Source organism: Blautia faecis, assembly GCF_020554845.1.
Taxonomy (GTDB): domain Bacteria; phylum Bacillota; class Clostridia; order Lachnospirales; family Lachnospiraceae; genus Blautia_A; species Blautia_A faecis.
This window is the reverse complement of the sequence record NZ_JAJCIA010000024.1, coordinates 1-57,671: the sequence shown is the minus strand read 5'-3', so window position 1 is coordinate 57,671 and position 57,671 is coordinate 1. Positions and strand designations below refer to the sequence as shown.

Genomic DNA, 57,671 nt, shown 5'->3' with positions numbered 1-57,671 from the left:
ACCTGGGGTCAGACAGCAGCTGCTTGGCCTTTTCCATTCTGTATTCTGTGAGGTACTGATTTAAAGTCTGACCGGTCTCATTTTTGAAGAAGGTACACACATACGAGGTTGATAAAAATACATGATCACTGATATCCTTCACAGATAAGGTCTCGTTCATATATTTCTGTCCGATGTAATCTTTGATTAGAAAAATAGTAGAATTTTCTTCTTCTGTGCTGACTGCTGTCTGGAAAAAAAATTCTGTCTTTTTCACCAGCTTCTGGTGCATCTCATTATAGGAAAAAATCTTCTCCAATGTGTCTATTAAATTTTCCTGGGTATCGGACAAAGTTAGCTTCAGCTGACGCGCAGCATTATCCAAAGCACGGAATAATTTGTAATAGAGATCCTTGGCCTGGTTAGGCAGAACATTCTGATTCTGGTTATAATACAGGAACAGATTATCAAGGAAAGCTTTTGCTTTTTCCTTATTTTTTTCAGTGAGAAGAGTGAGAAATTCATTCTCCGGACTGGCAGAAAGCTCTGCGGCTGTTTCGGAAACAGGTGCCTGATAAAAAGGAGACAGAAAGGTACCTGTGGGGAAAAAGAAGCTGCTCTGCAGGGAAATAACAGCAGAAGTATAGGACTGATAAGCTCTGGAAATACCTGTAACAGTGTCTCCGGCTGCGATGCAGAATCTGGTGCAGCGGGAATACAGATTACAGAAAAATTCTTCAATACTTTTTCGAACGGCAGCTCCGGGAGTGGAACCAAACAAAAAGTAAACCATATACTGCACACGCTTTTCTGCAAAAATACAATCTATATGGAAGGTTTTTAAAAATTCCCGGACTGACAGAAACATGGCGTTTGCCTCTGAAAGAGGAAGCTCCTCCTCTGTATCGGTTTTAAGCACAATTGCAGTAAAAGGAGTGGTATTGCTGATAGACAGAGACAGCTCCGCTATGAGCTGATCAATACTTTCCTTCGCATGTGCGAAAGGCTGGGTGAGAAGAAGTGCCAGGCGGGAAGCGCTTTCCATGGAATGGATGGACGCATTTTGCCGGGTGCGTTTTTTCTCCAGGCAAAGATCACGGGCTTCCATAATGGCATCCCGGATTTCCACTGGGTTCAGAGGTTTCTCTATATAATTGACGGCTTTTAGCTTGATGGCAGCCTTTAGATATTCCTTATCCGAATATCCGCTCATAAAAACAGGAACAATATCAGGAAGAATTTCTTCCAGCTGTTCCAGCATTGCGATTCCATCCAGACGGGGCATACGCACATCGCATAGTACAATGTCCGGTCTGTGTACCCTGGCCATTTCAATTCCGTTTATTCCATCATCTGCCTGAAGCACTTCCTGGATTCCGATGGATTGCCAGTCAATGGAAGAAATCACACCGGTACGGGTGAGCTCTTCATCGTCTACGATCAGTAATTTCATAATGAATCTCCGTTATATCCCTCCGGAAATCACCGGAGCTCCTGATTAGTGAAATGACAGTAACTGCGAAAGAAATGAACAGTTATCTGTAAGGTTATAAAAACGTATTAATAAAAAATGCCACACCTATCATACCACAATTATATCCAAAATACGAGACTAAAAGTACCTTGCTTTGTGGAATATTTTTAAGATCAGTGGAAAATTTTACCCATTAAGTGGAAAATATTTTACCCTGTTTCAAAATATTTTCCCATTTTCAAACAAAGTGCACAGGTGGTAGAATAATAACAGATCAAGAAAGGGAGGAGAAAAAGCCGTGTCTGAATATGTTCTTGAATTAAAAGGCATTACGAAAATTTTCCCCGGCGTTAAAGCACTGAACAATGTACAGTTCCAGTTAAAGCCTGGCGAAGTTCACGCACTGATGGGCGAAAACGGTGCAGGTAAATCTACCTTCATTAAAGTAATTACCGGTGTACATAAAGCAGAAGAAGGCGAAATGTACCTGTTTGGAGAAAAAGTGGATTTCAAAGGTCCGAAGGATGCACAGGAAGCAGGAATTGCAGCTGTTTATCAGCACCCCACATCCTATCCACATTTAACAGTAGCTGAAAATATTTTTATGGGACATGAGATCAAGAAGAATCACATAATCCAGTGGAAAGCTATGAATGAGGAGGCAAATAAGCTTCTGAAGCAGCTGAATGCAGATTTCGATTCCACAGCAGAAATGGGAACCTTAAGTGTGGCCCAGCAGCAGATGGTTGAGATCGCAAAGGCATTGTCCACAAATGCAAAGATTGTTATCCTGGATGAGCCTACCGCTTCTCTTACAAAGAGAGAATCCGAGGAGCTTTACAGAATCGTAGATCAGTTGAAAGAAAAAGGCGTTTCCATTATCTTCATTTCCCATCGTTTTGAGGATATGTACCGCCTGGCAAGCAGAGTTACTGTTTTCCGTGACTCTCAGTATATTGGTACCTATGATGTAGACGGAATCACCAATGCAGACCTGATTAAAGCCATGGTTGGCCGTGAGATCAAGGATCTGTTCCCGAAACCGGAGGTTAAGATTGGTGATGAGATGCTTCGTATCGAGCACTTATCCCGTACCGGATATTTCAAAGATGTTTCCTTCAATGTACGCGCTGGCGAGATCGTAGGTCTTACAGGTCTGGTTGGTGCAGGACGTACAGAAGTTGTAGAGAGCGTCTGTGGAATCACAAATCCAGATGAAGGTAAGGTTTATCTGGAGGGAAAAGAAGTACATATCAAACAGCCATCTGACGCAATGAAAGAAGGAATTATCCTTCTTCCGGAGGATCGTCAGAAGGAAGGTCTGATCATGAGCTGGGGACTTGGAAGAAACGTAACACTTCCGACTATCAGCAAATATGCGAAGAACGGCTTCAATGACGAGAAGACAGAAAGAGATCTTTCCAAGAGACTTCTGGAAGAGGTTGATACAAAGGCTGTTGATATTTTCCAGCCTGCAAGCTCTCTGTCCGGTGGTAACCAGCAGAAGGTTGTAGTTGCCAAGGCTCTTAGCCAGGAGATGAAGGTGGTCATCATGGATGAGCCTACAAAAGGTGTTGACGTTGGTGCCAAGGCTGAGATTTATGCGATCATGGGTGATCTTGCAAAGAAGGGTTACGCAATTATCCTGATTTCCTCTGAAATGCCTGAAATCCTGGGAATGTCTGACCGAATCGTTGTAATGTGTAACGGACGTAAGACTGGTGAGCTGGGAAGAGGCGAAGCAACTCAGGAGATGATCCTTGAGCTGGCTATGGAGAAAGGTACAACCGGAAAGGGGGCAGCTAAATAATGGAAAAGAAATCTTTCATGAAAAAGCTGACAGGTTCCCGTGAAGCACTGCTTGCAGTGATCCTGGTTCTGCTTTTCGTAGTAATCACAATCATCAGCCCGTCATTCCTTACATTCAAGTCTCTGACGGATATGTTGAAAAACAATGCTGTAACAATGGTAATGTCACTTGGTATGCTGTGTGTTATGCTGGTAGGTGGAATTGATATTTCCATCATGTCTACTCTGGCATTGACTGGTATGTCAATTGGTATGCTTCTGAAATATGAACACATTTCCAGTACTTTCCTGGCATTTGTGATCGCACTGGCAATCGGAATCGCATGTGGTTTCCTGGTAGGTCTTGTGATCTCCAGAGCGGATGTTCCTCCGATCATTGCCACAATGGGCTTCATGTACATCTACCGTGCAATGGGATATCTGGTTTCCCACAATGGTGAGTGGGCAAGTGCAGCAGCCCTTGGTGAATTTAAAAATTTTGCAACAACAAAATTCCTGGGAATGAGCCTTGTAATCTGGGTGATCATCCTTTGCTATGTGATCTTCTTCGTATTCATGAAATGGACTACCATCGGAAGAAGAATCTATGCAGTAGGAAGTAACCCGAGCGCAGCTGAAGTTTCCGGTATTAATGTAAAGAATATTAAGCTTCTTGTTTACACTATCATGGGCCTTCTTGCAGGTCTTGGCGGAGCCCTTCAGGTTTCCATTTACGCTTCTGCAATGCCTGATATGCAGCAGGGCGGTGAGATGGATGTTATCGCAGCCTGCGTTATCGGTGGTGTAAGCATGAGTGGTGGACGTGGTACAGTACTTGGTGCTCTTCTTGGATCTCTGATCCTTGCAACCATCGCAAAAGCACTTCCGCTGATCCCATTCTTCGATCAGCTGTGGCTGAATACCATCAAGGGTGTTATCATTCTTGTAGTAGTTGTTGTAAACATTGTTTTACAGCGTACAGCTGACAAAAATGCATTAAAGGGAAGGGAGATGTAATCATGGCTGGAAAATCTGGAAGAAGTATTAACAACGTGCCGAAAAGCCCTGTGAAACAGATGATCTTCAGCTGGGAAGGCATTCTGGTACTCCTGTTTATTGCAGTAAATATTTTCTGCGCAAACTTTTCTGAGTTCTATAATCTGAAGAGTCTGCTCCGCCAGATGCCTGTTTATCTGGCAGAAATCTTCTTGATGCTGCCGATGGCATACATTCTGGTACTTGGCGAGATCGATATTTCCGTTGGATCTATCGTGTGTCTCTCCGCAACAATGGCTTGTATTGTGGCAAACACAGGAGCTCCATTCATCGTGGTAATCCTTGCCACACTTCTGGTTGGATCCCTTTGCGGTGCTGTAAACGCATTTGTCCTTACCAGATTTGAAGAACTGCCTCCAATGATCGTAACACTTGCAACCCAGATCATTTTCAGAGGTATTGCAGAGATCGTTCTTGGAAGTGGTGGAAGTATTTCCGTAACAAACACAGAAGGTTTTGCTGCACTTGGCGGAAAAGTAGGACGTGTTCCTTACATTCTTTTCCTGGTTCTGATCCTTGGAATCATTGCAGCAGTTATCCTTGGAAAATGTACCTTCGGACGCAGAGTATATGCAATCGGTACCAACCGTCTTGCAGCTTACTACTCCGGAATCCATGTACAGAAGATCCGTTTCGTGATCTACACTCTGATGGGAACCATCTCCGGACTGTGTGCACTGTTCCTGATGTCTTCCTCATTCGGTGCAAATACCACAACTGGTAACGGATTTGAGATGGATGCCATTGCAATGGCAGTATTCGGAGGAATCTCCTCCACAGGTGGTAAAGGTAATATCGCAGGCGGTCTGATTTCCGCATTTATCATCGTCTGCCTTCGTGTTGGACTTGGACAGAGAAATATCCATCCGCAGGTTATCCTGCTGATCATTGGTGTTCTTCTGATCGGTGCAGTTGCACTTCCAAATATCATTAAAGAAATTCAGAAAAAAGCAAAAACAGCAAAATAAAATTCCTTAACAACTAACTCATATTTTTTATAAGCTTGTAAACTGCTTCGCAGAAGGCGGAGCAGTTGCAAATAAAAACTGTAACTGTCGGCTGTTTCACTGATGGTGGAATGCTGAACCGTTACCAAAAACTATATTATTCCATGGGAGGAAAAAAACATGAACAAAAAAATCGTAAGCGCACTTCTTTGTGGAGCAATGATCCTTGGATCCGCAGTTCCGGCTATGGCTGGTTCCGCTGACGGAAAGAAAATCGCACTGGTTGGTAAATCCGCTGGTAACGCATTCTTCGAAATCGCTGCAAAATCTTTCGTAGAGACAGCTGAGGCAGAGGGCGCTACCGTTGATACTGTTTACCCAGAGGCAGCTACAGCAGATGCTCAGATCAAAGTTCTTGACAACCTGATCTCTCAGGACTACGATGCAATTTGCATCTCCGCAAACGACGTAAACGCTCTTCAGGCTAAATTACAGGAAGCTATGGATGAAGGAATCAAGATCTCCTGCTTCGACTCTGCTACAAACCCAGACAGCCGTCAGATCTTCGTCAACCAGGCTGGTACTGTTGCTGTAGGACAGGCTCTTCTTGATGCTTGCCTTGATATCTCCGGTGGAGAGGGACAGTTCGCAATTCTTTCCGCTACTTCTCAGGCTGCAAACCAGAACGCATGGATCGACGCTATGAAGAAGATTATGGAAGAGGATGACAAATATTCCAAGCTTGAGCTTGTAGAAGTTGCATATGGCGATGACGAGCCACAGAAATCCACAGACCAGACAGCAGCTCTTCTTGAGAAATATCCGGATCTGAAAGTTATCTGCGCACCTACAACAGTTGGTATCGCTGCAGCTGCTAAATACCTTCAGGACAACGGATCTGCTTGCAAACTGACAGGTCTTGGACTTCCATCTGAGATGCTTGAGTACACAGGTGCTGATGATGAGCATTCCTGCCCATACTTCTATCTGTGGGATATGCAGGGTCTTGGAAAGCTTTCCGCTCTGACAACAATCGCTCTGATCAACGACGAGATCACAGGTGCTGTTGATGAAACCTTCACAGCTGGTGACCTTGGTGACTACACAATCACAGCAGCTGATGACGGTGGTACAGAAGTAGTTCTTGGCGCTCCGCTTGAGTTCAACCCAGACAACATCGAAGAGATGGCTAAACTGTACTAATCAGACCGTTTAAGATTAGATGGTAATAAAGAAAAGGCCCTGCCGAGTGCAGGGCCTTTTCGCGTCCTGGATTTTCAGATACGCTCTAAAGTGTGTCTGAAAAATTATTTCCGCAATCTGCACGCACACTTTGCGGTACATTTTGCCCGAATTCGGTTGCCGTAGCCCGCTGCGGCGCCTTCATCCAGACAAGAAAGCAGATCTTGATTTGGCTTATTTGTGTGAATACATCTCCGTATGTTCTTTCATAAGCTCATCATGCAGCTTCAAAGAATCCCAGTGAACCGTAACCGGTGTAAGCATAGCTTTTAAGTTCACTGGCAGCAGGCCATTTTCCTTAAAGAAAGCCAGAAATTCATCCAGCTGCTCACTGGAAAAATCCTTCAGCACCATCATTTCTTCCTGAAAATTTTTTCCAAGGTTAAATACCGGATTCTTAGAAAACCCAGGAATCTCGAAGAGAAATCCGAGACTTTCCAGGTACTCTGGCTGCTGTACCATGCGGACAGAGATTCTGTGTCGGTTCAAATATCTACGGATCTGGCGAAGACGATCCTCATCTTTAAAATTATATAATAAAATCTGGGTTTGGGACATAAGTATCCTCCTTTTTGCGTTTATCTAAAAAGAGAATAGCAGAAAAATTCCCTTTTTACAAGGAAAGTGTGGTATGATAAAAAAAACTATATTTTTAATTTTGTTATAGGAGACTACATGGCGAAAAAACGAAAAATGAAAATGGAATTCCGCTATTACCAGATGCAGGATGGAATCCCCATTCTGGCACTTCTTGGTGAAAAGTGGGTGCAGAATTATGGAAGGGATGTGGATTACCTTCACTTTCATAACTATCTGGAGATCGGTTTCTGCTACAGTGGCGAAGGAGAGCTGGTGTTAGGAGAAGAGCCTGTACGCTTTGCAGGGCGGGAATTTACCATTATTCCACCAAACTTTCCCCATACGACCACCAGCGATGTGGGAAATATCAGCAAATGGGAATATCTGTTTATCGATGTGGAAGGTTTTCTCCAGGTGGCAGCAGGAACGCCCCTCAGGGCAGAAAAAATGATCCAGCGTATTTATTCAAAAGCACTTTGCCTGAAAGAATCAGAATATAAAAGCCTTTCCAACAAAATAATCAAGATACTGGAAATCATGCGTGCCAGTGATGAGTTTTACCTGGAAGAAGCAAATGGGATATTATTGGCACTGCTTGCGGAAGTGGCAAGAATGAACCGTTCCTCTGCTGAAGAAAATATTGAGGAAAAAGGAAAAATCACCAATATGATCTCCAGGGCCATCGACTATATTTCACAATGTTATATGGAGGATATCCGAATTGGTGATCTGGCAAAAGCCTGTCATATCAGTGAGACTCATTTTCGCAGGGTGTTTACCTCCTATATGCACATGAGCCCTCTGGAATATATTAACAAAGTAAGGATTCAGACTGCCTGCGAGATCCTGAAAAAGACAGATGAGTCTATCGCAGATATTGCCTACAAATGCGGTTTTACAACCAATTCCACATTTAACCGGAACTTTCGCCAGCTGATGGGAATGTCGCCGGCAGAGTGGCGGAAACGCCCGGAAAATTACGAACAGCAGCTCTTGAAATTTGATATTCATTCAGAGGAGGGATGGTAGAATGTACGATTATAAAATAGTAGAACAGGTGACCAGAAAGAAAAAAAAGCTTTCCGGAGCATTAAAAAAGACCATGGTATTTTTTGCCGTAGTGTTTGTGGTTATGGGAATTACCATATCCCAGGCCTTTATGCTGGCTGGTTTTTGCCTGGCAGGTCTTTATTTTATTTACGGGATCTTTTGCCAGCGGGATTATGAATACATAATGGAAAATGAACAGCTTACCATAGATGTGATTTATGGAAACAAATACCGTAAGACAGCCCATGAGCTGGATCTCCGGCAGCTGGAGGTGGTAGCCCCTCACTGGCATGATTCAGTGGCCAAGTACAAAAAGAACGGTGGAACAGAGCACTTAAAGAAGTACGATTATACTTCCTATGAAGAAGATACTCCCTATTACACAATGATCATTAAGGAAGACGGACGTAAGATCAAATTACTTCTGGATCTTACAGAAGAAATGCTACATACCCTGAAAACCAGGTATCCTCAGAAAGTCTTTTTTGCATAGAAGTAAAATAAAAGAATGTGAATAGTTCACAAAATATACATATAAAGTTTGTGAAAAAGTACAGAAAATCAAATAAAACATGTGTACATTAGTGAAAAAAAACCACACGCTTCGTGAACATGACGAAAAATTGTGAAAAAATGAACGAAACATGAAAAAGAAAAAAACGAGCATAATGGTTGAAAATGCACATTATATGGGCGGTATTGCATACATCACCCCATATGCGTATGGTATAATACATTCATAAGAAATACAGAGAAACAATTTTAAGGGAGGATATTTCTATGAAGAAAAAAGTACTTACCGTATTACTTACAGGTGCAATGGTAGCTTCCATGGCAGCAGGAGCAACAGTTGTATCTGCAGAGGACAACGACAACACATTAACCGTATGGGCATGGGACCAGAACTTCAATATCAAGTCCATGCAGATCGCAGCTGACCAGTATGCAGCAGATCATGAAGGCTTTTCAGTAGATATCATCGAGACATCTTCTGATGACTGCCAGACCAAGCTTACTACAGCAGCTAACGCTGGTGACTACAGCACACTTCCGGATATCGTTCTCATGCAGGATAACAGCTATCAGAAATTCCTGAAAGCTTATCCGGATGCTTTCACAGATTTGAAAGATATGAATATTAACTGGGATGATTTCGGAGCTCTGAAACAGTCCTATTCTATGGTAGATGATACACATTACGGTGTTCCGTTTGATAACGGTGCTGTTATCGCCTGCTACCGTACCGATATCCTTGAAGAAGCAGGATATACACTGGATGACCTTACAGACATCACATGGTCCAAATTCGAAGAAATCGGTAAAGATATTCACGAGAAGACCGGCAAATACCTTCTTACAAGCGAAGCAACAGGCGGAGATACCCTTATGATGATGATCCAGTCCTGTGGTGCGAACTTCGTTAACGAAGACGGCGAAGCTTACATTGTTGGCAATGAGACCGCTGAGAAATGTATCGATCTTTACACAGAGCTGGTTCAGAACGACGTTGTGAAGCTTGTAAACAACTGGGATGAGTACATTGCAACCATCACAAGCGGTGAGGCTGCTGGTGTTGTAAATGGTAACTGGATCACAGCTACTCTGATGTCCACTGAGGATCAGAAAGGCTTATGGGGAATCACCACAATGCCTAAGGTTGACGGTGTTGACACAGCTACAAATTATGCAAACAACGGTGGATCTTCCTGGTATATTACCTCTAACTGCAAGAACGTAGAGCTTGCTGAGGACTTCCTTGCAAGCACATTTGGCTCCAGCACAGACTTCTATGATGCAATCCTTCCTGAGACAGGTGCTATCTCCTGCTATCTGCCAGCTGGTGAGTCTGATGTTTACAACGAGCCAAACGAGTTCTTTGGCGGACAGCCGATTTTCTCAACAATCGTAGAGTACTCTTCTCATATTCCGGAGTTCACAAAGACTCCATATCACTATGAGGCAAGAGAGTGCGTAAACACAGCTGTTGTTAATATCGTAAACGGAACAGCTAAGGAAGACGCTCTTCAGGAAGCACAGGATACACTGGCATTCAAGATGACTGAGTAATCCTGTCCGGGACAAGTAATTGAAATTAAATAGGAATTAATTATTAGGAGGCGGGGGACTGCTAAGTAGTCCTCCGTTTTCTGTTCAAAGAAAATGCCTGTTACTCCATACAGGCGCCTATCTAACAGTTGTACGGCTGAGCAAAAGGAAGTCACATAAAAACATTTTGCTCACTGGTACAGCTGTTAGATGGAAAAGTTGCAGTATATATAGGCTTGAAAGGAGGAGTTCCTGTGAATTCCAAGAAAAAAGGTATGACACTGGCTGCGAAGCAGAAAGCTGCCGGATGGATATTCCTGGCACCAGCTTCTATCATGATCGCCATCATGAGCTTTTATCCAATGATCCGGGCATTTATCATTTCCCTGCAGACAGGTGCCGGCGCAAATATGCGTTTTGCAGATCCAATCTTCAGTAACTACAAACGTATCCTTGCAGATAAAGTGTTCCAGCAGTCCATTGGCAACACATTCCTGTATCTGATCATTCAGGTTCCGATCATGCTGATTCTTGCGATTCTGCTTGCACAGCTTCTGAACAACAAAGACCTGAAGTTCAAAGGTTTTTTCCGTACATGTGTATTTCTTCCATGTGCAACTTCCCTGGTTTCCTATTCACTGATCTTCCGTTCCATGTTTGCAACAGACGGTCTGATCAACAGTGTTCTGATGAAAATGGGAATTCTCTCCACAGGATATAATTTCCTTGGAAACTCCACCAGTGCGAAGATTGTTATTATCATCGCCTTGATCTGGAGATGGACCGGATACAACATGGTATTCTATCTGGCAGGACTTCAGAATATCGAATATTCTGTTTATGAGGCAGCGAAGATCGATGGTGCAAACGGATGGAAAACCTTCTGGAAGATTACAGTACCGCTTCTGAAGCCCACTATTATCATGACCTTCATCATGTCCATCAACGGTACCTTACAGCTGTTTGATGAGTCCATGAACCTGACAAAGGGTGGCCCTGCAAACTCAACCATCACAATGTCACATTATGTTTATAATACCTGTTTTGTCAACGTGCCGAACTTCGGATATGCAGCAGCAATGTCCTTTATCATCTTTGTTATGGTAGCGGTTCTGGCATTTATCAACTTGAAAGTAGGTGATACTCGTGACTAAGAAAAACAAATCCGCAATCCAGAGAAGATTGATTCCTACATACATTTTTCTGATCATTGTATCATTTTTCTCCGTTTTCCCGCTATACTGGATGATTTCAGCAGCTACGAATACTTCCACGGATGTATCACGCGGACGTATTATTCCGGGAAGCTATTTCATGGAGAACTTTAAGAACCTGACATCCCAGCAGCCACTTTGGAGAGCACTTGGAAACTCCTTCTTCTATGCAATCCTGACTACAGTGATCTGCCTTCTGATCTGTTCCATCGCCGGATACGGATTCGAAGTATATCATGACAAAGGAAAAGACAAATTGTTTTCCATTCTCCTTCTTGCCATGATGGTTCCTCAGGTTGCTACTATGGTTCCGTTGTTTAAGATGTTCTCAAAAGCGAAGCTTCTGAATACATCCATCGGATTTATCCTTCCGATCATTTCCACACCATTTATGATCATGATGTTCCGACAGAATGCAAGAGCTTTTCCAGTAGATATTATCGAAGCAGCACGAATTGACGGCTTAAGCGAAGTGAGAATCTTTTTCCAGATGTTTATTCCAACCATGAAATCCACCTACGCGGCAGCCGCTGTTATTACCTTTATGAATGCCTGGAATGCATACCTGTGGCCGAAGGTAATTATGACAGATAACAAAGCCATCACAATGCCAATGCTGATCGCCAACCTGATCACAGGCTATGTAACCGATTACGGTATGCTGATGTGCGGCGTATTATTCTGTTCCATTCCGACCATGGTTGTATTCTTCGTTCTGCAGAAGCAGTTTGCAGAAGGTATCACCGGTGCGGTGAAATAAGTTTGAAAATCTAAGGGTGCTGCGATTTATTTGCGGCGCCCTTTTTTCTGAACATGGATACGCAATCTATGGACGATTTTTATATATTGTTCTGTAAAAATTCCATGGAAATAGAAAGTTTATATTACTATAATAAAACCAGTACAGGGCATCTGGAAAATATTGCCCGCAACGTTTAGAGAGAGGGTTACTGTTGTTACCAGTGAACAGTATCGAGAAAGGATTATATATGAAGGAATTTGATTATTCATTAGTTAAGAATCCCGAGTATTTTAAAGACGGAAGAATGGAGGCGCACTCCGATCATATCACTTATGCAAACGTGGAAGAGGCTTCCACAGGTGAGACTTCTTACCGCCACAGCTTAAATGGAATCTGGAAATTCCATTATGCCCGCAATTACGGAAATACCATAAAAGGCTTCGAGAGAGAAGATTATTCCTGCAAAGACTGGGATGACATCCGTGTGCCGGCCCATATCCAGATGGAGGGCTACGATGCACCTCAGTATGCCAATGTGCAGTATCCATGGGAAGGACACGAGGATATTCACCCAGGGAAGATTCCGGAGCATTTCAATCCTGTGGCAAGCTATGTGAAATATTTCACAGTGCCGGAACAGATGAAAGGAAAACGTCTTTTTATTTCCTTCCAGGGTGCAGAAAGTGGAATCGCTCTCTGGCTGAATGGCCAGTTTGTAGGATATAGTGAAGATTCTTTTACCCCGTCAGAATTTGAACTCACCGATTATGTGAAAGAAGGGGAAAATAAGCTGGCAGCTCAGGTGTTCAAGTGGACAGCCAGCAGCTGGTGCGAGGATCAGGATTTCTATCGCTTCTCCGGAATTTACCGGGAGGTTTATCTTTATACAGTACCGGGTGTGCATGTGTATGATCTCCAGATCCGTGCAATCCCGGATGAGAGCCTTAAGAAAGCCCGGTTTGAAGTCAAGACCAGCACCTGGGGAAAGGGAAACGTACATATTGTTCTGTCAAAAAAAGGACAGACCATATTGGAGGAAAATAAGAGCTTAGGCGAAAATGCAGCAAATACAGGAAGTGACAGGAACGGAAAAGATGCAGCCGCTGAAGCTACTGGCAGAACCGTTCAGAAAGGTGTTGCTGATACTTTTAGCTGGACGGTGGAGAATCCGATTCTCTGGAGTGCAGAAGATCCCCAGCTCTACGATTTGGTCATGGAGGTTTTCGATGAGAATGGTATTCTTCAGGAAGTGATCCCTCAGAAAGTCGGTTTCCGCCGATTTGAAATGAAAGATGGAATTATGACTTTAAATGGAAAACGAATTGTATTTAAAGGTGTGAACCGTCATGAATTCAGTTCCATAACAGGAAGATGTGTATCCGAAGCAGAGCTCCGCAAGGATCTGACCATCATGAAGCAGAATAACATCAATGCCATCCGAACCTGTCATTATCCGGATGCTTCTCTGATCTACCAGCTTTGTGATGAGTTTGGAATTTACATGATCGATGAGACCAACCTGGAAAGTCACGGCTCCTGGGATACAGCGGAATTTACGAAAGACTATACTTACGTGGTTCCACATGATAAGCCGGAATGGCAGTCTATGATGTTAGACCGCGCCAATTCCATGTATCAGAGAGATAAGAACCATCCTGCAATCCTGATCTGGTCCTGTGGAAATGAGTCCTTCGGTGGTAAGGATATTTTTGAAATGTCCCAGCTCTTTAGAAATGCAGATCCTACCCGTCTGGTACATTATGAAGGTGTCTGCCATGACCGCAGATATAACGCTACCAGCGATATGGAAAGCCAGATGTATCCATCTGTGGAAGCAATTAAAGAGTTTCTTGCAAAAGATGATTCCAAGCCCTTTATCTGCTGTGAGTATACCCATGCCATGGGAAATTCCTGCGGTGCCATGCATAAATATACAGATCTGACAGATACAGAGCCGAAATATCAGGGTGGCTTTATCTGGGATTATATCGATCAGTCTATTTACAAAAAAGACCGTTATGGAAAAGAGTTCCAGGCATATGGCGGAGATTTTGGCGAGCGTCCTACTGATTATAATTTCAGTGGAAATGGTATTGCATATGGTGGAAATCGTGATGCGTCTCCGAAGATGCAGGAAGTGAAATTTAATTATCAGAATATTACCGCACAGGTAAGTGCTGATTCAGTGAATGTGATCAACAAAAATCTGTTTGTAAATACGGACACATTTGAATGCAGAGTAACCCTTCAGAAGGATGGAAACATAATTCATACAGAAGTACTGGATACAGCAGTGGCTCCTTTGAGCCAGATGGAATATGCTCTTCCATTTAAGAAGGAGGAGAAAGCAGGTGAGTACACGGTAACGGTTTCTTTCCATTTGAAAGAGGATATGCCATGGGCGAAAGCAGGTCATGAGGTTGCCTTTGGACAGTATGTTTACCAGGTGGAAACAGCTGTGAAGCCTTGCACAGAGCATCTGGAGGTAATTCATAGTACCCATAATATTGGCGTGCGCGGAGCGGAATTTGAGGTGCTTTTCTCCGTATTGAACGGTGGTCTTGTTTCCTATAAATATGCAGGAAAAGAAATGATCGAGGCAATTCCGAAGCCTAATTTCTGGCGTGCACCAACAGACAATGACTGTGGAAATCTGATGGCAATGCGATATGGACAGTGGAAGCTTGCCAGCATGTATGTAAACCATAAGGATTACCGCGGAGCGGCATATGGACCTGGAAATGTACCAAAGGTAGAGGAAAAAGAGCATTCCGTAAAGGTATCCTATACCTATTTTCTTCCAACTGTTCCGGCGGCTGAGTGTACACTTGCTTATGAAGTTTTCGGAGATGGAAGAATTCGTACCACACTTTCCTATGATCCGGTGAAGGAGCTTGGCGATATGCCGGAATTTGGTGTGATTTTCAAGTTTAATGCAGATTATGACCATGTATCCTGGTATGGACTTGGAGAAGCTGAGACCTATGCAGACCGTAAGAAAGGTGCAAAGCTTGGAATCTACGACAATATGGTAAAAGATAATGTGGCAAGATATATGGTTCCACAGGAATGCGGTGCCAAGGAAGAGGTCAGATGGGCGAAAATCACAGACCGGAAAGGCAGAGGAATGCTTTTTGAGATGGATAAAGAAAATGGCCCGATGATGTTCTCTGCCCTGCCATACACACCTCACGAGATGGAAAATGCAATGCATCCATATGAGCTGCCCCAGATTCATTATACAGTAGTGCGCGTGGCAAAAGGCCAGATGGGAATTGCCGGAGACGACAGCTGGGGAGCAAGAACCCAGGAAGAATATCTGCTGGATACAAGTAAGCCTATGGAGTTTTCATTTGTATTTAAGGGAATCTGAGAAAAAATACGTTACTGCTCACTCCGTGGCCAGTAACAAAAATACTCTTATCATGGCAACAAAAAGGAGATTGAGATGGCAAAAAAAATAGAATATGGCCGTATGCTGCATGGTGGTGACTACAATCCGGAGCAGTGGCTTGACCGCCCGGACATTCTGAAAAAAGACATTGAATATTTCAAAAAAGCCCATATTAATACAGTATCTGTAGGAATCTTTTCCTGGGCAGTACTGGAACCAGAAGAAGGAAAGTACAATTTGGGCTGGCTGGAAGAGATTATTGACAATTTATATAAAGAGGGAATTTCCACGATTCTGGCAACACCGTCAGGCGCAAGGCCAAAGTGGATGGCCGATAAGTATCCGGAGGTCCTTCGCATGGATCCGGACCGCACCAGAAGATTTTTCGGAGGCAGACATAATCACTGCTATACCTCTCCGGTATATCGTCAGAAGGTCCATGATTTGGACAAGCTGCTTTCCCAGAGACTGGGCAGTCATCCTGGTGTGATTCTGTGGCACATTTCCAATGAGTTTGGCGGAGAATGCTATTGCCCTCTTTGCCAGCAGAAATTCCGGGAATGGCTGAAGGAGAAATATGGAACCATTGAGAAGCTGAATTCCAGCTGGTGCACCACATTCTGGAGCCACATTTACAATAGCTTCGATCAGATTGAAGCCCCATCCCCAAAGGGGGAGAACGAGCTTCATGCATTGAAGCTTGACTGGAACCGGTTCGTTACTGACCGCACCATTGATTTTATCAAAGGAGAGGTTGCTGCAATCCGTGAAGGCGGTTCTGAACTGCCGGTAACAGCCAATCTGATGTATGATTACAATGGTCTTGATTACAAGAAGTTTCGCGATGTTCTGGATGTGGTATCCTGGGACAACTATCCAAGCTGGCATAAGAAAGAGGAATTTTTTACTGCCATTGACGCAGGTATGCAGCATGATCTGATGAGGAGCATTAAGAATCAGCCATTCCTTCTCATGGAGTCCTGCCCATCTGCCACAAACTGGAAGCCCATCAATAAGCTGAAAAAGCCGGGAATGATGCTGGCTTCCTCTCTTCAGGCAGTGGCTCACGGCTCCGACAGCGTTTTATACTTTCAGCTGCATCAGAGCCAGGGGGCTTCTGAGAAATTCCACGGTGCAGTGATCGACCACTATGGCGGAGAGGATACCCGTGTGTTTAAAGAAGTGACAGAGGTTGGAGAGGCACTGGAGGCACTGAAGGAAGTCTGCGGCAGCCAGATGAAGTCTCCGGCAGCAGTCCTTTATGACAGAGAAAATAACTGGGCAATCCAGGATGCACAGGGACCGCGGAATGAGAACATGTTCTACACAGAAGCGGTGCAGAAGCAGTACCGCGCCCTGCGTGAACAGGGACTGAATGTGGATGTGATCTCCATGGAGCATGAGCTTTCCGGCTATAAGATTGTGGCAGCGCCAATGGCTTATATGTTCAAAGATGGATACGAAGAAAAATTAAGAGCATATGCAGAAAATGGCGGAACCCTGGTGATCACTTACTGGACCGGTCTTGTGGATGGCACAGACAAGTGCTTCCTTGGAGGTACACCATACGGGCTTATGGAGGCAGCCGGTCTTCGTACTACGGAGATTGATGCTCTTTATGACTGGGAAGAGAACCATGGAATTTCGGAACCAGGCAATCATCTGGAAATCAGCGGCATCTATACTTGCAAGAACCTGTGTGAGCTGGTAAAGGTTTCTGACGCAGAAGTGCTTATGCGCTATGGCGATGACTTCTATGCAGGAACTCCTGTAGTGACACATAAATCATATGGAAAAGGTCACGTATATTACGTTGGCGCAGATATGGAACAGGCTTTCTACAGTGATTTCTACGGAAAGGCAGCAAAGGAAGCTGGCATTCAGGCACCGCTGGGATTCGTACCGGCAGAGGTTTCTGTCACCTTACGTGAAAATCAGGAAAATGAATATCTGTTTATCCAGAACTATGCAAGAGAAACCAAGGCAGTTCCGGTTCCGGCAGAATATGAAGTGATCTACGGCGCAGCGGATGAGATTATGCAGCCGCTGGCAACAAGGGTCCTGAAAAAGAAAAAATAGAGATTAAAAATAGAGGAAGAAGTTAGTGTGAAAAGAGCTTTTGACACTAACTTCTTTTTGTGTATATAATTAGAAAAACAGAAATCATGCAGCAGGGGGTATGTGTAGTGCAGAGAGAACTCTTGGAGCAGCTTCGTGAAATTACAGAAGAAGAGAGAAGGATCCTGAACGGAGAAGCAGAAGTGGACAGGGATCTTTACACGTCTGGAAGCGATTTTACAATTGACAGCAATAAGATGCTGGAGGAAGGGAAGCTGATCGCAATCCGCACCCATACCAGGTTTGTTCATTTCCCCCTTCACCGCCATAATTATGTGGAAGTACTCTACGTATGCGAGGGAACTCTTACTAATGTTATAGATGGCAAACAGGTTATTGTGCGAAAAGGGGAACTGCTTTTTCTGAATCAGTTTACCCATCATGAGATTCTTGCAGCTGGCAGGAATGACATTGCCATAAATTTTATGGTATTGCCGGAGTTTTTTGATGTGGCATATTCAATGGCAGGAAATAATAATGTTCTGGCAGATTTTCTGGTGAATGTACTGCGCCGGGATAACCAGCAGGGAGAATATCTTCATTTTAAGGTATCTGAGGTGCTGCAGATCCAGAATCTTCTGGAAAATATTATTTATTCCCTTGTAACAGGAAGAGGCAACCAGAACAAAATCAATCAGACTACCATGGGACTTATTTTTCTTTACCTTATGGACTCTGTACAGTATGTGGAAATGCGCCTTCCAAATCAGTACGAGAACATGATATCCATGACTACTCTGGATTATATTGAGCAGAAATACCGCACGGCCACCTTGACTGAGCTATGCGATATGCTTCACCTTCCCATGCATGTATTAAGCAAAATGATAAAAAAAACAACAGGCTTTAATTTTAAGGAGCTACTTCAGCGGAAACGTCTTAGTAAAGCTGTGGAACTGATGTGTGATACAGACCTTCCCATCAGCGATATCATTGCAGCAGTGGGCTATGAAAACAACAGTTATTTTCACCGTGTATTCAAGGAAAGATATGGGGTAACGCCAAGAGCTTTCCGCGTGGCTAATAAGAAAAATGATAAAGTAAGATTATGAAGAACGCGTAAAAATATGTTTACAAAAAAATTATCATTTGTTCAAAAATATTTTTTGAATTATATATAAATGGTTGACATTTAATTAGAAAAAAAATAAAATAATTGTAATGTTTAAGATTTTTCTTACATAGAGGGGAAAAGTCTCAGGCAAATAAAATATCAAGGAGGAAGTAAAATGAAAAAAATGTGTAAAAAAGTAGTCAGCCTTCTTCTTGCAGCAGTGATGGTGCTTACAATGACCGCCTTCGCTTCTGTTGTTTATGCCGCTGACGAGGACAGCGTTGAAGCTGATCCGAACTTCAAGATGGGAGTTATTCTTGTAGGTGATGAGACAGAAGGATATTCTGCAGCTCATATCGCCGGTGTCAAGGAAGCTGCTGCAGAGCTTGGTCTTGACGAGAGCCAGATCATCTGGAAATACAAAGTTCCGGAAGACTCCAGTTGCTATGATGCAGCAATCGACCTTGTTGGACAGGGATGCTCTCTGGTAATCGGTAACAGCTATGGACATCAGACCTATCTGGTACAGGCTGCTCAGGAATACCCGGATGTAACATTCGTTTCCATGACAGGCGATTTTGCAGCAATCAGTGGATGCGAGAATTTCAAGAATGCATTCACTAACATCTATGAATCCCGCTATGTATCCGGTGTTGTAGCTGGTCTGAAGCTGAAAGAGATTCTTGAAGATGGCACTCTTACCACCGAGACACAGCCAGACAGCTTTGATGCAGACGGTAATGTAAAGGTTGGCTATGTTGGAGCATTCAGCTACGCTGAGGTTGTTTCTGGTTATACTGCATTCTACCTTGGTATTAAGAGCGTTGTTCCGAACGCTGTAATGGAAGTTAAGTACACAAACTCCTGGTTCGATATTGACAAAGAGGGTGCAGCAGCTGAGGCACTTATTGCAAACGGCTGTGTGATCATCGGACAGCATGCAGACTCTACAGGTGCTCCTGCAGCTACACAGAAGCTTCACGATGATGGCAAGATCTGCTACTCTGTAGGCTACAATATTGATATGCTTGAGACTGCTCCTACAGCAGCACTTACCTCTGCTACCAATAACTGGGCAGTATACTACAAACATGCAATTGCAACCGTAATGGGCGGTGGTGACCTTGAGCAGGACTGGTCCGCAGGATATAATGACGATGCAGTAGGAATCACAGAACTTGGTGAGTCCTGTGCAGAAGGAACTGCAGACTACGTTGCTGACATCGAGGGCAAACTGAAAGACGGTTCTCTTCAGGTATTTGATACCTCTACATTTACTGTAGGCGGTGAGGAAGTTACCTCTGCACCGGTTGACCTTTCCTTCATGGATTACACAACTGATCCAGCAACTGTTGTATATCAGGGCGAGACTGTTGAGGCAATCGTGGATGGACATTTTGCAGAGTCCACATTCAGAAGCGCTCCATACTTTACACTTCGTATTGATGGAATCACAGAGGACGCAGACGCTGTTGAATAAGCAGTAATGCGAAATCCTGCGAAGCATGATTTCTGTGCATCGCGGAGCAGGTAGCTGGGAAGAAACCTGAACAGTTATCGAATTACATGAAATCCAAAAGGGGAGCTGTAAAAAGGCTTCCCTTTTGTTTCGTAAGCGGGAAAGTTAAAATCCACGCGGATGTGGGATTTTGGCGAACGCTTCAAAGATAGGCAAAACCAGAAGAGCTTGTTTTGCCTTGATTATAAAACGGGAAGGGAGGCACAACACTTTGGAATATGCCATTCAGTTAAAAAATGTTACCAAAACATTTGGAAAAGTTGTTGCCAACAAAAATGTAAACCTTAATGTAAGAAAAGGTGAGATCCTCTCCCTCCTGGGAGAAAACGGAAGTGGAAAAACCACTTTGATGAATATGATCTCCGGCATTTACTTTCCAGATTCCGGTGAGATTCTGGTAGATGGAAAGCATGTGGAGATCCGTTCCCCAAAAGATGCCTATGATCTGGGAATCGGTATGATTCACCAGCACTTTAAACTGATCGACGTCTTTAGTGCCACTGAGAATATTGCACTTGGTCTTGATAAAAAGCAGAAATTTGATTTGAAAGAGGTTCGTAAAAAAGCACAGGCTATCTGTGACAGGTATCACTTTGATCTGGACCTGAATCAGAAGGTTTACGAGATGAGCGTATCTCAGAAACAGACTCTGGAAATTGTAAAGGTTCTTTACAGAGGTGCAAACATTCTGATTCTGGATGAGCCGACAGCGGTACTGACACCTCAGGAGACAGCCCGTCTGTTTGAGGTTATCCGAAATATGAAGGCAGATAATAAATCAGTTATCATTATTACCCATAAGCTTCACGAGGTTCTGGAGATTTCCGACCGCGTTGCCATTCTGAGAAAAGGAGAGTACATAGGTACCGTAGATACCTGTGAGGCCACTGAAAATTCTCTCACAGAGATGATGGTAGGCAAGAAGGTGGAACTGAATATTGCCCGTTCCGCACCTGTAAATCCGGTGAAGCGGCTTTCTGTTTCCCATCTGACCGTTTATAACCGGGAGGACATTAAGGTACTGGATGATGTAAGCTTTGACGTTTATGGCGGTGAGATCCTGGGAATTGCCGGAATTTCCGGAAATGGACAGAAAGAGCTTCTGGAAGCCATTGCCGGACTTCAGATTACAGGCCAGGGCAGCAGTATTGAGTTTTACGAAAGAGGAAAAGAAAATCAGCCCCTTCAGCTGGTTGGAAAAACACCGAAGAAAATCCGTGATGCAGGTGTTCACCTTGCATTTGTGCCAGAAGACCGTCTGGGTATGGGACTTGTAGGTTCTATGGGTATGACCGGAAATATGCTTCTGAAAAGCTATGGAAAGGGCGCATCCCCGCTTACAGATATGCGTACCCCGAAGAAAATGGCAGAGAAGGTTAAGGAAGAGCTTGAAGTTGTGACTCCAAGCCTGAATACTCCGGTATCCCGTCTTTCCGGAGGAAATGTACAGAAGGTTCTTGTTGGCCGTGAGATTGCAGAAGCACCTACTGTACTGATGACTGCCTATGCAGTGCGAGGCCTTGATATCAATACCTCTTATACCATCTATAATCTTCTGGATGAAGAGAAGAAAGAGGGAGTTGCCGTAGTCTATGTAGGTGAGGATCTGGACGTTCTCATTGATCTGTGTGACCGTATTCTGGTACTTTGCGGCGGTAAAGAGAATGGTATTCTGGATGCCAGAACGACTACGAAAGAAGAAGTTGGACTTCTTATGACAAATCTTCGGAAGGAGGGAAAATAAATGAGTGACGCAAAAACTAAAGAACCCTTGATCCGAATTATTAAGCGTGACAGAAGCAGCTTCGGGTACAAGGTATGGGTTCGTGCGGCTGCCATTATTCTGGCGCTTGTAGTAGATGCGATTTTTATTTATAGTGTAACAGGCCTGAATCCATTATCTGTATATGGTGTTATGTTAAATGGTACCTTTATGACAAGCATCCGTTTTTCCTGGGCAATGCGAGATCTGGTAACCCTTCTCTGCATTGGTATTGCCCTTGCTCCTGCGTTTAAAATGCGCTTCTGGAACATTGGCGCAGAGGGACAGGTGCTGATGGGAGGTCTTGCCACAGCTATGGTTATGGTAAAATGTGGTGCCAGCCTTCCGACTCCGGTTCTTTTTCTTGTGATGTTTCTTACAAGTGTGATCGCCGGAGGCCTCTGGGGCTTTATTCCGGCAGTATTCAAAGCATACTGGAATACAAATGAGACACTTTTTACCCTGATGATGAACTATGTGGCAACCAGTATTGTTGCATGCATGACCAATATCCTTCGAGGAAAGGCTTCCAGCCTTGGTAAGCTGAACATGTCTACACAGGTTGGATGGTTCCCGCAGTTTATGGGACAGAGATATAATATTAACATTCTCATTGTAATGATTCTCATGTTTGTAATGTTCTTTTATCTGAAATATTCCAAACAGGGCTATGAGATTACCGTAGTAGGTGAGTCTGAGAACACAGCAAGATATGCCGGAATTAATGTTAAATGGGTAACAATCCGTACCATGATCATCTCCGGAGCTATCTGTGGTCTGGTAGGTTTCCTGATCGTTGCAGGAAGAGACCAGACTATTTCCACCACATCTGCAGGCGGAAATGGATTTACTGCCATCATTGTTGCATGGCTTGCAAAATTCAATACTTTTTACATGGCACTGATTTCCTTCCTGCTGATCTTTCTGTCAAAGGGAGCAGCTGAAATTGCTTCCGCATACAGCCTGAATGACTATGCGGCAAGTATTATTGAAGGTGTGATTCTGTTCTTTATTCTTGGAAGTGAATTCTTCATCAACTATAAAATGATTTTCCGTGGTTCCAAAAAGGAGGTGCACTAAATGAGTAATCTGATTGCGTGGATCATCAGGGCAATTCCATTTGGAACAATTATCATGTTTGGTTCCATGGGTGAGATCACTACTGAGAAATCAGGAAACCTGAATCTTGGTGTTCCTGGAATTATGTATCTTGGCGGCTTTGCTGGCTTCGCCAGTTCCTATTTTTATGAGAAAAATTCAGCAGATCCAAAGGGGTGGATATGCGTGATCCTGGCGCTTGTGGCAGCAATTGCAGCCTCCATGCTGGGAGGGCTGATTTTCAGCTTCCTTACCATTACCCTTCGTGCAAACCAGAATGTAACCGGTCTTGCACTTACCACATTTGGTATGGGTGTTGCCAATTTCTTTGGTGTATTTATTTTAAATGGTGCAAGCTACACTGCAGCACCGCTGGCATACGCTTCTTTTTCAAAGAAGATTCCATTCCTGTCCAGTAAGCTGGGAATTCTAAGTAAAACTGTTTTTGCCTATGGTTTTCTGGTGTATGCGGCAATCATTATTGCTGTTGTTCTGCATTATGTGCTGAACAAAACAAGAGTAGGTCTGAATCTTCGGGCTGTAGGTGAAAATCCGGGAACTGCAGACGCAGCCGGAATCAATGTAACCAAATATAAATATCTGGCAACCTGTATTGGTGCCGGTCTTTCCGGAATCGGCGGATTATATTACGTTCTGGATTATAATCAGGGCATCTGGGCGACAACGGGACAGATAGAGGCTCTTGGCTGGCTGGCTGTTGCACTGGTTATATTTACCACATGGAAACCTCTGAACTGTATCTGGGGTGCGTATCTTTTTGGTATGCTCTACTGGTTGTATCAGTTCCTTCCAAGTATTCTTGGAATCAAGGTTGCAAGTTATGTCACAGACCTGATCCAGATGGTTCCTTATGTGGTTACCATTATCGTACTGGTTGTAGTAAGCTTTCGAAAGAAAAAAGAGAATCAGCCTCCGGAAAGCCTGGGACTTTCCTACTTCCGAGAGGAAAGATAACAGGGATTGGCTTGATAGAATATTGAAATTTCAGAATCCTCTGCTTATGCTGTATGGTGCAGCATGCAGAGGATTTTTTTCATTCTTCAGACGGCAATACGATTTGTGAAAAATAAGTGTCCATAGGAAAAGAAAGTTTACAAGATATTTCGAAAATGTTATATTATTATTAAATAACATGCGAAACATATAGAATGGATAGTTGGCTCTTATCTATACAGTTATCAGAAAGGAATAAAAATATGAAAAAAAGATATGTTCTTGCTGCACTGGCAGCTATGACAGTACTTGCAGGCTGTGGAGATAATGCTTCTCAGCAGAAAAACACGGACAATACTACCCAGGAGAGCACAGCAGAGGAGAATCTGACAGCTGCTGATCCGGATGAAGATGGAGAAGAACTGGATCCTGAATTTTCACAGGATGTAGAGAATAATGAAGTGATCGATGCAGATGACGCAGAGGAAGAAGTGGCGCTTGATCCCATTACTCCTTCTGAATATCTGGTTCAGAATGCTTCCGATTATGTGACTCTTGGAGATTATAATGGTGTAGAGGTTACCAGGTATACCTATGAGATCACAGACGATATGGTACAGGATGAGATCCAGGAAGAACTGGCAGATGCCAGTGATGAGCAGTCTACCAATGCACCTTCCGAGGATGGAAATATTGTATATATGAATCTTACTGCCAATGTGGAGGGTGAGGAAGCTGCTGATCCTGACGAGACTTTTATCACTTTGGGACAGGAAGAATTTGGTGCAGAATTTGACCAGAAGCTGACAGGCGTTTCTACAGGAGACAAACTGGATTTCAGCATCACATACGGAGATGACACCTGGCAGGAGGACTGGCAGGGAAAAACCGTTGACTTTTCTGTGGAGGTAACAGATGTTACAGCTTCCAATACTCCGGAATATGATGAAGATTATGTAAAGAATTATACCGGGTATGACACGAAGGAAGAATATGAGGCTTCTGTAAAAGAATATCTGGAGCAGTCCTATGAGGAACAGAGTACTTATGACGAGACAGAAGATCTGATTTCTGCCTGCCTGGCACGTACAGAGTTTACCGGAGAATATCCGGACGACCTGTTTGAGGCATGCAAGGAAGAGGCACTCTCCGGTTATTCCATGTTTACAGGGGAAGACGGAGATGTAAGTGATGTGCTGGATATGTTCGGGGTTACAGAGGATGATATTGCGGAAGAAGCCAAAAATCTTGTAAACCGCCGCCTCTTCATCAGTGCATATGCCGAAGCCAATAATATTGAGGTAACAGAAGATGAATACGTGAATTATGTGAATGAGTATGCTGACTACTATGGCGAGAGTCCTGCTGATTTTGAGACTCTTTATACACGGGAAACGCTTGTAAATGCCCTTTATGAGAGCAAGGTAACAGAGCTTCTTCTGGAAAAGGCAAACGTGACAGAAACTCCATATACACCAGAAGAGTATGATGAAGAGGAATCCAAAGAAGATGACACGCTTGATGATCTGGAAATCGTAGAAGAAGGAGAAGAAGGCGTAGCTGAATAAAATCTGAAGATTTGGCAAAACACACTTTCAACGTCATAATGTTCTTTTATTAACATTTTTTATAAATTTAAGCCTTTTAATTTAGATGTGATTATGATATAGTAAATAATACGCGACAATGGACGGACAGCATTCTGAAGATAAGCTTTAGGAAGTTTGTCCGCCCATTTGTGTCTATAAAGGAGGAACGAGATGAAATTTTCAGAAATGCCTTACACTCGTGTGGATTTTCCGGCTGTGATCGCACAGGCACAAGAGATTATCCAGCGCGCATCTTCTGCGAAGAGCGGAGAAGAGCAGTTCGAGATTCATCAGGAATTTAACAAGCTGATGGATCACGTGAGAACTCTTTACACCATCGCCCATATCCGCAGGGATGGAGATGTGACAAATGAGTTTTATGACGGCGAGAAGAGCTACTATGATGAGAAGCTCCCGGAACTGAACGCAGTGACAAATGAGTACAAGAAAGTACTTTTTGCCACCCCATATCGTCAGTATATGGAAGAGAAAATCGGACCGGTTGCATTTAAGTCCATGGAACTGGAGATGAAATCTTTCGATGACAGTCTGATTCCGCTGATGCAGGAGGAGAATGCCCTTGCTTCCCGTTACAGCAAGCTGATCGCTTCTGCCAAGATCATGTGGGAAGGAGAAGAACTGAACCTTTCCCTTATGCGCAAGTATATGCGCTCCCAGGATCGGAATACCCGTAAGAAAGCATGGGATGCTTTTTCAGGCTTCTTTGAGGAGAACCAGGCTGAGCTTGATGAAATCTACGATCTGATGGTGAAGAACCGTACCAGACAGGCACAGATGCTGGGCTTTGAGAATTACATTGATATGGGCTACTTCCGCATGAACCGTAATTCTTATACCAAGGAAGATGTACAGAAGCTTCGCGAGCAGATTAAGACTGTATTTGTACCGTTAGCTTCCAGAATGCACAAGAACCGTCAGGCACGCCTTGGGGTAGATGCACTTCGTTATTATGATATGGGTGTTTATTTCCCACAGGGAGATCCGGCGCCGATCGGTACTCCTGAGGAGATTCTTGAGAGCGGCCGCAAAATGTACACGGAGATGTCTGATGAGACAAGGGATTTCTTCAACATGATGATGGAGAATGAGCTTTTTGATGTATTCGGACGTAAGAATAAGGCTACCGGTGGTTACATGACGGAGCTTCCGGATTATGGTGTACCGTTTATTTTTGCAAACTTTAACGGAACCAGTGGTGACGTGGATGTAATCACACATGAGTGTGGACATGCATTTCAGAGTTATGTATCCTGCAAGGATCCGATCGCCGATCACTCCAGGTATCTGACCATGGAGACAGCAGAAATCCATTCCATGTCCATGGAATTCTTTGCGGAACCATGGATCGAGCTTTTCTTCGGGGAAAGAGGCGATGATTACCGCAAGATGCATCTTGAGGATGCCATCGACTTTATTCCTTATGGAACAATGGTGGATGAATTCCAGCACATTGTATACGGCAATCCGGAGCTTACACCTAAGGAGCGACGTGATGCATGGAACAGGCTGGAGCAGGAGTACCGCCCATATATGGATTCCACTGGCTGCAGGTTTATGGAAGAAGGCGGCTACTGGCAGAGACAGCACCACATTTTTGAGATGCCTTTCTACTATATTGATTATGTACTTGCACAGCTTTGTGCATTCCAGTTTAAGATTCGCATGGAGAAAGATCATGACGCTGCATGGGCTGATTATATGAAGCTCTGCCGGCTTTCTGCAAGTGATTTCTATCCGTCCATGCTGAAACAGGTGGGACTTACAGTTCCATTTACAGATGGCTGCATTCAGAAGATTGTGGATGAACTGGATAAGAAGCTGGGTTGAGTCATCAGACAAAGACTGTGAGAGGAAAAGCAATTTCGGGCAAGAGATTGGGAATTCACAGGAAAGTTGAGGCAGAATTGTGAAAAAATATGGGAATGATTACCGTCAGAGAGGGAAACAATTTGAATATACCGGAAAATGGTATGGCAGCAGCCTGTCCGTGAAGGAGCTGAAAAGACATGCCCTTAACAATACAGGCCTTATGGCAGCCGCCCTTGTGATTTATTTTGCCAGTTTAATGCTGAACAATGAAGGCAGCAGGATCTTCTGGATATTGCTTCCCTATATGGTGGTAGTCTTCCCTGTTTCCTATGGAATCATGGGAGGTGCTTCCTTATTCCTTTTTTGCAGACAGCAGGAGGGAAAAGCAGATCACTCACAGGTGGTAATCCCGGAAGAGCATATAGGGCATATGACCTGTGCACAGTATGAAAAAGGGGTGCGGCGTCCGGTAAGGTGCAGCATTGCCATCACGGTACTGGGACTTTTTACAAGCGTGGCAAACCTGATTTTTTTGTTAAAAGATTTCGAAAATCTTATTTTTACAAGGGAACTATTATTCGAGGCAGCCGCTGTGATGATTTTAGCACTGGGAAGTGTTAGCACTGCGCAAAACTGGCGGATTAAAGCGAAATTTACAAATTTTGAGTGAAAATCTTTCAGTTTTTGACAATTATGGACAAAATTCCAGACATATTTCGCCATATAGCTATTGCACATGTAATAAAACATGGTAAAATAGAGAGGTATAAGACAACAAATTTTCAGGTTGTCTGTAGTAGCTGGCCTCAAGAGTCCCCAACAGGCTCTGATGAATAGTTACAATAAAATATCTTAAAAAAGGAGGATAAGATATGAACAAGAAGAAGTTGATGGCCCTGTTATTAACAGGTGTCATGGCAGCATCAACAGTGAGCGTACCTGTTTTTGCTGAAGAAGCTGAGGGAGGTTCTTCTGATACACCACTTGTTATTGGACAGACTAACTTCTCCGAGAAATTCAGTGGATTATTCCACGAGGCAGTTCCGGATCAGCAGATCGCAGAGAATGTAGGTGAGTATCTGTTTGGAAGTGACCGTACAGGTGCTATTATTTACAATGGTATCGAGGGTGAGACACATGAGTATAACGGAACGGATTATACTTATACAGGACTTTCCGACGTAACTGTTACAGAGGGCGAGGATGAGACTGTATACAATTTCAAGCTTCGTGAGGGTGTAACATTTTCTGACGGTGAGCCTCTTACCGCAGATGACCTGATTTTCACATATTATGTACTTTCTGATACAGATTATGATGGAAATGCAACATTCTACTCCACCAATATCAAAGGTATGAAGAATTACCGTCTGAATTCCACAGCAGCAGATTCCATCACAGATGAGGATGTTGCAAATACACTTGCAGACATGCCGGATGAAGTTGCTGCAAGAGTGAAAGATGAGCTGATTGTTCCGCTTCTTACATCTGAGTATGAGTGGGCGCAGACTGCATGGGAAGATTATGCAGATGCTTATGGTGTTACAAACGGAGATGAGTTCTTTGGAATGCTTTACGCAGCAGATGAGAACTATTCTGTAGATGGCAAAGATCAGGATACGATCATTAATGAGATCGCAGACCAGTATGGCAAGGACTATCTTGCACTTGCAGCTGCCTACGGCGACGAAGCATACTTCGATGAAGATGCAGCAACAATCGCTTCCGAATACCTGGTAGAGCAGAAAACTGCAGCAGGTGAAGGTGAAGAGGTTGCGAACATTGAGGGAATCAAGAAGCTTGGTGATTACGAAGTTGAGGTTACCACAGATGGTTTCGAGGCAACTACAATCTATCAGCTTGGGGTAATCGTTGAGCCAATGCATTATTATGGAGATGCTTCTCTCTATGACTATGATAACAACCAGTTCGGTTTCACAAGAGGAGATCTCTCCGCTGTACGTGATAAATCCAACCAGCCACTTGGCGCAGGTCCGTACAAATTTGTGAAATATGAGAACAAGACTGTATACATGGAAGCAAACGAGAACTACTACAAGGGTGCTCCTAAGACAAAGTACCTCCAGTGGCGTGAGACTTCCGACGCAGATAAGATTGCCGGTGTTGAGCAGGGTACAATCGACCTTTCCGATCCATCCGGAAGCAAATCTGCATTTGACCAGATTAAGAGCATCAACGGAAACGACGAGCTCAGCGGTGATAAGATCATCGTTAACGCAACAGACAACCTTGGATACGGATACATCGGTCTTAACGCAAACACAATCAATGTTGGCGGAGAGCCAGGATCTGATGCTTCCAAGAACTTAAGAAAAGCTCTTACAACTGTACTTGCTGTATATCGTGATGTAGCAATCGATTCCTATTATGGAGATGCTGCTTCCGTAATCAACTACCCGATCTCCAATACATCCTGGGCAGCTCCTCAGAAATCTGATGCAGATTATCAGGTAGCTTACTCTGTGGATGTTGATGGAAATCCGCTTTACACAGATGATATGACGGATGATGAGAAGTTTGCAGCAGCAACACAGGCAGCTCTTGGCTTCTTCGAAGCAGCCGGATACACTGTAGAGAATGGCAAGGTAACAGCAGCTCCGGAAGGTGCTAAGATGACTTATGAGATCATCATCGGCGCTGACGGAAGTGGAGACCACCCAAGCTTTGCAATCCTTACAGATGCGAAGGCAGCTCTTGAGTCCATCGGATTTACACTTGAGATCAATGATGTTACAGACTCCAACATTATGTGGGATGCTTTAAATGCAGGTACCGCAGAAATGTGGGCAGCTGCATGGCAGGCAACAGTGGATCCTGATATGTATCAGGTTTACCACAGCGCAAGTGTAAAGAGCAATTACTACCACATCAATGATGAAACACTGGATCAGGATATTATTGATGCCCGTTCCACAGCTGATCAGGAATACAGAAAATCTGTTTACAAACAGTGTCTGGACATTATTCTTGACTGGGCAGTAGAGATTCCGATCTATCAGAGACAGAACTGCGTTATTTACAGCCCTGAGCGTATCAATGCAGATACCTTTACGAAAGATGTTACCACATTCTATCCATGGTATGGAGATATCATTAATATCGAAATGAACTAAAGGTATAAAAGAAGAATGACTTGTTAGCGCAGTGGGTCCACCATAACCAGTGGACCCACTGCCTTACTGGCAGTATGCCTTGGGCTAGAGCGTGTCTGAAAAAGCATTCCCGCAATCTCCCACAAATTGTGACGCACATCTTGCAGAAAGCCTTTTTCAAACATGCTCTGGAACCCGGCCCGGTAAAACGGACAGAACCGGCAGGACACACTGCCAGTAAGAACAAGGTAAGTCAGTCTTCCCGCCCGATACTGAAAGGATAATTTATATAATGAAAAAATTTATTGTACGTCGTGTACTTCTTGGAGCGATGATCCTGTTCTTCGTTTCCATGATCATTTATTCAATTGAGAGAGCCCTTCCGACTTCTTATGTAGAGGGAAGAGCCCGTGATATGTCAATGAAACAGGGCGCGAAGCCCTATGATGAGCTGGTTGCTGAGTTAAATGCCGCTTATGGACTGGATAAGCCGGTCCTGGAAGGTTATTTCATCTGGCTTGGAAAAGCTGTTCATGGTGAATTCGGAGAATCCTGGATTTTCCATCAGCCAGTAAAACAGAAATTTGCCAGTGTCATCTGGTATTCTTTTGCTCTGGCACTGGCCTCCTTCCTGTTGGAAATTATCATTGCCATACCTTTGGGTATTATATCGGCAACGAAGCAGTACAGCAGGATTGATTATGCAGTTACCGTTTTTGCATTGATCGGTATTTCGCTGCCGTCCTTTTTCTTTGCTACCATTTTGAAATGGATTTTCTCTATTAATCTGAAATGGGTTGACCTGTATGGTATCGTAAGCCGTATGCATGAGTCCTATGGAAGTGTAGGTAAGGTACTGGATATGGCACAGCATATGATCCTTCCGGTTATTACGCTGACTATCGTAAGTGTTGGTTCCCTTATGCGTTATACCAGAACCAATATGCTGGAGGTTCTGAATGCAGATTATATCCGTACTGCCAGAGCGAAAGGTGTTCCGGAGAAAAAGGTGGTTTCTCATCATGCATTCCGCAATACTCTGATTCCGATCATCACCATCCTTGGAAGTACACTTCCGAACCTGTTCGGTGGAGCGATGATCACAGAGACTTTGTTCCAGATTCCGGGAATTGGATATACCTCCTACCAGGCATTAACTCAGGGAGATATTCCGTTTACCATGTTCTATATGGTATTTCTGGCATTTCTGACATTAACCGGCAATCTGATCGCAGATATCCTGTACGCTGTGGCAGATCCAAGGGTACGAGTAAATTAGGAGGAAAAACATGAGTACAGATCCAACAAAGAAAAAAGACGATCATGTCAGTACCTCCAAGGCACTGGATGATGAACAGCGTGTAAAAGTCCTTTCACCAGGAATGCTTGTTGCAAAGCGTTTCTTCCGCAATAAACTGGCTGTGGCAGGACTTGTAATTCTGGTAGCGATGTTTTTGTTTTCATTTATAGGTGGTATGGTAAGCCCTTACAATGAAAGCCAGGTATTCCGTAAAACAGATCATGTATGGAAAGACTATGCGGGAGCTACCTATAATAAATCTTATATTTTTACAACAGCAAATGGTGCAGAATTTCCTGCGCAGGGACAGCAGAAATTTATTCTTGCTACAAACAAGGGAAATGATTCCTTTGAAGCAAATGATGTAACCTACGGATTGGAACAAAAAGGTGAAGATTACTGGGCAATTTATTCTTCAGAATCAGTAGCAACCGTTCTTACACTGAAAGGAAAATCTACTTATAAACAGGTTGGAAATACAGAAATAACAGATGAAATCAAAGAAGGCTATGAAGAGGCTGTGGCAAATGATGCCAATACCTTTGAAGTAGATGGAACTACCTATACAATTGAGAAGGCCGGACGTGAGAATCAGATCACAATTTCCGGCGAAGTTGCATTTGCAACCAAGAAAGTATTCAGCGCAGCAACGAATGATGCAGAGATGGGATTTGATTTCCAGCAGGCAGCACTTGATGCAATTGAAGCAGGAGATGCTTTTTTTGAATACGATGGCGCAACCTATGAGCTGACTACAACAGAGAAAGAGACATCCACAGAGGTTGTAAAGGATGGCGAAGTTTATGCTACTGTTTCCAATCTTCTGGTATCTCCTCAGGCAAAAGGTGTGTTCCTTTCTCTTTCCTTTAAAGAAGCAGTAGAACAGGCAATTGCTGACAAAGCTTCTACATTTACAGCTGTTAATGAGGCTGGCGAAGAAGAAACCTATCAGCTTCAGACCAAGAATACACAGTATGTTGTAAGAAGCCAGAAAGCAACTACTGTAAATGATACTTATTCCGGACCAAGCAAAAAGCACTGGTTAGGAACAGACGGAAACGGTATGGACATGCTGACCAGACTGATGTATGGCGGACGTATTTCCCTGATGATCGGTTTCGTTGTTATCATTATTGAAGGTATTATTGGTATTCTGATCGGTGGTGTGTCCGGTTATTTTGGAGGATGGGTAGATACCATTCTCATGCGTGTGGTTGATGTTGTAATCTGTATTCCGGCAATGCCGCTGTACATTATCATCGGTTCTGTCATGGATTATTACAAAATTGACCCGCGAATCCGAATTTATGCACTTTGTGCAATTCTTGGTATCGTAGGATGGCCGGGAATTGCCCGTATGGTTCGAGGTCAGATCCTGTCTCTTCGTGAGCAGGAATTTATGGTTGCTACAGAAGCTACCGGTGTTCGTATTTCAAGACGTATTTTCCGTCACCTGATTCCGAACGTTATTCCACAGCTGATCGTTATTGCAACAATGGGACTTGGTGATGTTATCCTGATGGAAGCAACTCTTAGCTTCCTTGGAATCGGTGTTAAATTCCCATACGCTTCCTGGGGTAATATTGTAAATGCGGTAAATGATGTATACGTATTGACCAACTTCTGGTTCGTATGGATCCCGGCCGGATTCTTAATCCTGCTGACCGTTCTTGGATTTAACTTTGTGGGTGATGGTCTTCGTGATGCATTTGACCCGAAAATGAAACGGTAGGTGCGAATATGGCATTATTTGGTAAGAAAAACGCAAACTATATCTCAGCTAAGGAAACCAAAAGAATCTCCAAAGAGAATCGAAAGATCACCAATGAGATAGAGAAGAAAAGAAACAGAAAGAATATTCCGGAGTCAGAGTATATCACTACCATGAAGAATCCGGAAAACGTAGTTGAGTTTGACAATGTTCATACTTATTTCTTTACAGATATTGGAACTGTTAAAGCCGTTGATGGTGTAAGCTTTGAAATTCCTCAGGGAAAAACAGTTGGTGTTGTTGGAGAATCCGGTTGTGGAAAGTCTGTAACTAGCCTTTCCCTTATGCAGCTGGTACAGCGTCCTCAGGGACAGACTGTAGAAGGAGAAATCCGTTTTAATACCGGAGACAAGGTTTACAATATTGTAAATACTCCTACAAGTGAAATGCAGAAGCTTCGCGGAAATGAGCTTTCCATGATTTTCCAGGAGCCTATGACTGCACTGAACCCGGTATTCCGCATTGGAGAGCAGGTTGATGAGATCACCAAGCTTCACAATCCGGATATGAGCAAAGAGCAGGTAAAGGCCAGAACCATCGAAATGCTGAAGCTGGTTGGAATTGCCAACAGTGAGGGCGTTTATAAGATGTATCCTCATGAGCTTTCCGGTGGTATGCGTCAGCGTGTATGTATCGCAATCGGTCTTGCTTGTAATCCAAGACTGATCATTGCTGATGAGCCTACCACAGCTCTTGACGTTACCATTCAGGCGCAGATCCTGGATCTGATGCGTAACCTGAAGGATAAGATCAATTCTTCCATTATGCTGATCACTCATGACCTGGGTGTTATTGCAGAGATGGCAGATTATGTAGTTGTTATGTATGCCGGTCGTGTAGTTGAAAAAGGTACTGCAAGTGAGATTTTTAAGAACCCGTCTCATCCATACACCATTGGACTTATGCGTTCAAAACCGGTTGTAGGCAAAAAGGTTGACAAGCTTTACAGTATTCCAGGTAAGGTTCCGAACCCTATTGATATGCCGGATTACTGTTATTTCCGTGACCGTTGTGAGCTTAGCTGTGACAAGTGTCAGGGAAGCTATCCAGGCGTGATCAAATTAAGTCCTACACATGAAGTAAGCTGTTACCGCTATGCAGACCGTCCGGAAGCAGGATGGCTGGCAAATGTTCATCCAGGGGAAGGGGGAAAAACTCATGAGTGAGAATAAGACAGCAGAAAATACAAAGAATCAGCAGTCCGATAACATTCTGGAGGTATCCCATCTTAAGAAATATTTCCCGATCAAGGGTGGAATGTTCGGTAAGCAGGTTGGAGCTGTAAAAGCAGTTGATGACGTTTCTTTCACATTAAAGAGAGGAACCACGATGGGTCTGGTTGGAGAGTCCGGATGTGGTAAATCTACCACAGGAAGAACCATCTTAAGGCTGATTGAGAAAACAGACGGACAGGTTCTCTTCAACGGAAAAGATGTTTACGGTCTTTCCAATAGAGAAATGCGCGATATGCGTACCAAGATGCAGATCATTTTCCAGGATCCATATTCTTCCCTTTCCCCAAGACTGCCGGTTGGCGAGATCATCGGGGAAGCTGTAAGAGAGCATAACCTGGTTCCTAAGTCTGAATATGCAGATTATGTGACCAAGATCATGGATGACTGTGGACTTCAGTCTTATCATAAGGACCGTTATCCCCATGAGTTCTCTGGTGGACAGAGACAGCGTATCTGTATTGCGAGAGCACTTGCATTGAATCCGGAGTTCGTTGTGTGTGACGAGCCGGTTTCTGCGCTTGATGTTTCGGTACAGGCTCAGATCATCAACCTGTTAAAGGAACTTCAGGAGAAGAGAAATCTGACTTATCTGTTTATCTCTCATGACCTTTCCGTTGTAGAGCATATTTCCGATACTATCGGTGTTATGTATCTGGGTGGTCTTGTGGAGACTGGTACCACATCAGATATTTTTGCAAATCCTCTTCATCCGTATACAGAGGCTCTGTTCTCTGCAATTCCTATGCCGGATCCGGATCTGAAGAGAAACCGTATCATTCTGGAGGGAAATATTCCATCCCCGGCGAATCCGCCTAAGGGATGTAAGTTCCATACCAGATGCCGGAAGTGCATGGAGATTTGTAAGAATCAGGTGCCTGAGGTAAAAGATATGGGAAATGGGCATAAGGTGCGCTGCCATCTGTATGACTAAGAATAAAGCAGGCCAGGGATTACCTGGTCTGTTGCTATTTAGTGTGTTGAAAGTTGTTCAAGGCGGACGCATTCGGACAATGGTGATTGCTCACTCGCCGGCGCAACGCTCCAGCGAACTAACTGCTAACTGCGACTAAATCGTTCAGGAGAGCCTTCACGATTAAGTCTCCGTAAGCAGTGGATTTCGCCTACGCTAAAACCGCGCCTGAAATGGCTCGCTAGAGCAATCACCATTGCCCGAATGCTGTGTACTGTCTGGGACTTATTTGTTCATAGGAACTTTCGACAGAGGGGGAGTGATTGGTTTCCCGATACTTTCTTGGCAATGATAGATTGGCAAAAAACAATAAAGTTGCGGGATACCAACTACTTCACCCCACCCTCGTTGTTGTCGTTACTGTTTCTTTCTTCCCTTTCCAGTAACCAGCGATTTTGCAATGTATATTCGCAAGCCGCGCATTTTAGGAGCGGTTTTAGTGGAGGCGAGATCCATGACTTACGGAGACTTAGGCGCGAAGGCTCTCCTGAGCGTCTTAGTCGTAGTTAGTCATTAGCTTGCCGGAACGTTGCGACGCGCGGCGGTGAATATACATTGTGAAATCGCGTCCGGAATAACGACCAACACATTAAATAGCAAAACAGGAGGTTCTACATGGGAAAAAGAAAAAAAGAAGAATTGCCCGATTACACAGTAGCCAATATGGATGTGGATGGTATGCCCTGGAATTCCAGAAGACCATGGCAGATATTTCCTGGAGATCCATCCAGACGCAGAAAAGAATTTGATGTAAAAGTGCCGGAACCGGGAATGGAAAATGAAGTGACGGATAATCTGAGCGCTTTTCAGAATCCGCCGATGACGAAGGAAGAAAGAAGAGGAATCATCTGGCTTTCGCTAAAGGCGTCACTGACTGTGGGACTGATCTTTGGCGGTGCGGCATTTTTGTTTATTTTATTCTGTGTATTCGTGTGGCTTAAATAAAAAAAGAGAACAGCGGTTTTACCTGTGAAAGTGAGCATTTCACAGGTAGAGCCGCTGTTTTTTATTAGATATCATGAAACATTCCGATTTTATTCTTAATTTTTTGCATTTCGTTATCCGTTTCGATTACTGCCTGAGCCGAGCGGAGCAGTTCTTCACTGATCTCTGCATATCCTGGCAGGTCCTCGATTCCCTTCTTGTAGCGGAGCTGATGCTCCAATGTAGCCCAGAAGTCCATGCCGTTGGTACGGATCTGAAGTTCTACTCTCATAGGTGTTTTCCCCTTGGAGAAGAATACAGGAATCTCTACTATCATATGATAACTACGATAACCATTTGGCTTCGGATTCTTGATATAATCCTTGATTTTAATAACTTTAATATCATCCTGTCCGGCAATCAGATTGGCCACTGTATAAATATCGTCAATGAAAGCACAGACCACCCGGACACCAGCCACGTCATTTAATTGTTCCTGAATATTCTCCGCTGTAAAATCATATCCCAGCTTCTGCAGTTTCCGGTAAATGCTCTCCGGTTTCTTTATCCTTGTCTTAATAAAAGAAATAGGATTTCTCTTATACTCCACGGAAAATTCATCATCCAGAACCTCCAGCTTGGTCTGTACCTCCCGGATGGCACATCTATACATCATCATCAGATCATTAAACTTTGCTGCATTTTTGATAAAACGCTGCGGATCTGGCGTATCCAGCCAGGGCGCATTCTTTTCTACTTCGTTCATGGCAAATCCTTTCATTTTTAACATACAGATTATTCTGCATGAAGAATTTTATATAGTCTTATTATATAAGAAAAACGCTGTGGAAGCAACGGATAAACCCTTAGAAATATCCAGTGAAGGAAAAGAAAATATTGTTAAAAAACATATAAAATACCGCTGCCATATTTTACTGCGATTTTACTTTTAAAAGCTAGTGCATTTTACATCCAAACATTAAGATACAACTGTAATCGCGAGAGAGATAAAAACATTAGGACCGCGAAGAAAAGGAGAATTTAAAACTATGAAAAAAGGTTTAGCAGTAGCAATGGCGGCATTATTAGGAGTAGCAACAATGGGAACAACAGTTATGGCAGCAGCTTCCGGAGATATTACAATCTGTTCAAGAGAAGACGGATCCGGTACAAGAGGCGCATTTATCGAACTGTTTGGAATTGAAGAAAAAGATGCAGATGGAAATAAAGTAGACAATACAACTGAGGCAGCAAAGATCACAAACAGCACATCCGTTATGTTAAGCACAGTAGCTCAGGATGAGAACGCAATCGGATATGTATCCCTTGGCTCCCTGGATGACAGCGTAACAGCAGTAAAGATCGATGGTGCAGAGGCAACAGCAGAGAGCATCGAGTCTGGTGATTACAAGGTGGTTCGTCCATTCAATATTGCAACAAAAGATGATGTCAGCGAAGCAGCACAGGATTTCATCACATACATCATGAGCGCAGACGGACAGCAGATCATTGAAGACAACGGATACATCTCAGTAGGCGACAAACCTGCATATGAAGCAGCTGACGTAGAAGGAAAAGTTGTAGTAGCTGGATCCTCTTCTGTAACACCAGTTATGGAGAAACTTGCTGAAGGCTACAAGGCAGTAAATAACAAAGTTGATATTGAGGTTCAGCAGAGCGATTCTACAACTGGTATGACATCTGCAATCGACGGACTCTGCGATATCGGTATGGCATCCCGTGATTTGAAAGACAGCGAGCTTGAGGCTGGTCTTACCGCAACTGTTATCGCAAAAGATGGTATCGCTGTAATCGTAAACAACGACAGCGGTGTTGAGGAACTTACCAGTGAGCAGGTAAAAGATGTTTACACAGGCAACATCACAACCTGGGAAGACCTTACAAAATAATAAGAAATAAAGTTACTGTTCACAAAAAAACACCTTGCGGAACGCTATCAGTGAATAGTAAAGAAATAAAGTACCTTTACAGTTACGAAACATGAAACAGAAATAAGGAATCCTGCAAAGCCGGTCAAAAGCTTTGCAGGATCCAAATTTTCCGAATAAAAAAGGAACTTACTTTATATGAAATCGATCAATGAAACTGTAATGAAATTTGTATTCCTTGCAGCGGCCTGTACCTCCGTATTAGCCGTTGCATTAATCTGCATTTTCCTGTTTGCAAACGGAATACCGGCAATGGCGAAGATTGGTCTGCCAGATTTTCTGTTTGGAATGAAGTGGAAGCCATCCAATGGACTGTATGGAATTTTTCCATTCATTCTGGGAAGTATTTATGTAACAGCAGGGGCAATTGTGGTGGGAGTTCCAACAGCCCTTCTGCTTGCAATCTTCCTTGCATTTTATTGTCCGAAAAAGCTGTATGCACCATTAAAGGCAATGGTAAACCTCCTTGCAGGAATCCCATCTGTTGTTTATGGATTTTTCGGTTTGACAGTGTTTGTCCCGCTGCTTCGACAGCTTACCGGTCATGATGGAAGTACCATGCTGACAGCTTCTGTACTTCTTGGAATTATGATCCTTCCAACGGTAACCGGCGTTGCAGAACCAGCCTTAAAAAGTGTTCCCACAAGTTATTATGAAGGGGCACTGGCACTTGGAGCAACCCACGAAAAAAGTGTATTTGGCACTGTTTTTCCGGCTGCAAAATCAGGTGTATTAGCTGGTGTGGTTCTTGGAATCGGACGAGCCATTGGTGAGACGATGGCAGTGATCATGGTAGCTGGAAACCAGACCTGGATGCCACAGGGGCTTTTCAAAGGACTTCGAACCATGACCGCAAATATTGTAATTGAAATGGGCTATGCAACCGATCTTCACAGGGAAGCGCTGATTGCTACAGGTGTTGTACTTTTCGTATTCATCCTGATTATCAACCTGTGTGTATCAGCCCTGAAAAGGAGAGCAGAAGATGAGTAAAAATAAATTATCTTATTGGAAAAATCATCCTGGTTCTGCCATCCTGAGGCTCCTGGTATGGTTATCTGCAATTATTACAGTGGCAGTTATGGCGTTTCTTGTTGGTTTTATTCTGATAAAAGGTGTTGGAAATCTGACACCAGACTTGTTTGCACTGGAATATAATTCTGACAATGCATCTTTAATGCCGGCACTGATCAACACCTTGATCATCACCCTGTTATCTCTGGTGATCGCAGTGCCATTTGGAATTTTTGCAGCAATTTATCTGGTTGAATATGCGAAAAAAGGAAGTAAGTTGGTTAAGATCATCCGTATTACAACAGAGACTCTTCAGGGAATTCCATCCATTATCTTCGGTCTGTTCGGTCTTCTGTTTTTCAGTACTGCTCTCCATTGGGGATATTCCCTTCTGGCGGGAGCTATGACATTGGTGATTATGATCCTTCCGCTGATCATCCGTACTACAGAGGAGGCACTTATGGGTGTCCCGGATGCGTACAGAGAAGCTTCCTTTGGCCTTGGGGCAGGAAAGCTCCGCACCGTGTTTAAAGTGGTGCTTCCAAGTGCAATTCCTGGAATCCTTTCCGGTGTGGTACTTGCGACAGGACGTATTGTTGGTGAGACTGCAGCCCTGATTTATACTGCCGGTGCTGTGGCGAAGGTTCCATCCAGTCTGATGGGATCCGGACGTACCCTGGCAGTTCATATGTATGTGCTTTCCAGTGAGGGACTTTACATGGAGCAGGCTTATGCCACAGCGGTTATTCTGCTGATCTTCGTACTTGTGCTGAACTGGGTATCCGGTTTCTGTGCAAAGCATTTAAGCAAAGCCACAAACGGACAGTAAGTGCCACAGGTGTTGCTAATGTATGCAGTTGTGGCAGCGCAATAGGCGAGAAACAACTAACTTTCATATATGATAATATTGCCAGCAGGCGATACGTCAGCTTGATAAAAATTCACACTCAGCAGAGTTGTTTAGAAAATGCAATAGAACTAAAAATTTCTGCAGCAAGGAGAATTATGGGTAAAATAGATGTAAAAAACATGGATCTGTACTACAGCAGCTTCCATGCCTTGAAAAATATTAATCTGGAGATTCCGGAAAAGAAGATTACCGCGTTCATTGGTCCAAGCGGCTGCGGAAAATCCACATTGCTGAAATCCTTAAACCGTATGAACGATCTTGTGGAAGGCTGCAAGATCACAGGCGATATTTGTCTGGACGGTGAGGATATTTATGGTGATATTGATGTAAACCTTCTTAGAAAACGTGTTGGGATGGTTTTCCAGAAACCAAATCCTTTTCCAATGAGCATTTATGATAACATTGCATATGGACCTCGTACTCATGGAATTCATTCCAAGGAAAAACTGGACGATATCGTAGAGCGTGCTCTTCGAAATGCTTCTATCTGGGATGAGGTAAAAGACAGGTTGAAAAAGAGCGCCCTGGGTATGTCTGGCGGACAGCAGCAGAGACTTTGCATTGCAAGAGCTCTTGCAGTAGAGCCGGAGGTACTTCTTATGGATGAGCCTACCTCTGCACTTGATCCAATTTCCACATCTCACATTGAGGATCTGGCGTTGGAATTAAAAGACCGTTACACCATCGTGATCGTAACTCACAATATGCAGCAGGCAGCCCGTATTTCTGACAAGACTGCATTTTTTCTGCTGGGTGAGATTATTGAATACAACGATACTACAGAACTGTTTTCCAGACCACAGAACAAGAAAACAGAAGAATATATTACAGGGAGGTTTGGTTGATATGAGAGATGTGTATACCGCAAAGCTCTCCAGGCTTTCAGATGAGATCCTGGAAATGGGAAATCTGTACGGTCAGGCTATCATGAAGACCTGTCAGCTTCTGGCAAGCGTGGAGGTCCGTGAGGCTGCCACAAAGGAGATTGGAAGAATTGAGAAGGAGATTGACGACAAAGAGCATAATATTGAGGCTCTGTGCATGCAGCTTCTTCTGAAACAGCAGCCGGTTGGTACTGATCTTCGTAAAATTTCCGCAGCACTTAAGATGGTAACAGATATGGAGCGAATCGGCGACCAGGCTACTGATATTGCGGAGATTCTGAACACAGGCAGCGTTCATGTGCCGGTAACAGCTATCCCACTTCAGGAAATGGCAGATTATGCCATGCATATGGTAAATGACAGCGTTACCGCTTATGTAGAGGGAAAAAGTGACCTGGCAAAAAAGGTGATCAGCAGTGATGATATTCTGGATAATCTTTTCGATAAAGTAAGAAATGCGTTGGACCAGAACACCATGGACTTTTCCAGTGACGAGGTTCTTGATCTTCTGATGATCTCCAAATACTATGAGCGAATCGGCGACCACGCCACCAACATCGGAGAGTGGGCAGAGTTTTCTGTAGACGGAATCCACAGAAACGGAGACAGCATCAGCGATCTGTTTAATCCGGATTCCTTATAATAAGATTAGAGCGTGTTTGAAAAATCATTCCCACAAATTGTGACGCACATCTTGCAGAAAGCCTTTTTCAAATACGCTCTGGAACAAAGACAGGGGCAAACATGTTTTGCCTCTTTTTAGCAGGAAAGTTACATATAAAAGAACCTTGTCTGACTGGCTAAAAGCATCGTATCAGACAAGGCTCTATGTTTTTCAGGAGAGGAATTCTTTCTTTACTTTTATTTTATTCGTAATTTTTATGTTTTTTAAAGAAATCCTTTGTTTCCTTTACGACTACACCGCTTAAAGCAAGCAGCGCGATCAGGTTCGGGAAGGCCATCAGGGCATTGAAGATATCTGCAATGTTCCAGACAGCAGCAACAGTCATGTACGGTCCGAAGAAGACGCAGATGATATATAACCAACGGTAAGTCTTTACTGCAGTCATGTTGCGGTTGAAAAGGTATTCCAGGCAGCGCTCACCGTAATAATCCCATCCAAGGATGGTTGTGAATGCGAAGAATACCAGGCACAGCATAAGAGCAAAGGAAGCAAACTGTGCAGGGAATGGAAGTCCCTTCTGGAAAGCAGCAGTAGTAATCGCAACACCCTCAAGTCCTGTATTCCAGGTCTCAGTAATGACAATGGAAAGACCTGTCATGGTACAAATTACAATGGTATCAATAAAAGTACCGGTCATGGAAACAAGTCCCTGACGAACCGGTTCCTTTGTCTGAGCGGCAGCAGCAGCAATAGGAGCGCTACCAAGACCAGATTCGTTTGAGAAAATACCGCGGGCAATACCTTTCTGCATTGCCACAACCATGGTTCCCATGGCACCGCCTGCAAGGGCACTTCCGTTGAAGGCTGTTTTTACAATTGTAGCGATGGCACCAGGAACTGCAGTAATATTTGTGATCACAATGATCAGTGCAAGTGCAACATAAAGAACCGCCATAAATGGAACGATGATCTGGGAAACCTTTGCAATACGCTGAATACCGCCAAGAACTACAAGTCCTACACATAAGGTAAGAATCAGGCAGGCAATTACAGTTGCCCAGGAGTATGTATTTCCAAAAAGGGAAACGGTGTGTACAGTATCCGGGTCAAAGAAGTTCTTTACTGCAGAAGCAATACCGTTTACCTGAGTAAAGGTACCAATTCCGAAAAGTCCGACCCCGGCTCCGAAGAATGCAAAAATCTTTGCAAGCCATCTCCACTGTTTTCCCATACCATTCTCAATATAATAAAATGGTCCGCCAAGAACGTGTCCGTCCTTGTCGATGGTACGGTATTTGATGGCCAGAAGGCCTTCTGCGTATTTGGTTGCCATTCCGAAGAATGCAGCAACGATCATCCAGAACAAGGCTCCAGGTCCGCCTGCTGCGATAGCTGTGGCAACACCTACAATATTACCAGTTCCGATGGTTGCGGACAAAGCTGTGCAGAGCGCACCAAAGCTTGTGACTTCACCTTCGCCGCCTTCTTCATTTTTTACCATGAATTTCAGTGCTTTTCCAAGATGTCTTACCTGTAAAAAGCCTAACCGAACGGTTAAAAGGAATCCTGTGACCAGGATCAGAATGATTAACGGAAGTCCCCAGACTACTCCGTCAAACCAGGTGATAAAGTTGTTGATTTGTGTAAACATGTTCTCTTTCCTCCATCCTTTTGCCTGAGAGATTAACAGCATTACAAATGCTGCGTACACCTTCGGCGCTCTTCCATAAATTTTTTTGAAGAGACTCTCCTGAGTTACGAAAAACCTGCCTATACATTTTTTATAAAATGTACGAGCATGACGGTCATTCGTACTGTGTAGAAACACACTAACACACAGAATATCATATACGATCATAAATTTCAATGAAAATGTTAGAAAAATATTTTGTTTTGACAAGAAAAATATTTGCCTTTACTTCATTGCAGTACAGGAGCGTGTTTGGAAAATCATTTCTGCAATCTGCTGGTATTATAAAATGAAACAGTTGACATGCATTTTCATATGTGCTATGCTTATGAAGATTTTGAAAGACAAAGAAAGAGTCTTTTCAAAGCAATTATTTTGGATCACTCCATTTGGGGTTAAGGCCATACGGACAGCCGGGTCCACTGCCGCTGATGGTAACTTTGGTTGCCTTATTGATTGAGTTAGAAGCTCAAATTTTATAAGTTGGTTCCTTTGATAACCACTATGCGCCTGATGCGCAGACTTGTGAAACGGTCAATAAGAGTAGTAAAAGTATGATTGCTATATAGACTCTGACATATATCATCCGGATTTCTATTTTATGTAAATACGAGGATTTCTATATTTATTATAAGTCAATGGAGATAGAATCGGGAAGAATGATCCAAGCAGGTTTGCGGTTTTAAGGCAGCCTGCTTTTTTTATGTAATAGAAAATTACGTTGGAATTTCCTATTATATAAAAAGCTCTGCCGGGTAGAATTCCACTGCAGCGGAAGAGCAGATGGCGCTGGAGACGCCCATTTGCAGGCGGAGAATCCTGCAAACAGGATTCTTTATACAGACAAAGGAACTGGAAATGGAGACGCAATGAACAGAACTCGTTTTAAACTGGACCAGAATCGTGCACCAATTCACGAGGCTCTGGAAAATTTCCGGCGCATGAGGGTGGTACCCTTCGATGTGCCAGGACATAAAAGAGGAAGAGGAAATCCGGAGCTTACTGAGTTTTTGGGGCAGAAATGTGTAGGCGTGGATGTAAACAGCATGAAGCCGCTTGATAATCTCTGTCATCCTGTATCTGTGATCCGGGAGGCAGAAGAACTGGCAGCAGATGCTTTTGGAGCAGCTCACGCCTTTCTCATGGTTGGCGGAACTACAAGCTCCGTACAGACCATGGTGTTAACAGCCTGTAAGAGGGGAGACGAGATCATTCTTCCCCGCAATGTTCACAGAAGTGTGCTGAATGCGCTGGTTCTGTGCGGAGCAATTCCGGTTTATGTGAATCCGGAAGTAGATCAGAGACTTGGAATCTCTCTTGGAATGCGCCGTGAACAGGTGGCAAAGGCAATTAAGGAGCATCCCAATGCAGTGGCTGTGCTGGTAAACAATCCCACCTATTATGGAATTTGCAGTGATCTTCGTGCAATTGTGCGGATGGCTCATGAAGCAGGAATGCTGTGTCTGGCAGATGAAGCCCATGGGACTCATTTTTATTTTGGAGGAGGTCTGCCGGTTTCGGCAATGGCAGCTGGTGCAGATATGGCATCTGTATCTATGCATAAAAGCGGTGGAAGCCTGACCCAGTCCAGCCTTCTTCTGACTGGACCTGACGTCCATGCCGGCTATGTCCGTCAGATTATCAACCTGACCCAGACTACCTCCGGAAGCTATCTTCTGATGTCAAGTCTTGACATTTCCCGGCGAAATCTTGCACAGCGCGGACGTCAGATTTTCCACCAGGTAGCAGATATGGCAGAATATGCAAGGGAAGAGATTAACGCCATTGGCGGCTATTACGCATTTGGAAAAGAACTGGTGAATGGAGATTCGGTTTTTGATTTTGACATTACGAAATTAAGTGTACATACCCTGGATATCGGACTTGCAGGAATTGAGGTTTACGACATTCTGAGAGATGAATATGATATTCAGATCGAATTTGGTGATATCGGAAATATTCTGGCTTATCTGTCAATTGGAGACCGTGCCCAGGAAGTAGAGCGGCTGGTAAGTGCCCTTGCGGAAATCCGCAGGCGTTTCCAGAAGGATAAATCAGGATTGCTGGATCAGGAATATATTGATCCCCAGGTAGTAACAAGCCCTCAGGAAGCGTTTTATGCAGAAAAATGTAGCCTTCCTCTCCGGGAAACGGAAGGAAAGGTATGCAGTGAATTTGTAATGTGTTATCCCCCGGGAATTCCAATTCTGGCTCCAGGAGAGCGGATCACCCCGGAAATCCTGGATTACATTGAATATGCCAAGGCAAAAGGATGCAACATGACAGGTCCGGAAGATCCGGATATATTACGGTTAAATGTGCTGGAGCATGTTTGAAGTTACTGTGAACGGAGTGAACAGTAACTGTTTGAAAAAGGCTGTCTGCAAATTGTGACACACATCTTGCAGGAATAATTTTAAAACAAACTCTGGCAGGGAGGTAAAGAAAATGGAAATGTGGTTTTCGGAATTTCATACACCGGATGTGAAGCATAGTATCCGGGTAAACCGTCAGCTCTACTCAAGGCAGAGCGACTATCAGCGAATTGATATTTTTGAGACACCGGAATTTGGCAGGGTTCTTACACTGGATGGCAATGTAATGCTCACGGAACGTGACGAATTTATTTATGACGAAATGATTACCCATGTACCTATGGCTGTTCACAAAGAAGCCAGGGATATTCTTGTAATCGGAGCAGGAGACGGCGGAGTTGTACGTGAACTGACAAGATATGACCGTGTCCGTCATATTGATCTGGTAGAGATGGATCCCATGGTAGTGGAAGCCTGCCGTGCCTATCTTCCGGGAAATGCCTGCAGGCTTGATGACAGGAGAGTGCATCTTCATTACGAAAATGCATTGAAATTTATCCGACGCTGTGAAAATAAATATGACCTTATCATCGTGGATTCTTCCGATCCTTTTGGTCCTTCGGAAGGCTTGTTTACCCGAGAATTTTATGGAAACTGTTATAATGCGCTGAAAGAGGATGGAATCATGGTCAATCAGCAGGGAAGTCCTTTTTATTCTGAGGACGCCCATGCCATGCAGCGCAGTCACAAAAGAATTGCCAGTACGTTCCAGATCAGTCGTGTTTATCAGGCACATATTCCTACCTTTGCTGCCGGCTACTGGCTGTTTGGTTTTGCAAGCAAAAAGTACCATCCGGTGGATGATCTGGATCCGGAGGCATGGAACGCCCTGAATCTTCGCACCCGTTACTATACCACAAGGCTTCACAGAGGCGCCTTTTATCTTCCGGCTTTTCTGGAGGAAATGCTTCAGGAGGTGGAGGACTGATTTATGATTTTACCAAATATTGAGAATTTTATCGGCTGTGACAGCAACTTTGAGGAAGCAGGAATTGTTCTTTACGGAGCGCCCTTTGATTCTACCACAAGCTTTCGACCTGGAGCCAGGTTCGGTCCTTCTGCTATTCGTCATGAAAGCTTTGGACTGGAAACCTACAGCCCTTATCAGGACCGCGACCTTACAGATATTCAGGTATTTGACAGTGGAGATCTGGAGCTTTGCTTCGGCAGCAGTGAAATGGCACTTGCGGATATACAGAATCGTGCCTGGGAAATTCTGGAAGCAGGAAAGATACCCTTGCTTTTAGGCGGCGAGCATCTGGTGACACTGGCGGCTGTAAAAGCCGCAGTCAGAAAATATCCAGGGCTTCATATTATTCATTTTGATGCCCACGCAGATTTAAGGGATGATTATCTTGGTGCTCGTTTAAGCCATGCGTGTGTCATTCGCAGATGCCATGATATTCTGGGAGATGGACGGATCCATCAGTTTTGCATCCGAAGTGGGGAAAGAGAAGAATTCCGGTTTGCAAAGGAACATACAGATTTTCATCCCTTTACCTTTGAAGGCTTGGAAGAGACCATACAGGAATTGGACAGAGAGCAGGTTCCAGTATATTTTACCATTGATCTGGATTGCCTGGATCCATCCGTATTTCCGGGAACCGGTACACCGGAGGCGGGAGGTGTAAGCTTCCTTGAGCTTCTTGCGGCTATCCGGAAGGTATCAGGATTAAATATTGTGGGAGCGGATGTCAATGAGCTGGCACCTATGCTGGATCCAAGCGGTGTTTCCACAGCCACAGCATGCAAGGTGGTCAGGGAACTGCTGCTGGCAGTGGCGAAATAAAAACAGCGCGATAGTGAATTATAAAAAAGGAGATAAAAAATATGAGCAGAGTACTTGTAATCGGCTGCGGCGGAGTAGCCAGTGTAGCAATCCAGAAATGCTGTCAGGCAGATGAGGTATTTACAGAACTGTGTATTGCAAGCAGGACAAAAGAAAAATGTGATGCCCTTGCCCGGAAGCTGGAGGGAAAAACAAAAACAGTTGTTACCACAGCAAAGGTAGATGCAGATGATGTAAACCAGCTGATCCAGCTGATCAACAGTTACAAACCGGATCTGGTAATGAACATTGCACTTCCATACCAGGATCTGACAATTATGGATGCCTGTCTGGCATGTGGCGTAAACTATATGGATACGGCAAATTATGAGCCGGAAGATACCGATGATCCGGAATGGCGTGCTATTTACGAAAAACGCTGTAAGGAAGCTGGATTTTCCGCATATTTTGATTATTCCTGGCAGTGGGCATACCGGAAGAAATTTGAAGAGGCAGGACTTACTGCACTTCTTGGCTGCGGCTTTGACCCGGGCGTTACACAGGCATACTGTGCATATGCATTAAAGCATGAGTTTGACCAGATTGATACCATTGATATTCTGGACTGCAACGGAGGAGACCATGGATATGCATTTGCAACCAACTTTAACCCGGAGATCAACCTTCGTGAGGTAAGCGCTCCTGGAAGCTACTGGGAGAATGGACATTGGGTGGAAATTCCTCCGATGGCCATTAAGCGGGAATATGATTTTGACCAGGTTGGCGATAAGGATATGTATCTTCTTCATCACGAGGAAATCGAGTCCCTTGCCCAGACAATTCCGGGAGTAAAGAGAATTCGTTTCTTTATGACTTTTGGACAGAGCTATCTGGATCACATGCGCTGTCTGGAGGATGTGGGAATGCTTTCTACTACTCCGATCAACTATAACGGACAGGAAATTGTTCCCATCCAGTTTTTGAAGGCTCTTCTTCCGGATCCGGCAAGCCTTGGTCCCCGTACCAAAGGTAAAACCAATATTGGCTGTATTTTCACCGGAGTAAAGGATGGACAGGAGAAAACCTACTATATCTATAATGTTTGTGACCATCAGGAATGCTATAAGGAGGTTGGAAGCCAGGCAATCAGCTACACGACAGGCGTTCCAGCCATGTGTGGGGCATTAATGATGCTTACCGGAAAATGGATTCGTCCAGGAGTGTATACAGTAGAAGAATTTGACCCGGATCCATTCCTGGAGGCACTTGACAAATACGGACTTCCACGCAGTGAAAATCATAATCCGGAGCTGGTTGATTAATGGAAAAAACAGATACAAGACCACCCTTTGCAGCATCCGGCGGAATTATTCCGCTGGAATTCCGGAAAATCAAGACGCCTTGTTATGTTCTTGACGAAACAGCGCTTATAAAAAATGCAGAATTAATGGGAAAGATCGCCGAAAGAACTGGATGTAAAATGCTCCTGGCGCAGAAGGCTTTCAGCAATTATGACTGCTATCACCTTTTGGAGCCATATCTGGCTGGAACAGAAGCAAGTGGACTGTACGAAGCAAGGCTTGGCGCCCAGGAGATGCCAGGAAAAGAGGTACATGTTTTTTGTGCCGGATACCGTGAGGATGAATTTGAGGAGCTGCTTTGCTTTGCAGATCATATAGTGTTTAACTCACCCTCCCAGCTTCTTCGATTTGGAAAAAGAGCGAAGCAGGCCGGGAAAAGTGTAGGGCTCAGGATCAATCCGGAATGCTCTACCCAGGAAGGACATGCAATTTATGATCCCTGTGCCCCAGGCAGTCGTATGGGTACTACAAGAGCACAGTGGGAGGCTGCTGTGAAAATGCATCCGGATCTGACCGGATTATTGGATGGTATTCACTTTCACACCCTTTGCGAGCAGGATTCCTCTGATCTGGAAACTACTCTTGCAGCGGTAAAGGTGAAATTCGGAGATCTGATTTCTAAGGTAAAATGGCTGAACCTGGGAGGAGGACATCATATTACAAGACCAGGTTATGATATTGCACGGCTTGAAAAGTGCATTGAGGCGGCAAAGGAAGAATGGAAGGTGGATATTTACCTGGAGCCTGGAGAGGCATGGGCTTTAAATGCCGGTTTCTTTCTGACAACTGTGCTGGATGTGCTGCAAAATGGTGATACCCGGCTTGCAATTTTGGACGGAAGTGCTGCATGTCATATGCCAGACGTTCTGGAAATGCCTTACCGTCCGCCCCTTCTTGGAGCAGGGGAGTCAGGAGAGAATGCTGTTACAGTCCGTCTTGGAGGACCAACCTGTCTGTCCGGGGATGTTATAGGAGATTACAGCTTCCAAAAGCCTTTGACATACGGAAATCTTCTCATGTTTGGTGATATGGCCATATATACAACCTGCAAAAACAATACCTTTAACGGAATGCCCCTGCCTGATATCTGGCTGCGGCATGGTGATAAAACCATGGAACGTCTGACTGATTTCGGTTACGAGGATTTTAAAGGCAGACTTGGACATCGCAGGTGATCATAAAAAATCTGTTTGACTTTTTGAAAAACAGGCAATATAATTAAATCAAACGAGTAGCAGGTAAGCGTAAATCCAGTTTACAAGCTACTCGTTTTTTATTTTACCAAAATTGAATATCGCCATGAAAAAGTGTGTAGCCTGTCAGCGTAAGTCCAGCTTATATGACAGGGTGCGCGCTTTTTTTGTGCAGAAAAAGAGAGGAGTTAAAACAAAATGGCGAAAAGCAACAAGATGAAGGAGATGCCGGTGAATAAGCTGATGGTCCAGATGGGAATTCCGATGATCTTATCCATGGCATTGCAGGCAGTCTATAACATTGTAGACAGCGCATTTGTAGGAAATATGAGAGTGGGCAGTGAATCAGCACTAAATGCACTGACTTTGGTATTCCCGGTTCAGATGCTTATGGTGGCAGTAGGAATTGGAACAGGTGTAGGAACCAATGCACTTCTTGCAAGGACACTGGGACAGGGAAACCGTAAAAAAGCTGCAAAGGTAGCAGGAAACAGTCTGTTCCTGGGTGTGATCATTTATGTGGTTTGTTTATTATTTGGCATCTTTGGAGTGAGAGCATATATTTCATCTCAGACAGTAGATGCAGAAGTACTTGAGATGGGAGTCAGTTATCTGCGGATATGTTGTGTGATTTCTTTTGGAATCATCTTCTTTTCTTTGTTTGAAAAGCTGTTACAGGCCACAGGACGCTCTCTTTATTCTACAATCGGTCAGGTGGTTGGAGCAGTTATAAATATCATCCTTGATCCGATCATGATCTATGGGATTGGACCTTGCCCGGAAATGGGAGTGAAAGGTGCAGCCTACGCAACTGTAATTGGACAGGTAGCATCCGCAGTATTACTGCTTATCTTTCATATCAAATTAGATAAGGAATTTGAGCATGGGGCAAAATACATGAAGCCGGATGGCAGAATTATCAAGGAAATCTATGCGATCGGACTTCCGGCGATTATCGCTCAGGCGCTGATGTCTATTATGGTTTATGTGATGAATCTGATCCTGAAGTTCAATCCGTCAGCACAGACAGCTTATGGATTGTTCTATAAAGTTCAGCAGTTTGTTCTCTTCCTTGCATTTGGTCTGCGAGATGCAATCACTCCGATCATTGCATTTGCTTATGGAATGAGAAGCAAAAAGAGAATCCAGGATGGAATCAAATATGGTCTGATCTACACTATTGCATTAATGATTATTGGAATTGCAATTACGGAGATTTTCCCTGGAGCATTTGCAACGCTGTTTAATGCAGGACAGTCAAGAGAATATTTTATCGGCGCGATGAGAGTGATCTCGGTAAGTTTCCTGTTTGCCGGAATCAATGTTGCTTATCAGGGCATTTACCAGGCACTGGACGGTGGTGTGGAATCATTGGTTATTTCACTTTTGAGACAGCTTATTATCATCCTGCCGTTGGCGGGAATCTTTTCCCTGTTTGTAAGAAATGGTCAGGTGGGCGTTTCACTGATCTGGTGGGCATTTCCGATTACAGAAGTAATTGCATGCCTGGTAGGCTATGTATTTTTAAAGAGGATTAGAAAAAACAAAGTTGATACTTTGCGTTAAGGATGAACTGAAAATGGTAAAAAGAATCATTACAATCAGCAGAGAATTTGGAAGTGGTGTACGTTTTATCGGAGAAGAAGTCGCGAAGAAGCTGGGAATTGCCTATTATGATAAAAATGTTATTAATGAAATTGCAGAAAAGTCCGGATTATCGCCAGAATACATTCAGGAAAATGCAGAATTATCTCCGAAAAAAGGGATGTTTGCATATGCACTTGCTGGACGTGACATCACAGGAAGATCTGTGGAGGATATGGTACATGAGGCGCAGAGAAAAGTTATTTTAGAACTAGCCGAGAAGGCCCCTTGCGTGATCATTGGAAGAAATGCAGACTATATCCTGAAAGACCGTGATGATGTGCTAAATGTATTTATTCATGGAAATATGCCTGAGAAAACACAGAGGATCATTCGCTTATATAATGTAGATGAGAAGAAAGCTGTGAAAATGATGGCCGATACAGATAAAAGACGTATGACAAATTATAACTTTTACACGGAGCATAAATGGGGAAAGGCCAGTAATTATACGTTGTGTCTGAACAGTTCACAGCTTGGATATGACAGATGTGAGAAGATCATTATGGAATGCATTAAATAACAGGAGGTTTATACTGTTTACTACAAATTGCTGTTGGTTCCAGGGCAGGAATATTAGACGAAATAGTCAGTGAGGTTTCTATGGCGATTTCCATTTTTCGCTATGGATGGAAAAATATGGATTCTTCTGAAACTGAGACATAATAACAAAAACTGGTTGATAAACCAGATAAAAGTGATATACTGAATGCAGAAAAGAAACCGTGTGGGATTCCAATTTTGTTTTCACACGGTTTTTTAGAAAACATGAGTTAGATACAACTAATATGCATGATAACAATTTATTGGGAAATGTAAAAGAGTACAGATTTCTATGAGAATATTGATTTATGGTGCAGGTGTGATTGGAGAAAAAAGCATGAAAAACGAAGAATACAAAAAATTATCAATCAACGAGTTTACAAAAGCAGCAGGAAGATATGAAAGTAACCATGCTGGTATTTACGAAATGTGCAAGAAGGATTATCCGGATATTCTGGAAGAATTAGAGAAGGAGCCATTTAGAGATTTATTGGATGCAGGCTGCGGACCTGCTCCGATGATTTCTTTATTATCAGAAAAATATCCAGACCGGCATTATACAGGACTGGATCTGACTCCTGCGATGATTGAACAGGCAAAAAAGAAAGATATTCCAAATGCAATATTTGTTGTGGGAGACTGTGAGAATTTTCCTTTTGAAAACGATTCATTTGATGCAATTATTTGTTCTATGAGCTTCCATCACTATCCAAATCCACAGGCATTTTTTGACAGTGTGAAAAGATGTCTTCGCCCAAATGGAAGATTGATTCTGAGAGATGTGACCAGTGACAATAAAGTATTGGTATGGCTGATGAATACACTGGAAATGCCTCTGGCAAATATATGCGGACACGGAGATGTCCAGGTACCAACAAGAGATATGGTCATGAAGTGCTGCAGAAAAGCAGGGTTAAAAGTAGAAAAATTTGAAATCCGTAAAGGTATGAGGATGCATTGTGTTGTGAGAAAGCCTAAGGGAGAAGGCGACAGGCAATGAAAGAAAAAGTGAATGTGACAGGTGTGCCGGAAACGATGGTACAGACTTTGTATGCAAGAGCAAAAGAAACAAAAAAGCAAAATGCCAAAATCAAGGATGAGATTGCAGTAGAACTTGTGGAGAAGCTGGACTATAACTTTTCCAAAGCAGATAAGGATAAAGCCATGAATTATGGCGTAATTGCGAGAACAATCGTATTAGACCGGATGGTTAAGCAATATCTGGAGAAGCATGCAAATACAGTTGTTATAAATATTGCATGTGGACTGGATACCAGATGTTATCGGATGGAGAGAAAATATCTGCACTGGTACAATGTGGATCTGCCAGAAACGATGAAGATAAGGAGTCAGTTCCTTACCGAAACTGGTCCGGTATATCAGATTGCAAAGTCTGCAATGGATGAATCCTATGTAGATGATATCGATTATCATGGTGAGAATGTTCTGGTAATAATCGAAGGTCTTACAATGTATTTGTGTGAAAAGGATATTAGAAAAATGTTTTCTATTATTGAGAAATCATTCCAGAAAGTAACCGTAATGGTTGAAACCATGTCCCCTTTTGTTGTGAAACATGTGAAAGAAAAATCTATAGAGGGGAGCAATGCAAAATTCACATGGGGAGTTAAGAATGGAAAGGAACTGCAAAGAATCATACCGGCATTTTCTGTTCGACAGGAAGTCAGTCTGATTGAAGGAATGAAAGAGCTTATGCCAATTTATCATGTGATAGGAAAGTTTCCAATCGTTCGGAACATCTCAAATAAAATAATAGTTATGGAGAAACGTGGCTGATATTATACAAGCAGGAGATGATATAGATGATGAAAAGACATTTTAATGTGAAATCAGATGGATTTTATGGTGCATACTGGAAATGCAAAACAGGTTCAGACTGTGCAATGATTGCAATGATCGGGGATGATCCGGAGGATTATCTGGCGCGTACATCCGTGAAATGGTTACATAAACTCGGTGTGAATGTGATGACAATGTCACCTGGAAAAAAGGATTATGGACATTTGGTACAGGGCGGAACAAAACGAAAATCAAATTGGAAAATTATAAGGTAGGAGGACAGCGTGGATACAGACAAAATAATACAAGATTTAAACCGCTATTTTGCATGGCTCGTAGCGTTCACACAATCTCCACAAAATAATTAGCACTCACCTCTTGACAGTGCTAACAATCGGTGCTATATTAATAACCGTAATAAGGAAATCATTATAAATGTTTATAAATGCGCAGCCCCTGCGAGTTACTTTTTTAAAGAGCCGCGGAAGCTGCGCTTTATATTAATATCAGCTGAAGGAGGAGAGCCTATGAACATCAGCAAATTTACGCAGAAATCCGTACAGGCTGTTCAGGATCTGGAGAAGGTTGCTTACGAATATGGCAACCAGGAAATCGAACAGGAGCATCTGTTATATACCCTCCTAACACAGGAAGACAGCCTGATTCTCAAACTGATTGAGAAGATGGAAATAAATAAAGAATATTTTCTGAACACAGTGAAGAACGCTCTGGATGCAAAAGTCAAAGTATCTGGCGGCGAACTCCGGTTTGGACAATATCTGAATAAGGCACTTGTAAATGCAGAAGACGAAGCTAAGGCAATGGGAGATGAATACGTATCCGTAGAGCATCTTTTCCTGGCCCTGCTGAAATATCCAAGCCCTAGTATGAAGAAAATCTGGAGCGAATTTGGCATTACAAAAGAGCGCTTCCTGCAGGCACTTTCCACAGTACGTGGAAACCAGCGTGTAGTAAGCGACAATCCGGAAGCCACTTATGATACTTTAAATAAATATGGCGAAGATCTTGTGGAAAAGGCAAGAAGCCAGAAGCTGGATCCGGTCATCGGACGTGACAGTGAGATCCGGAATGTGATCCGTATTCTTTCCCGTAAGACCAAGAACAACCCGGTTCTCATCGGTGAACCTGGTGTTGGTAAAACAGCCGCTGTGGAAGGTCTTGCACAGCGAATTGTAGCAGGAGATGTTCCAGAAACACTGAAGGATAAGAAAATTTTTGCCCTGGATATGGGTGCACTGGTAGCAGGTGCCAAATACCGTGGTGAATTTGAGGAACGTCTGAAAGCGGTTCTTGAAGAGGTAAAAAAGAGCGAAGGTCAGATCATCCTGTTTATTGATGAGCTTCATCTGATCGTAGGTGCAGGTAAGACGGATGGCGCAATGGATGCCAGCAATATGCTGAAACCAATGCTTGCCCGTGGTGAGCTTCACTGCATCGGTGCTACCACACTGGATGAGTATCGTCAGTATATTGAGAAAGACGCTGCCCTGGAACGTCGTTTCCAGCCGGTTATGGTGGATGAGCCAACTGTGGAAGATACCATTTCTATCCTTCGTGGTCTGAGAGAACGTTACGAAGTATTCCATGGTGTTAAAATCACAGACAGCGCCCTTGTTGCAGCTGCAACACTTTCACATCGTTATATTACAGACCGTTTTCTTCCGGATAAGGCAATTGACCTGGTAGATGAGGCCTGTGCCCTGATCAAGACAGAGCTGGATTCCATGCCGACAGAGCTGGATGAGCAGCGCCGTAAAATCGATCAGATGAAAATGGAAGAGTTGTCTCTGAAGAAGGAGACCGATAATTTAAGTAAAGAGCGTCTGGAAGAACTTCAGAAGGAACTTGCGGAAATGCAGGATTCCTTTAACACCCAGAAGGCTCAGTGGGAGAACGAGAAACATTCTGTAGAGAAGCTTCAGAAGCTTCGTGAACAGATTGAGGATATGAACAAACAGATTCAGATCGCAAGACAGAACTATGATCTGGAGAAAGCTTCCGAACTGCAGTATGGCGAGCTGCCGAAATTACAGCAGCAGCTGGAAATCGAAGAACGCAACACAAAAGAGAGTGACAGAAGCCTTGTCCATGAAGTAGTAACAGACGATGAAATCGCAAGGATCATTTCCCGCTGGACCGGCATTCCGGTAGCCAGACTGACAGAAGGTGAGCGCGCGAAACTGCTTCATCTGGAGGATGAGCTTCATAAACGTGTCATCGGTCAGGATGAAGGTGTACGCCGTGTAACCGATGCCATCCTTCGCTCCAAAGCAGGAATCAAAGATCCGACCAAACCAATCGGTTCTTTCCTGTTCCTTGGACCAACCGGTGTTGGTAAAACAGAGCTTGCCAAAACCCTTGCACAGACTCTTTTCGATGATGAGCAGAATATGGTTCGAATCGATATGAGTGAGTACATGGAGAAATACTCTGTATCCAGACTGATCGGAGCGCCTCCGGGATATGTTGGATACGAGGAAGGCGGACAGCTTACAGAGGCTGTTCGTCGGAAACCGTACAGCGTTGTACTCTTCGATGAGATTGAGAAGGCACATCCGGATGTATTCAATGTACTTCTGCAGGTACTGGATGATGGTCGTATTACCGATTCCCAGGGACGTACTGTAGACTTCAAGAATACAATCCTGATCATGACCTCCAATATCGGATCTCCTTATCTGCTGGATGGTATTGATGAAAATGGTGAGATCAAGGAGGAAGCCCAGAAAGAGGTTATGGATGATCTGCGCGGACATTTCCGTCCAGAATTCCTGAACCGTCTGGATGAGATCATTCTGTTTAAGCCATTGACAAAAGATAATATTGGTAGTATCGTTGATCTGATGGTAAAAGAGCTGAATGACCGGCTTGCCGACCAGGAGCTTTCCCTTGAACTGACAAATGCAGCCAAGAAGGATGTCATTGACAATGGTTACGATCCTGTCTACGGTGCAAGACCTCTGAAGCGTTATCTTCAGAAATATGTAGAGACACTGACTGCCAGGAAGATCCTTTCAGGTGAAGTCCATACCGGCGATACACTGGTACTGGATGTGGAGAATGGAGAGTATGTGGTTAAAGTGAAGTAAAGGTTACTGTTCACTGGTAACGTTCCGCGAGGCGTTTTTTGTGAACAAAGTTCACAG

General features: G+C 43.7%; 49 protein-coding genes and 1 riboswitch (1 of these 50 running past the window's edge). Of the genes, 44 read left to right on the top strand and 5 right to left on the bottom strand.

What is annotated here, in order from left to right; translation table 11 throughout:
- Window positions 1-1,432 carry the 5' portion of a response regulator transcription factor gene (locus LIZ66_RS12420; protein ID WP_227200982.1) on the bottom strand. It extends 116 nt beyond the left edge of the window, so the window shows 1,432 of its 1,548 coding nt (coding positions 1-1,432); its start codon is at window positions 1,430-1,432; the stop codon falls past the left edge of the window.
- Window positions 1,433-1,751: 319 nt separating this feature from the next.
- On the opposite strand from LIZ66_RS12420, the gene LIZ66_RS12415 reads away from it, so the two are divergent.
- The 5 genes from LIZ66_RS12415 (at window position 1,752) to LIZ66_RS20060 (ending at window position 6,698) form a co-directional block, all read left to right on the top strand.
- Window positions 1,752-3,263 (top strand): sugar ABC transporter ATP-binding protein, encoded by a 1,512-nt coding sequence (locus LIZ66_RS12415; protein ID WP_227200983.1) that lies wholly within the window; start codon window positions 1,752-1,754, stop codon window positions 3,261-3,263.
- Entirely contained in the window at window positions 3,263-4,258 is a 996-nt protein-coding gene (locus LIZ66_RS12410; protein WP_118577742.1) for an ABC transporter permease, read from the top strand. Before LIZ66_RS12415 ends, LIZ66_RS12410 begins: the two co-directional genes overlap by 1 nt.
- 2 nt (window positions 4,259-4,260) lie before the next feature.
- Window positions 4,261-5,265, top strand: coding sequence for an ABC transporter permease (locus LIZ66_RS12405; protein ID WP_118577741.1), 1,005 nt, complete (start codon window positions 4,261-4,263; stop codon window positions 5,263-5,265).
- 159 nt (window positions 5,266-5,424) lie between these two features.
- Window positions 5,425-6,447 (top strand): substrate-binding domain-containing protein, encoded by a 1,023-nt coding sequence (locus tag LIZ66_RS12400; protein WP_118577740.1) that lies wholly within the window; start codon window positions 5,425-5,427, stop codon window positions 6,445-6,447.
- A 92-nt stretch (window positions 6,448-6,539) separates the two neighbouring features.
- The gene (locus tag LIZ66_RS20060; RefSeq protein ID WP_368356779.1) at window positions 6,540-6,698 is read left to right on the top strand and encodes a DUF6783 domain-containing protein; all 159 of its coding nucleotides are present in this window, start codon (window positions 6,540-6,542) and stop codon (window positions 6,696-6,698) included.
- Here the strand turns inward: LIZ66_RS20060 and LIZ66_RS12395 are convergent.
- Window positions 6,661-7,044, bottom strand: coding sequence for a DUF3783 domain-containing protein (locus LIZ66_RS12395; protein WP_178733526.1), 384 nt, complete (start codon window positions 7,042-7,044; stop codon window positions 6,661-6,663). The genes LIZ66_RS20060 and LIZ66_RS12395 overlap by 38 nt on opposite strands.
- Window positions 7,045-7,161: 117 nt before the next feature.
- On the opposite strand from LIZ66_RS12395, the gene LIZ66_RS12390 reads away from it, so the two are divergent.
- From LIZ66_RS12390 to LIZ66_RS12290, 22 genes are all read left to right on the top strand, one after another.
- Window positions 7,162-8,094, top strand: coding sequence for an AraC family transcriptional regulator (locus LIZ66_RS12390; protein WP_118577738.1), 933 nt, complete (start codon window positions 7,162-7,164; stop codon window positions 8,092-8,094).
- A gap of 1 nt (window position 8,095) precedes the next feature.
- Window positions 8,096-8,608 carry a hypothetical protein gene (locus tag LIZ66_RS12385; protein WP_178733530.1) on the top strand — a complete coding sequence of 171 codons (513 nt, stop codon included), beginning with the start codon at window positions 8,096-8,098 and terminating at the stop codon, window positions 8,606-8,608.
- Between the two features lie 287 nt (window positions 8,609-8,895).
- Window positions 8,896-10,182: an ABC transporter substrate-binding protein gene (locus tag LIZ66_RS12380; RefSeq protein WP_226854733.1), complete on the top strand. Its 1,287-nt coding sequence runs from the start codon at window positions 8,896-8,898 to the stop codon at window positions 10,180-10,182.
- A gap of 233 nt (window positions 10,183-10,415) precedes the next feature.
- A complete protein-coding gene (locus LIZ66_RS12375; protein ID WP_226854735.1) occupies window positions 10,416-11,315 on the top strand; it encodes a carbohydrate ABC transporter permease in 900 nt (299 codons plus the stop codon).
- Window positions 11,308-12,135: a carbohydrate ABC transporter permease gene (locus LIZ66_RS12370; RefSeq protein ID WP_178733537.1), complete on the top strand. Its 828-nt coding sequence runs from the start codon at window positions 11,308-11,310 to the stop codon at window positions 12,133-12,135. Before LIZ66_RS12375 ends, LIZ66_RS12370 begins: the two co-directional genes overlap by 8 nt.
- Window positions 12,136-12,364: 229 nt before the next feature.
- Window positions 12,365-15,490: a beta-galactosidase, LacZ type gene (locus LIZ66_RS12365; protein ID WP_227200984.1), complete on the top strand. Its 3,126-nt coding sequence runs from the start codon at window positions 12,365-12,367 to the stop codon at window positions 15,488-15,490.
- 75 nt (window positions 15,491-15,565) lie between these two features.
- Entirely contained in the window at window positions 15,566-17,590 is a 2,025-nt protein-coding gene (locus tag LIZ66_RS12360) for a beta-galactosidase (protein WP_227200985.1), read from the top strand.
- 107 nt (window positions 17,591-17,697) lie between these two features.
- Window positions 17,698-18,681, top strand: coding sequence for an AraC family transcriptional regulator (locus LIZ66_RS12355; RefSeq protein ID WP_173717080.1), 984 nt, complete (start codon window positions 17,698-17,700; stop codon window positions 18,679-18,681).
- A gap of 177 nt (window positions 18,682-18,858) precedes the next feature.
- Entirely contained in the window at window positions 18,859-20,163 is a 1,305-nt protein-coding gene (locus LIZ66_RS12350; protein ID WP_173717079.1) for a BMP family ABC transporter substrate-binding protein, read from the top strand.
- Between the two features lie 250 nt (window positions 20,164-20,413).
- Window positions 20,414-21,946, top strand: a complete 1,533-nt coding sequence (locus LIZ66_RS12345) for an ABC transporter ATP-binding protein (protein ID WP_227200986.1) — start codon at window positions 20,414-20,416, stop codon at window positions 21,944-21,946.
- Entirely contained in the window at window positions 21,947-23,044 is a 1,098-nt protein-coding gene (locus LIZ66_RS12340) for an ABC transporter permease (RefSeq protein ID WP_227200987.1), read from the top strand. It abuts the gene before it with no gap.
- Entirely contained in the window at window positions 23,045-24,037 is a 993-nt protein-coding gene (locus LIZ66_RS12335; protein WP_227200988.1) for an ABC transporter permease, read from the top strand.
- Window positions 24,038-24,279: 242 nt separating this feature from the next.
- A complete protein-coding gene (locus LIZ66_RS12330) occupies window positions 24,280-25,584 on the top strand; it encodes a trigger factor (protein ID WP_227200989.1) in 1,305 nt (434 codons plus the stop codon).
- 192 nt (window positions 25,585-25,776) lie between these two features.
- On the top strand, window positions 25,777-27,453 hold the full coding sequence (locus tag LIZ66_RS12325; RefSeq protein ID WP_173717076.1) for a M3 family oligoendopeptidase: 1,677 nt from the start codon (window positions 25,777-25,779) through the stop codon (window positions 27,451-27,453).
- A 79-nt stretch (window positions 27,454-27,532) separates the two neighbouring features.
- Window positions 27,533-28,105, top strand: a complete 573-nt coding sequence (locus LIZ66_RS12320; RefSeq protein ID WP_227200990.1) for a hypothetical protein — start codon at window positions 27,533-27,535, stop codon at window positions 28,103-28,105.
- Window positions 28,106-28,307: 202 nt separating this feature from the next.
- Window positions 28,308-30,569 carry an ABC transporter substrate-binding protein gene (locus LIZ66_RS12315; RefSeq protein WP_227200991.1) on the top strand — a complete coding sequence of 754 codons (2,262 nt, stop codon included), beginning with the start codon at window positions 28,308-28,310 and terminating at the stop codon, window positions 30,567-30,569.
- A gap of 91 nt (window positions 30,570-30,660) precedes the next feature.
- Window positions 30,661-30,789: a DUF6783 domain-containing protein gene (locus tag LIZ66_RS20055; protein ID WP_368072609.1), complete on the top strand. Its 129-nt coding sequence runs from the start codon at window positions 30,661-30,663 to the stop codon at window positions 30,787-30,789.
- 51 nt (window positions 30,790-30,840) lie between these two features.
- Window positions 30,841-31,827 carry an ABC transporter permease gene (locus tag LIZ66_RS12310; protein ID WP_118579276.1) on the top strand — a complete coding sequence of 329 codons (987 nt, stop codon included), beginning with the start codon at window positions 30,841-30,843 and terminating at the stop codon, window positions 31,825-31,827.
- Between the two features lie 10 nt (window positions 31,828-31,837).
- Window positions 31,838-33,580 (top strand): ABC transporter permease, encoded by a 1,743-nt coding sequence (locus tag LIZ66_RS12305; protein WP_226836499.1) that lies wholly within the window; start codon window positions 31,838-31,840, stop codon window positions 33,578-33,580.
- An 8-nt stretch (window positions 33,581-33,588) separates the two neighbouring features.
- Window positions 33,589-34,785, top strand: a complete 1,197-nt coding sequence (locus LIZ66_RS12300) for an ABC transporter ATP-binding protein (RefSeq protein ID WP_118579273.1) — start codon at window positions 33,589-33,591, stop codon at window positions 34,783-34,785.
- A complete protein-coding gene (locus LIZ66_RS12295; RefSeq protein ID WP_148461212.1) occupies window positions 34,778-35,785 on the top strand; it encodes an ABC transporter ATP-binding protein in 1,008 nt (335 codons plus the stop codon). Before LIZ66_RS12300 ends, LIZ66_RS12295 begins: the two co-directional genes overlap by 8 nt.
- Window positions 35,786-36,439: 654 nt before the next feature.
- A complete protein-coding gene (locus LIZ66_RS12290) occupies window positions 36,440-36,769 on the top strand; it encodes a hypothetical protein (RefSeq protein ID WP_195379234.1) in 330 nt (109 codons plus the stop codon).
- Between the two features lie 64 nt (window positions 36,770-36,833).
- On the opposite strand, the gene LIZ66_RS12285 is transcribed toward LIZ66_RS12290, so the two are convergent.
- Complete coding sequence (locus LIZ66_RS12285) at window positions 36,834-37,514, bottom strand: GTP pyrophosphokinase (RefSeq protein WP_148461332.1); 681 nt, start codon at window positions 37,512-37,514, stop codon at window positions 36,834-36,836.
- A gap of 283 nt (window positions 37,515-37,797) precedes the next feature.
- On the opposite strand from LIZ66_RS12285, the gene LIZ66_RS12280 reads away from it, so the two are divergent.
- The 5 genes from LIZ66_RS12280 (at window position 37,798) to phoU (ending at window position 42,148) form a co-directional block, all read left to right on the top strand.
- Entirely contained in the window at window positions 37,798-38,658 is an 861-nt protein-coding gene (locus tag LIZ66_RS12280; RefSeq protein WP_148461213.1) for a substrate-binding domain-containing protein, read from the top strand.
- Window positions 38,659-38,835: 177 nt separating this feature from the next.
- Window positions 38,836-39,690 carry a phosphate ABC transporter permease subunit PstC gene (gene pstC, locus LIZ66_RS12275; protein ID WP_148461214.1) on the top strand — a complete coding sequence of 285 codons (855 nt, stop codon included), beginning with the start codon at window positions 38,836-38,838 and terminating at the stop codon, window positions 39,688-39,690.
- On the top strand, window positions 39,683-40,540 hold the full coding sequence (gene pstA / locus LIZ66_RS12270) for a phosphate ABC transporter permease PstA (RefSeq protein WP_226837952.1): 858 nt from the start codon (window positions 39,683-39,685) through the stop codon (window positions 40,538-40,540). The genes pstC and pstA overlap by 8 nt, the downstream gene beginning before the upstream one ends.
- 176 nt (window positions 40,541-40,716) lie before the next feature.
- Window positions 40,717-41,466, top strand: coding sequence for a phosphate ABC transporter ATP-binding protein PstB (pstB, locus tag LIZ66_RS12265; RefSeq protein ID WP_148461216.1), 750 nt, complete (start codon window positions 40,717-40,719; stop codon window positions 41,464-41,466).
- Between the two features lies 1 nt (window position 41,467).
- Complete coding sequence (gene phoU, locus LIZ66_RS12260) at window positions 41,468-42,148, top strand: phosphate signaling complex protein PhoU (RefSeq protein ID WP_227201114.1); 681 nt, start codon at window positions 41,468-41,470, stop codon at window positions 42,146-42,148.
- Here the strand turns inward: phoU and LIZ66_RS20050 are convergent.
- Entirely contained in the window at window positions 42,129-42,176 is a 48-nt protein-coding gene (locus LIZ66_RS20050) for a hypothetical protein (protein ID WP_408611541.1), read from the bottom strand. The genes phoU and LIZ66_RS20050 overlap by 20 nt on opposite strands.
- Between LIZ66_RS20050 and LIZ66_RS20045 the strand changes: the two genes are divergently transcribed.
- Complete coding sequence (locus tag LIZ66_RS20045; protein WP_408611540.1) at window positions 42,172-42,309, top strand: DUF6783 domain-containing protein; 138 nt, start codon at window positions 42,172-42,174, stop codon at window positions 42,307-42,309. The genes LIZ66_RS20050 and LIZ66_RS20045 overlap by 5 nt on opposite strands.
- Before the next feature lie 62 nt (window positions 42,310-42,371).
- Here the strand turns inward: LIZ66_RS20045 and LIZ66_RS12255 are convergent, their stop codons facing one another.
- The gene (locus LIZ66_RS12255; protein WP_148461218.1) at window positions 42,372-43,781 is read right to left on the bottom strand and encodes an alanine/glycine:cation symporter family protein; all 1,410 of its coding nucleotides are present in this window, start codon (window positions 43,779-43,781) and stop codon (window positions 42,372-42,374) included.
- Between the two features lie 2 nt (window positions 43,782-43,783).
- A riboswitch (glycine riboswitch) is annotated at window positions 43,784-43,893 on the bottom strand.
- A gap of 796 nt (window positions 43,894-44,689) precedes the next feature.
- Here LIZ66_RS12255 and LIZ66_RS12250 point away from each other — a divergent pair.
- From LIZ66_RS12250 to clpB, 11 genes are all read left to right on the top strand, one after another.
- Window positions 44,690-46,156 (top strand): aminotransferase class I/II-fold pyridoxal phosphate-dependent enzyme, encoded by a 1,467-nt coding sequence (locus tag LIZ66_RS12250; RefSeq protein WP_148461333.1) that lies wholly within the window; start codon window positions 44,690-44,692, stop codon window positions 46,154-46,156.
- Window positions 46,157-46,268: 112 nt separating this feature from the next.
- Entirely contained in the window at window positions 46,269-47,123 is an 855-nt protein-coding gene (gene speE / locus LIZ66_RS12245) for a polyamine aminopropyltransferase (RefSeq protein WP_148461219.1), read from the top strand.
- A gap of 3 nt (window positions 47,124-47,126) precedes the next feature.
- Complete coding sequence (gene speB, locus LIZ66_RS12240; protein WP_227201113.1) at window positions 47,127-47,984, top strand: agmatinase; 858 nt, start codon at window positions 47,127-47,129, stop codon at window positions 47,982-47,984.
- A 41-nt stretch (window positions 47,985-48,025) separates the two neighbouring features.
- Window positions 48,026-49,285, top strand: a complete 1,260-nt coding sequence (locus LIZ66_RS12235) for a saccharopine dehydrogenase family protein (protein ID WP_195476996.1) — start codon at window positions 48,026-48,028, stop codon at window positions 49,283-49,285.
- Complete coding sequence (locus tag LIZ66_RS12230; protein ID WP_227201112.1) at window positions 49,285-50,499, top strand: carboxynorspermidine decarboxylase; 1,215 nt, start codon at window positions 49,285-49,287, stop codon at window positions 50,497-50,499. Before LIZ66_RS12235 ends, LIZ66_RS12230 begins: the two co-directional genes overlap by 1 nt.
- Window positions 50,500-50,715: 216 nt before the next feature.
- Entirely contained in the window at window positions 50,716-52,083 is a 1,368-nt protein-coding gene (locus tag LIZ66_RS12225; RefSeq protein ID WP_227201111.1) for an MATE family efflux transporter, read from the top strand.
- A 13-nt stretch (window positions 52,084-52,096) separates the two neighbouring features.
- The gene (locus tag LIZ66_RS12220; protein WP_195409359.1) at window positions 52,097-52,684 is read left to right on the top strand and encodes a cytidylate kinase-like family protein; all 588 of its coding nucleotides are present in this window, start codon (window positions 52,097-52,099) and stop codon (window positions 52,682-52,684) included.
- Window positions 52,685-52,996: 312 nt separating this feature from the next.
- The gene (locus LIZ66_RS12215) at window positions 52,997-53,704 is read left to right on the top strand and encodes a class I SAM-dependent methyltransferase (RefSeq protein WP_330382763.1); all 708 of its coding nucleotides are present in this window, start codon (window positions 52,997-52,999) and stop codon (window positions 53,702-53,704) included.
- Window positions 53,701-54,501 carry a class I SAM-dependent methyltransferase gene (locus tag LIZ66_RS12210; protein ID WP_195409358.1) on the top strand — a complete coding sequence of 267 codons (801 nt, stop codon included), beginning with the start codon at window positions 53,701-53,703 and terminating at the stop codon, window positions 54,499-54,501. The genes LIZ66_RS12215 and LIZ66_RS12210 overlap by 4 nt, the downstream gene beginning before the upstream one ends.
- A 26-nt stretch (window positions 54,502-54,527) precedes the next feature.
- Window positions 54,528-54,779, top strand: coding sequence for a hypothetical protein (locus tag LIZ66_RS12205; protein WP_227201110.1), 252 nt, complete (start codon window positions 54,528-54,530; stop codon window positions 54,777-54,779).
- A 252-nt stretch (window positions 54,780-55,031) separates the two neighbouring features.
- Window positions 55,032-57,614, top strand: a complete 2,583-nt coding sequence (clpB, locus tag LIZ66_RS12200) for an ATP-dependent chaperone ClpB (protein ID WP_227201109.1) — start codon at window positions 55,032-55,034, stop codon at window positions 57,612-57,614.
- Window positions 57,615-57,671 lie beyond the last annotated feature (57 nt).

Bases quoted from the DNA above. Each gene is read 5' to 3' on its own strand.
- LIZ66_RS12410 (WP_118577742.1), top strand. From the start codon at position 3,263: ATGGAAAAGAAATCTTTCATGAAAAAGCTGACAGGTTCCCGTGAAGCA.
- LIZ66_RS12405 (WP_118577741.1), top strand. From the start codon at position 4,261: ATGGCTGGAAAATCTGGAAGAAGTATTAACAACGTGCCGAAAAGCCCT.
- LIZ66_RS12400 (WP_118577740.1), top strand. From the start codon at position 5,425: ATGAACAAAAAAATCGTAAGCGCACTTCTTTGTGGAGCAATGATCCTT.
- LIZ66_RS12395 (WP_178733526.1), bottom strand. From the start codon at position 7,044: ATGTCCCAAACCCAGATTTTATTATATAATTTTAAAGATGAGGATCGT.
- LIZ66_RS12390 (WP_118577738.1), top strand. From the start codon at position 7,162: ATGGCGAAAAAACGAAAAATGAAAATGGAATTCCGCTATTACCAGATG.
- LIZ66_RS12385 (WP_178733530.1), top strand. From the start codon at position 8,096: ATGTACGATTATAAAATAGTAGAACAGGTGACCAGAAAGAAAAAAAAG.
- LIZ66_RS12380 (WP_226854733.1), top strand. From the start codon at position 8,896: ATGAAGAAAAAAGTACTTACCGTATTACTTACAGGTGCAATGGTAGCT.
- LIZ66_RS12365 (WP_227200984.1), top strand. From the start codon at position 12,365: ATGAAGGAATTTGATTATTCATTAGTTAAGAATCCCGAGTATTTTAAA.
- LIZ66_RS12360 (WP_227200985.1), top strand. From the start codon at position 15,566: ATGGCAAAAAAAATAGAATATGGCCGTATGCTGCATGGTGGTGACTAC.
- LIZ66_RS12350 (WP_173717079.1), top strand. From the start codon at position 18,859: ATGAAAAAAATGTGTAAAAAAGTAGTCAGCCTTCTTCTTGCAGCAGTG.
- LIZ66_RS12340 (WP_227200987.1), top strand. From the start codon at position 21,947: ATGAGTGACGCAAAAACTAAAGAACCCTTGATCCGAATTATTAAGCGT.
- LIZ66_RS12335 (WP_227200988.1), top strand. From the start codon at position 23,045: ATGAGTAATCTGATTGCGTGGATCATCAGGGCAATTCCATTTGGAACA.
- LIZ66_RS12330 (WP_227200989.1), top strand. From the start codon at position 24,280: ATGAAAAAAAGATATGTTCTTGCTGCACTGGCAGCTATGACAGTACTT.
- LIZ66_RS12325 (WP_173717076.1), top strand. From the start codon at position 25,777: ATGAAATTTTCAGAAATGCCTTACACTCGTGTGGATTTTCCGGCTGTG.
- LIZ66_RS12315 (WP_227200991.1), top strand. From the start codon at position 28,308: ATGAACAAGAAGAAGTTGATGGCCCTGTTATTAACAGGTGTCATGGCA.
- LIZ66_RS12310 (WP_118579276.1), top strand. From the start codon at position 30,841: ATGAAAAAATTTATTGTACGTCGTGTACTTCTTGGAGCGATGATCCTG.
- LIZ66_RS12305 (WP_226836499.1), top strand. From the start codon at position 31,838: ATGAGTACAGATCCAACAAAGAAAAAAGACGATCATGTCAGTACCTCC.
- LIZ66_RS12300 (WP_118579273.1), top strand. From the start codon at position 33,589: ATGGCATTATTTGGTAAGAAAAACGCAAACTATATCTCAGCTAAGGAA.
- LIZ66_RS12295 (WP_148461212.1), top strand. From the start codon at position 34,778: ATGAGTGAGAATAAGACAGCAGAAAATACAAAGAATCAGCAGTCCGAT.
- LIZ66_RS12290 (WP_195379234.1), top strand. From the start codon at position 36,440: ATGGGAAAAAGAAAAAAAGAAGAATTGCCCGATTACACAGTAGCCAAT.
- LIZ66_RS12285 (WP_148461332.1), bottom strand. From the start codon at position 37,514: ATGAACGAAGTAGAAAAGAATGCGCCCTGGCTGGATACGCCAGATCCG.
- LIZ66_RS12280 (WP_148461213.1), top strand. From the start codon at position 37,798: ATGAAAAAAGGTTTAGCAGTAGCAATGGCGGCATTATTAGGAGTAGCA.
- pstC (WP_148461214.1), top strand. From the start codon at position 38,836: ATGAAATCGATCAATGAAACTGTAATGAAATTTGTATTCCTTGCAGCG.
- pstA (WP_226837952.1), top strand. From the start codon at position 39,683: ATGAGTAAAAATAAATTATCTTATTGGAAAAATCATCCTGGTTCTGCC.
- pstB (WP_148461216.1), top strand. From the start codon at position 40,717: ATGGGTAAAATAGATGTAAAAAACATGGATCTGTACTACAGCAGCTTC.
- phoU (WP_227201114.1), top strand. From the start codon at position 41,468: ATGAGAGATGTGTATACCGCAAAGCTCTCCAGGCTTTCAGATGAGATC.
- LIZ66_RS12255 (WP_148461218.1), bottom strand. From the start codon at position 43,781: ATGTTTACACAAATCAACAACTTTATCACCTGGTTTGACGGAGTAGTC.
- LIZ66_RS12250 (WP_148461333.1), top strand. From the start codon at position 44,690: ATGAACAGAACTCGTTTTAAACTGGACCAGAATCGTGCACCAATTCAC.
- speE (WP_148461219.1), top strand. From the start codon at position 46,269: ATGGAAATGTGGTTTTCGGAATTTCATACACCGGATGTGAAGCATAGT.
- speB (WP_227201113.1), top strand. From the start codon at position 47,127: ATGATTTTACCAAATATTGAGAATTTTATCGGCTGTGACAGCAACTTT.
- LIZ66_RS12235 (WP_195476996.1), top strand. From the start codon at position 48,026: ATGAGCAGAGTACTTGTAATCGGCTGCGGCGGAGTAGCCAGTGTAGCA.
- LIZ66_RS12230 (WP_227201112.1), top strand. From the start codon at position 49,285: ATGGAAAAAACAGATACAAGACCACCCTTTGCAGCATCCGGCGGAATT.
- LIZ66_RS12225 (WP_227201111.1), top strand. From the start codon at position 50,716: ATGGCGAAAAGCAACAAGATGAAGGAGATGCCGGTGAATAAGCTGATG.
- LIZ66_RS12220 (WP_195409359.1), top strand. From the start codon at position 52,097: ATGGTAAAAAGAATCATTACAATCAGCAGAGAATTTGGAAGTGGTGTA.
- LIZ66_RS12215 (WP_330382763.1), top strand. From the start codon at position 52,997: ATGAGAATATTGATTTATGGTGCAGGTGTGATTGGAGAAAAAAGCATG.
- LIZ66_RS12210 (WP_195409358.1), top strand. From the start codon at position 53,701: ATGAAAGAAAAAGTGAATGTGACAGGTGTGCCGGAAACGATGGTACAG.
- LIZ66_RS12205 (WP_227201110.1), top strand. From the start codon at position 54,528: ATGATGAAAAGACATTTTAATGTGAAATCAGATGGATTTTATGGTGCA.
- clpB (WP_227201109.1), top strand. From the start codon at position 55,032: ATGAACATCAGCAAATTTACGCAGAAATCCGTACAGGCTGTTCAGGAT.